Below are 56395 nucleotides of genomic sequence, written 5' to 3' on the forward strand. Positions count from 1 at the left end.
ACCACGCCACCCACTGTCAGGCCGATGATGTGGGATTCCTCGGGAACGGTGAACTCCACCAAGGATGCGACGCCTGTTTGCAATGTCAACAGTCGCACCAGGTCGCCAATCTCCACAGCTTCCTCCACCAGGGCGGTCATGAGCCGGGGGGTGTTCACGGCAACATCCACACCCCAAGAATCGTCAAACATCCAGTCATTCTTGGGGTTGTTGACCCGCCCCACGGTCCGGCCAACACCAAATTCGGTCTTGGCCAGCAGTGAGACCACCAGGTTGACCTTGTCATCCCCGGTGGCTGAGACAACCACGTCGGCCTCTTCAAGTTTCGCTTCCCGCAGGGTGCTGATCTCGCACGCGTCACCCACCAGCCAGCGGGCCCCTCGCAAGCCGCTTTTGCCAATCACTTCCGGCTTGGGATCGATCATCAGCAGTTCGTGGCCGTGGGACAAGAGCTCGCGGGCGATGGAGCAGCCAACGCTGCCGGCCCCCACAATGACAACTAGCACGTTAGTTCTCCTTCAGCGGCTCGGCGGCCATGATACGGGCAACCTCGGTGGCGTCCACGCCCTGGACCATGGCGTGGATGGTGTCACCTTGTTGGTAACTGGTGTCCGGCCCTGGCAGCATCCCCTCACCAAAACGGGTCAGATAAGCCACACGCAGAGGTGCAGCGTTTTCGAGGTCGTCAAGGTGCCGGCCAATCCAGTGGGGATGCAGGGCTAGCTCGGTCAGGATCAGCCTGCCTGACGGTTCGCGGAAATCCCCTTTGACGGCGGTTTCGGGCAGAATCCGCCGCAGTACCTGATCGGCGCTCCAGCGCACGGCCGCTACGGTGGGGATGCCCAGACGTTGGTAGATCTCTGCCCGGCCCGGATCGTAGATGCGGGCCACAACGTGCTCCACATGAAAGGTTTCCCTGGCCACCCGGGTAGCCAGGATATTGGAGTTGTCGCCGCTGGAAACGGCGGCGAAGGCGTACGCTTTTTCAATGTCGGCTTGTTTGAGCGTGTCCTGGTCAAAACCCACGCCGGTGATCTTGCGCCCACCGAAACCGGTGCGCAACCGCCTGAACGCGCGCTCGTCCTGATCGATGATGGCCACGGAATGGCCGGAATCTTCTAGCGTGTGGGCCAGGGTGGCTCCCACACGTCCGCAGCCCATGATCACAAAGTGTGCCACTGATGCTCCTCCCTATGGGCACTGCAACACAGTGCGGGTACCAATTTGACGTGTTTGTCACCGCCAGGTCAAGTTGGTGACATGGATGACTCTTATATGGAAGTGTGTCATGCGCGTGGCCTGTCATGACTTTAGCCCCGCGAGGGACTAGCGTTACCCGCGTGCTGAATTTCTTCAACGCTTTCAAGCGGGTCCTCGTTGGCAGGCCATACCGCAATGACAAGCTTGCCCATACGCTGTTGCCCAAACGGATTGCGCTTCCGGTCTTTGCCTCCGACGCGCTGTCCTCTGTGGCGTACGCCCCAGATGAGATTCTGCTGACCCTGGCGCTGGCCGGGGTGGCCTCCGTTGCCTTGGCTCCGTGGGTGGGCATCGCCGTCATGGTGGTCTTGCTCACAGTGGTGGCCTCGTACCGCCAGAACGTGCACGCGTACCCGTCAGGTGGGGGCGACTATGAGATCGCCAACGTCAACCTAGGTAAGTCCGCCGGCCTGACCGTGGCGTCGGCGTTGATGGTTGACTACGTGCTGACCGTCGCCGTGTCCATGTCCTCCGCCGCTAACTACCTGGCCACCGCGGTACCCGGCCTACACGGCACCCAAGCCCTGATCGCCGTCGCCGGTGTGGTGGTTCTGGCCCTGGTGAACCTGCGCGGCATCAAGGAAGCCGGCAACGTCTTTGCCGTACCAACCTACATTTTCATGTTCTGCATCTTCGCCATGACCGCAGTGGGGATCGTCCAGGCGTTCACCGGTACCCTGGGGCGCGCCCCTTCGGCCGACTTTGAGATCATCCCGGAGGCGGCCTTCAACCAGGGTCTGATGGGACTGGCGGGTGCGTTCTTGCTCTTGCGTGCGTTCTCCTCCGGTGCGGCCGCCCTGACGGGTGTGGAGGCCATCAGCAACGGTGTGCCGAACTTCCGCAAGCCCAAGAGCAAGAATGCCGCCACCACATTGCTGTTGCTCGGTGCCATTGCCGCGGGCATGATGGCCAGCATCTTGTTCCTGGCCAACGCGATCGGCGTGCACATCGTGGCTGATCCGCACACCGAATTCCTGGTTAACGGGGTGGCCCCACCCGAAGGCTACGTGCAAAATCCTTCCATCAGCCAGATCGCCTCCACCATCTTCGGGGCCGGATCCATCCCGTTCTTCATCATCGTCGCCGCCACCGGCACCATCTTGGTCTTCGCCTCCAACACCGCCTTCAACGGCTTTCCGGTATTAGCCTCCATCCTGGCCAAGGACGGCTACCTGCCCCGCCAATTGCGCACCCGCGGTGACCGGCTCGCCTTCAGCAACGGGGTGATCCTGCTGGCCACGGGCGCTCTGGTGCTGATCATCGCCTTCAACGCCGACGTCACCAAATTGATCCAGCTTTACATTGTGGGCGTGTTTATCTCGTTCACCGCCAGCCAGTTGGGCATGATCCGGCACTGGACGCGGGAGCTGCGCACCATCAAGGACAGGCCGCTGCGCTTCCGCATGAAACGCTCACGGATCATCAACAGCGTTGGTTTTTCCATGACCTTAACCGTGCTGCTCATCGTCTTGGTCACAAAATTCAGCCAGGGGGCCTGGATTGCGTTGCTCGCCATGGCCGTACTTTTCGTCGTCATGTGGAGCATCCGCAACCACTACGACAACGTGGCCGCGGAGCTGGCTGTCGACGATGACGCCTCCGTGCGGGCCCTGCCAGCGCGGATTCACGCCCTTATTTTGGTCTCCCACGTGCGCAAGCCGGTGATCCGAGCCGTCGCCTTCGCCCGCGCGTCCCGGCCCTCCACCCTGGAGGCTCTCACCGTTGACTTGGACGCCGCGGAGACCGAACAGACCATCGCGGATTGGGACAGGCTGAGCATCCCGGTACCGTTGACTGTGTTGGCCAGTCCCTACAGGGAGACGTTGACGCCGCTGATCAACCACATCAAGGACATGCGCAAGGACGCCCCCCGCGACTTGATAGTGGTGTACATCCCGGAATACGTGGTGGGCAAATGGTGGGAGCAGCTGGTTCACAACCAGACGGCCCTGCGCATTAAGACGCGATTGCATTTTGAACCTGGTGTTGTGGTGGCTAGCGTGCCATGGCAGCTTAAATCCTCCGCCGACGCACAGAAGTACCAAGAGTAGATAGAGCATAGAACCCATGAGTAGTCCCGAACTCACCACGGCCGCACACCCCGATCGCCTCACCGTCACCGTAGGCCCCGTCGCCCATGGCGGCCACTGCGTTGCCCGTCACGATGGGCGTGTCATCTTTGTCCGGCACGCCATCCCGGGGGAGACGGTGGAGATCGTCCTGACCGAGCACGACGCCGATGCCAAGTTCTGGCGTGCCGATGTCACCAAGGTGGTGGAACCGTCAGCGGAGAGGGTCAACCACTTCTGGCCCGAAGCCGACGCACTGCGCGCCGCAGCACGGGGCGCGGCACCCATTGGTGGCGCCGAATATGGGCACGTATCCCGCAAGGGGCAGCTGGCCTTGAAGACGTCCGTGGTTCGTGAACAGCTCGAGCGCTTAGGCGGGCTGTCCACCTCAGCCCTGGATGAACTGTTCAGCGTCGGGGTTGAGGATGTCGACTCCGCGGGGACGGACGCCCAGCAGGCCGGGCTGGGGTGGCGGACCCGTGTGGGCTTTGCTATCACGGCGTCAGGGAAGCTGGGCATGCACGCCCACCGTTCGCACACCATCTTGCCGATCCAGGAGATGCCGCTGGCCGTGCCCGCCGTGGACGATCTGCGCCTGTGGGAGCTGGACTTCACCGGCATCGAGCGGATCGAGGTGGCGGCGCCCGCCAACGGGTCCGGCGTTTTGGTGTTGCTGGCACCCGTCCACAGCTTGAGCGAAAAGGCGGCAGGCCAGGCCCTAAAGCGGGTTGCACGCGCCCTGGCAACACGGGAAGTGCCCCCGTCGGTGGCACGCTGGAACCCGGAAAACAGCGAGATCGAGGTCATCAACGGCCGCGGCTGGGTCAAGGAAACCACCGACGACCACGAGTTCCGGGTCACCGGTGACGGTTTCTGGCAGATTCACCGCAACGCACCCAAGGTGCTCGCCGACGCGGCACTGGGCTACCTCTTGTCCGGCGGCTACCTGAACGACGGCGCCGACGTGGCAGACCTGTACGCCGGGGCCGGACTGTTCACCGCCCCCCTGGCCGACGCAGTGGGTCCCGATGGCAGCGTCCTGTCGGTTGAAGGCTCACCGGGCACCAGCCGGGACGCCCGCAAGAACTTGCATGCAAGCGCCCACGTGGAAATCCTGCAGGGCAGGGTGGAAAAGATCCTGGGCACACAGTCCCGCGCTTCACAATCGGTTGGTGGACAGCGCCGCCGCTTCGACGCCGTCGTGCTTGACCCGCCGCGCGCAGGTGCCGGCAAGGACGTCGTGCGGGCCCTGGTGGCCACACAGCCGAACGCCATCGCCTACGTCTCCTGTGATCCGGCAGCGTTTGCCCGGGACGTGAAGTACTTTGCCAACGCCGGCTGGCAGGTGGAAAAGCTGCGTGCCTTTGACCTGTACCCGCACACCCACCATGTCGAGACCGTTGCCCTGCTGACCCCCGCAGCCAAGCAACACTAGCCAAGCAACACTAGCCAAGCCACAAGCAGGAGCAGTCCCTTGAACGGTCGCGCCGAACAGGACAAACCCAGAGTGCGGGACTTGACGCGCAACAAGCCCAAAGGAACCGTCTTGGCCGAGCGGCGGGACGAACACAGGCGCGCCGCCATGGCGCACGCCCGGTCGGCTCTGGCACCAGTGGATGAGGTGGTGCTTGAACGCGACGGGCTGAACACAGTCCAGGTGAGGGAACGCCGTGCTGCGGAGCTGAGCAACGCCGTCGCGCATGAGAGCAGCCGCAGCATTTGGGCCATCGTGCGATCAAACGTCTTTACCTTGTTCAACGGAGTTTTGGGCAGCGCCTTGGTGCTGGTGCTGTTGGTGGGGGACCCGCGCGACGCCCTGTTCGGCTTCATCGTGCTGGCCAACGCAGCCATTGGCGTGGTGCAGGAGTACCGGGCCAAGCGCACCCTGGACAGATTGGCGGTGCTCCATGCCCCCAAGGCGCGGGTGCGCCGCGGCGGTGCCGAGGTGGACGTGGCCGTGGGTGAGGTGCTCTATGACGAGGTCTTGTTGTTGCGCACGGGGGACCAGATTCCAGCTGACGCCATCATTTTGAAGGCTGAGGCGTTGGAGATCGATGAGTCATTGTTGACGGGGGAGTCGGACCCGGTCAACAAGGGCCCTGGCGACACGGCACTGTCGGGGTCAGCGGTGGTCGCCGGTTACGGGGAGGCCAGGGTGCACCGGGTCGGTGCGGAGTCCTACGCCAGCGGCCTGACGGCCGAGGCGCGGAGGTTCTCGCTGGTCAACTCCGAAATCCGTAACTCCATCAACCGCATCATCATGTATATTGCCTGGGCCCTGATCCCGATCATCTTGTTGGTCATCAACGGCCAGATGAGCGCCCATGGCGGCTGGGGGGCGTCCATCGCCTCCGGCCAGTGGCGCACCGCCGTCATCAGCGCTATCGCCAGCATTGTCGCCATGATCCCCGAGGGGCTAGTGCTGCTGACCAGCATCTCCTTCGGCATGGCCGCCATGACCCTGGCCCGGCGCAATGTGCTGGTTCAGGAACTTCCCGCGGTGGAGGGTCTGGCCCGGGTGGACATGGTCTGCCTGGACAAGACCGGCACGCTCACCGAGGGACGGATGGAATTGGCGTCGACCACCGTGTTGGGGCCGGTGCCGGGCTGGGAACAGGTCCTGGCATGGTCTGCGGCCCACCCCAACGCCAATGCCACGGCCGCCGCCATGGGCAGCCTTTACACGGCACAGCCGGCCGGTGACGCCGCGGAGGTGGTGCCTTTTAGCAGCGCCCGCAAATACAGTGCCGTCACCTTCGCCGCGGACTTGTTGGCGCCCTCCTCAGAGGCAGGCACGTGGGTGCTGGGTGCCCCCGACGTCGTCCTAGCCGCGGAAGGCGCCCACGAGGCCCGCAGCCCGGCCGTGCAGGCCGCGCTGGCGGCCTCCCATGAGGCGGCAGGGCACGGGCTGCGCGCCGTCGTACTGGCGCACCGGCCGGCGTCGTCGGAGCCTGCAGAAAGCCTCGGGGACGGCGGGTTCGCCCTTGACGGGCTGACCCCCGTGGCCCTGTTGTCTTTCCGTGAGAAGGTGCGCCCGGATGCCGGCGCCACCTTGGCGTACTTCCGCGATCAGGGCGTGTCGCTGAAGATCATCTCGGGGGACAACCCCCGCACCGTGGCGGCCGTGGCCCGCGACGTTGGTTTTGAGTTTGACGGCGACGGCTATGACGCACGCAATCTGCCCGATGACCCGGCGGCTTTGGCCGAGGTTTTGGGGCGCGAGAGCGTTTTGGGGCGCGTCACACCGGAGCAAAAAAAGGCGATTGTGCTGGCTTTGCAAAGCCGCGGCCACGTGGTGGCGATGACCGGCGACGGAGTCAACGACGCATTGGCGCTCAAGCACGCCGACATTGGGATCGCCATGGGCAGCGGCGCGGCGGCCACCAAGGCGGTGTCGCGGTTGGTGCTCCTGGATGGCCAGTTCTCGCACCTGCCATCCGTGGTGGCTGAAGGGCGCCGGGTCATCGCCAATGTGGAGCGGGTGGCGAACTTGTTCCTGACGAAAACCTCGTATGCCATCATTATTTCCATCGTCATTGGCCTGCTGATGTGGCAGTACCCGTTCCTGCCGCGTCAGCTCTCCGTTGTGAGCTCCATGACAATCGGCATCCCCGCGTTCTTCCTGGCACTGCTGCCCAATGCCCGGCGCTACCAGCCCGGATTCCTGCGTCGGGCGCTGATGTTCTCGATCCCGGCCGGTGTGATCCTCTCGGCGTGCATCATGAGCGTCTACTGGTTCGCCAGGACGTACCCGGACCCGCTCCTGACGCAGGAGCAGACCATCACATCGGCCCAGACCGCAACCACCATGACGGTCCTGCTCGTGGCCTTGTGGGTGTTGGGCGCCCTGGCCCGCCCCTTCGATATCTGGCGTTCCTTGTTGGTCGGCGCCATAGTGGCCGGATTGGTGTTGATCATGGCGGTGCCGTTCTCCCGAAATTTCTTTGCCCTCGATATTCCGTCTGGAACGCTGTTAGCGGCTACGATGGGCGTAACAATCGCAGGGTGCCTGGCGATCGAGCTGCTCTACCGTTTCCTGAAGAGGCGCGGAGCGGTCTCCGAGCGCGAGTAAGGCGTGCCTAACTGGCATGTGCGCCGTTGCGTGACAAAGATAAAAGCAGTGGCGAGAGGAGTCCATCGATGACTAATGTGGACAGTTTTGGTTCCAAAGGCGTACTTAATGTTGCCGGGACCGAATACGAGATTTTCCGACTGAACTCGGTTGAAGGCGCGAAGAGCCTTCCGTTCAGCCTCAAGGTATTGCTTGAGAACCTGCTGCGCACCGAAGATGGTGCGAATATTACGGCCGACCACGTGCGTGCGTTGGCAGCTTGGGATCCCAACGCGGAGCCCGACACCGAGATTCAGTTCACCCCGGCCCGCGTCATCATGCAGGACTTCACAGGAGTCCCTTGCATCGTTGACCTGGCCACCATGCGTGAAGCCGTCAAGGAACTCGGCGGAGACCCCACTAGGGTCAACCCGTTGGCTCCGGCCGAGATGGTCATCGACCACTCGGTGCAGATTGACGTGTTCGGCAACTCCGACGCCGTCGAACGGAACATGGAGATCGAATACCAGCGCAATGGTGAGCGGTACCAGTTCCTGCGCTGGGGCCAGACTGCGTTCGAAGACTTCAAGGTTGTCCCCCCGGGCATGGGGATCGTACACCAGGTCAATATTGAGTACCTGGCCCGCACCGTCATGACCCGTATGGTCGACGGCGTCTTGCGCGCCTACCCTGACACGCTGGTCGGCACCGACTCCCACACCACCATGGTCAACGGCCTGGGCGTGCTGGGTTGGGGTGTTGGCGGCATCGAGGCCGAGGCCGCCATGTTGGGCCAGCCGGTTTCCATGCTGATCCCGCGCGTTGTCGGCTTCAAGCTGACCGGGTCCATCCCGGCCGGTGCCACCGCGACCGACGTCGTGCTGACCATCACCGAGCAGCTGCGCAAGCACGGCGTTGTTGGTAAGTTTGTGGAATTCTATGGCGAAGGTGTTGCCGGTGTGCCGTTGGCCAACCGTGCAACCATCGGCAACATGAGCCCGGAGTTCGGCTCCACGGCTGCCATGTTCCCGATCGATGATGTCACCATCGACTACCTGCGCCTGACAGGTCGCTCCGAGGAGCAGCTTGCCCTGGTGGAGGCCTACGCGAAGGAACAGGGCCTGTGGCATGATCCCTCCGTGGAAATCAAGTTCTCCGAGTACCTCGAGCTTGACCTCTCCACCGTGGTCCCCTCGATCTCCGGCCCGAAGCGTCCCCAGGACCGCATCGAGCTCACGAACGCGAAGCCGCAGTTCCGCTCGGATCTGAAGAACTATGTTGCAGCGGAGGTCAATGCCGAGGGCAACACGGTTGATGAGTCCTTGGAAGAGTCCTTTCCGGCCTCCGATGCACCGTCCTTCACGCACCCCGGTGGTCACACCCACGACACCGATCGCGCAGTGGCGTCCGCTGCTACCGGTGCCAACGGACGCACGTCCAACCCGATCCATGTGAAGAACGAATCCGGTGTTCAGTTCGAGCTCGATCACGGCGCGGTTTCCATCGCCTCGATCACCTCGTGCACTAACACCTCCAACCCTTCCGTGATGCTCGCCGCGGCTGTTCTGGCCCGCAACGCCGTCAATAAGGGCCTATCCTCCAAGCCCTGGGTCAAGACCAGTGTTGCGCCCGGCTCCAAGGTAGTCACCGACTACTACGAGAAGTCCGGCCTGGTTCCGTTCCTAGAGAAGCTGGGTTTCTACACGGTTGGTTACGGCTGTGCCACGTGCATCGGCAACTCCGGCCCGCTGGACACCGAGATCTCCGCCGCGATCGCCGAGAACGACCTGTCAGTGACGGCAGTTCTCTCCGGTAACCGCAACTTTGAGGGCCGCATCAACCCGGACGTGAAGATGAACTACCTGGCCTCACCGCCGTTGGTCATCGCCTACGCCCTGGCTGGCACCATGGACTTTGACTTTGAAACTGATGCCCTGGGCCAGGACGACGCCGGCAACGACGTGTTCCTTGCCGACATCTGGCCGAACCCGGTGGAGGTCCAGGAAGTCATGGACGCCTCGATTGACCGCGAGATGTTCACGAACTCCTACGCCACCATCTTTGATGGGGACGATCGCTGGAAGTCGCTGGAAACCCCCGAAGGCAACACCTTCGAATGGGACCCCAAGTCCACCTATGTTCGCAAGCCCCCATACTTTGAGGGAATGAAGGCGCAAGCCGATCCCGTCACCGACATTGCCGGTGCCCGGGTTCTGCTCAAGCTCGGCGATTCGGTCACCACCGACCACATCAGCCCCGCCGGTTCGTTCAAGTCCGAGACGCCCGCAGGCCAGTACCTGCTGGCCAACGGTGTTGAGCGCAAGGACTTCAACTCCTACGGTTCACGCCGCGGAAACCACGAGGTCATGATCCGCGGCACCTTCGCGAACATCCGCATCCGCAACCAGATCCTGGACAACGTTGAAGGTGGCTTCACCCGCGACTTCACCCAGGCCGGCGGCCCGCAGGCTTACGTCTACGACGCCTCCGTCAACTACCAGAGCGCCGGCATCCCGCTGGTTGTCCTGGCAGGCAAGGAATACGGTTCCGGTTCATCCCGTGACTGGGCGGCCAAGGGCACGGCGCTGTTGGGTGTGAAGGCGGTTGTGGCTGAAAGCTACGAGCGCATCCACCGCTCCAACCTGATCGGTATGGGCGTGCTGCCGCTGCAGTACCCGGCCGGCCAGAACGCCGCATCATTGGGCTTGACCGGCACCGAGACGTTCGCAGTCGAAGGCGTCACCGAGCTGAACGAGGGCACCACGCCGAAGACGCTCAAGGTCACCGCAGTGTCAGAAGATGGCACCATCGTGAGCTTCGATGCCGTTCTGCGCATCGACACCCCCGGTGAGGCAGACTACTACCGCAACGGTGGCATCCTGCAGTACGTGCTCCGTCAGATCACCGCCAAGGCATAGCTAAGGCATGGTCCCCACCCGCCGGCCCAAAAATCGCTGACACGATTTTTGGGAACCTGGCGGGAGTGGGCTCAGTAGTTATTTGACCTTGAGGGCGGGTATCCGGAACACCGGGTGCCCGCCCTTATTGCTCTAACTTAGTGCCGGTGTCCGGGGAAGGGGCCAGGAGGAGATATTGTTAGACGTTGATAGTTGACCCAGGGAGGTACCAATGGGACTGTTGGAAACCATCGCGCATCCGCGGGATCTCAGTAAGCTCAGTGACGGACAAATGCTCACGCTGGCACAGGAGATCAGGGCGTTCTTGATCAGCAATGTTTCACAGACCGGCGGGCACCTTGGCCCGAACTTGGGTGTGGTGGAGTTGACGCTGGCCATCCACCGCGTCTTTGACTCCCCGCGGGACAGCATCATTTTTGACACCGGGCACCAGTCCTACGTCCACAAACTGGTGACCGGGCGGCAAGACTTCTCCACGCTTCGCCAGCAAGGAGGCATGTCGGGGTATCCGAGCCGTGCCGAATCCGAACACGACATTGTGGAAAGCTCCCACGCCTCCTCCTCGCTGTCATGGGCGGACGGAATCTCCCGGGCCCGCCAGCTTACCGGCGAAGGGGAACGATACGTTGTCGCCGTGATCGGCGACGGCGCCCTCACCGGCGGCATGACCTGGGAAGCCCTGAACAACATTGCCGCGGACAAGAACCGCCGTGTGGTGATCGTTGTCAACGATAACGGCCGCTCCTATGCACCCACCGTGGGCGGTGTGGCCGACTACCTGGCATCGCTGCGTCCGGCCATCGACCATGTGCGCACCCACAAAAAGTATGAGGCCTCCATGTCCTGGGGCAAGAAGCTGCTTCAGGACGGCAACGCCGCCGGCCAGTTCGTGTACAAGGGCCTGCACGCCGCCAAAAAAGGTGTCAAAGACTGGTGGGCACCGCAGGGACTCTTCGATGACCTCGGGCTGAAGTATGTTGGCCCCGTTGACGGACACGACGAAAAAGCCATGGAAACTGCGCTACAGCTGGCCAAAAATTATGGCGGACCCGTGATCGTGCACGCCTTCACTGAAAAGGGTCGCGGCTACGCGCCGGCCCGCGCTCATGAAGGGGACCAGTTCCACGCCGTCGGGGTCATCAACCCGGAGACCGGCAAGTCCGTGGAAACGCCCAGCGGCAAGTCCTGGACGGGCGTGTTTGGCGATGAGATCGCCGCGATAGCCCAGGAACGTCCCGACATCGTGGGCATCACGGGAGCCATGTTGATCCCCGTGGGCCTGGCTAAATTTGCCGACAAGTTCCCTGAGAGGGTCATTGACGTTGGTATTGCCGAACAGCACGCTCTGACTATGGCGGCGGGTCTGGCCTTTGGTGGACTGCACCCCGTTGTGGCCATCTACGCCACGTTCCTGAACAGGGGATTCGACCAGTTGCTGATGGATGTGGCCTTGCACAAGGCCGGAGTGACAATCGTCCTTGACCGTGCAGGGGTCACCGGCCCCGACGGTGCCAGCCATCATGGCATGTGGGATCTGTCCATGTTGCAAATAGTTCCCGGCCTGCATCTGGCCGCCCCCCGCGACGCCGTGCGGCTTCGTGAGGAATTGCGCGAGGCGGTGGCCATTTCCGACGCCCCCAGTGTCATCAGGTATTCCAAGGGCACAGTGGGGCCGGAGATCAAGGCCCTTGAACGCTTGTACGACGGCGTCGACGTTCTGGCGCGCACCGCCCACGACATGCCCGGGGCTGGCACGGACCCGCAGACCGATGTCTTAATTGTCAGTGTCGGTGCCATGAGTGAGATAGCACTGGATGTGGCCGAACGCATCAGCGCCCAGGGCATCACCTCCACCGTGGTGGATCCGCGCTGGGTCATGCCGGTCCCGAAGTCCATTGTGCAGTTGGCGTCCGGGCACCGCATTGTCATTGTCATCGAGGACGGCGTGCGGGCTGGTGGTGTCGGGTCACGGATCCGCCAAGAGCTGCGGGCAGCGGGCGTTGACACCGCCCTGAACGAGGTGGGCTTGCCCGTGGAGTTCCTTGACCACGGCAGCCGCGCGGAAGTGCTGGAGCGGGTGGGCCTGACAGCCCAGCGGGTGGCACAGGATGTGGTGGAACAGGTTTTGGGCACCAAGGTGCCGTTCGCCCGACCACTGCCCGGGCAGCCGGCGCCGCGTACAGGGCAGATGCCCATCCTGTGAGCGTATTTCCGCCGGCAGTGCACGCTGCGACGCTGGAGACTTTGCTCCCACAGCTTGGGGAACTGATCGTTGCCCGCAACCGCAAGTACAACGGAGACGCCCACTGGGTGGTCCCCGGAAGGTACCTGGGGCGGGACAATTATGGGCATTGGGTGTTCCAAGGTTCCGGCGAGTTCATCTCCCGCCCAGGCACCGCACTGTACACCGCCTCGGACGCCACGTTGCTGATTCCCCACGAGGGCGACTGGGTGGCGACATTTTTCGACAGAACCCACCCGTCCGGCGTCGAACTCTATATTGATCTGGCAACAGAATTCTCGTGGCAGCGCATCCAACCTGCCGCGGTGGAGTTCCACATGGTCGACATGGACTTGGATGTCATCCGTACCGCTGAGCGTGGGTTGTTTGTTGACGACCAAGACGAATTTGCCGCGCACCGCGTGCTGATGGATTACCCGGCCGAGCTGTGCACCCGCATGGAATCGACCACTGCCGCCCTGATGGACGCCGTCGCGTCCCGCCAGGCACCATTTGACGGTCGCGACGCGGCCTGGTTAACCCTAGGAAGATCACTGCCATGAGCCAGACACAGCAGATAACTGACAGCACCGCGGATGCGAACATTGTGCGCCTGTACAAGACAGGCGAGGACGGAGTCCTGGTTTTTCGTGAAGCTTGGGTTGACGCCGAGGATGGTTCCGAGGGCGGGGCAGGGGAGCAAGAGATTCACTTTGTTCTCAACCATGGACCTGTGGGGCAGCAAAGCACCTCGAAAGATACGCTCGTGGCAACAGAGGAAGAGGCTCGCGGACTGCTGGCCGGCTTCGCCGCACAGTGCCTTGAGGACGGCTATGTCGATTTGGCACGCGAGGAGCAGTTTTCGGTGGTTGCCCAGTTCGCTATGAAGAACGACCGCGTCACCGACAGGGACAAGTACCTGGAGGAAAAGGCCCGCGAAGCCCTCATAGCGCATCTGGCCTGGCGCGGCAGCGGAGTGGTGGAGAAGACCGAGTTCGTTGCCGGCGCGCATGGCACCGGAAAGTTGAACATCTACATTCTGGCCCCCGACGCTGCCCGTGCCGTGGCCAACATCAAGGTGTGCATCCGTGAAGAGAAGCTGGACTTCACGAAGCTGAGCATCGGCGTGGCCCCCGCCAATGACCTGGCAGCCATCAAGGGAAAGTTCACCCCCACAGGCACCACCGTCTTCGCCCTCTAAGAAGTGTCAGTCAGGCGCGTTCCTTGTAGGCATGGAGAACTTGATCCTCTACCGAAGTTGAGGAATGGGATTCTTGTTCCGCTGCGGCTTGGGTCTTCTTGCACTCCTGGTACGCGTTGATTGCCAGAGGTGCTGCCGTCCATGCCAAGATGACGAACTTCTCCCACAAGGGCACCTCGAGGACGCAGACGAAGACGGCGGCGGCCACAAAGATGGCCAGGTAGATGTAGCGCTAGAACTTCATGAGTGGAACCTACCAGCTTTAGGTCCGAACATGGGGCCGTCTTGTATTCGCTATTGTGGAAGCATGACTGAATACCGCCAAGTGGGCACCTCCGGACTGACCGTCTCAACCGTGGGGCTGGGGTGCAACAACCTCGGCCGCGGCGGGACGGCGACACAAACGCAGGAGGGCAGTGACGCCGTCGTCCATGCCGCCCTAGACTGCGGCATCACGCACTTTGATGTGGCAGACGTTTATGGGATGACCCCCGGGCTCAGCGAAACGATCCTGGGCAAGGCGCTGGGGGCACACCGCGAGGAGGTTATCGTGGCCACCAAGTTTGGCATGGACGCCCAAGGCGCCAACGGTGTGGACTGGGGTGGGCGCGGCTCACGGAAGTACATCCTGCAGTCTGTCGAGGCGTCGCTGCGCCGGTTAAACACCGACTATTTGGACCTGTTTTACTATCACACACCAGATCAGCGCACGCCCATGGCGGAGACGCTTTCGGCACTGGATGACCTGGTCCGTGCCGGCAAGGTGCGTTATATTGGACAGTCCAATCTTGCTGGCTGGCAGATCGCCGACGCCGAACACACGGCCCGGGCCCTGGGAACCGAACGTTTTGTGGCCAGCCAGAACCACTACAACCTCCTTGATCGTCGCGCAGAGCTTGAAGTGACACCGGCCGCCGAGGCATACGGATTGGGTGTTATGCCATACTTCCCCCTCGCCAACGGCCTGCTGACCGGCAAGTACCGCGGCGGGGTGGTGCCGGAGGGCAGCAGGCTCTCACACACCCGCCAGCACATGGTGGCAGCCGCCGAACAGGACCAGTTCACCGCGTTTGGTGCCTTCGCCGCGGCGCGCGGACTCACGGAAGTCCAGGTGGCGTTCTCCTGGTTGGCGACGCAACCGTCGGTGGCCAGCGTGATCGCCGGTGCCACCAAACCAGAGCAGGTGCGCCAGAACGCGGGGGCCGCCAGCTGGAAGCCCACCCTGGAGGATCTGGCCGAGCTGGATGAGATCTTCCCGCCGACTCCTAAGGTCGCTTTGTTCTAACGCCCTGGATCCTGCGTTTCGCAGAATCAGATGCTGACGGTGATCCATTCGCCGTCGATGGCTGCTGCGTAGCGCGGCAGCGGCGCCTTGGCCGGGCCGGACACCACTGTTCCGTCGCTGCCCTTGAAGACTGAACTGTGGCAGGGGCACTTGAAGTCGGCGCCGTTGGGGGCTACCTGGCAGCCGGCATGCGTGCACACGTCGCTGTAGGCCAGGACCGTGGCCTCATTGGGGCGGAAGATCACCACATTGACGTCGTTGGCAACGCCCTTGGCCGTGGCGCCCACGGGAACATCGGACAATTTGCCAACCCGGACCGGGGTTCCCGTCGAAGGGATGGCTTCTGGTGTTTTGCCTGCGCTTATTTGCGCCGGCCCAGCGGGTGCGCAGCCGGCCAGGGCCAGGGCGCACGCGGCGCCGGAGGCTGCGGTGCTCACTCGAAGGACGTTGCGGCGGGTCAGGGAAGATTCAACGGTCATGGCTACATACTCCCAGAACGTAGCGTGGGAAAGCGAAACGGGAGCACAGCCGGGCAGCGGGAGCGCGAACGTACAGCAGTTGTTGGTATGCCCCGTAAACATCAACAACTGCTGTACGTTCGAGCCCGCCGTGGCGGCTAGACCACCGGGTGGAAGCGCTTCCCGTTGACCCGCTCGGAGGCGCCCACCCGGTCGAGGTAGGGGGTGATGCCGCCCAGGTGCATGGGCCAGCCGGCACCCAAGATCATGCACAGGTCGATGTCCTCCGGTCCGGACACCACACCCTCCTCGAGCATGAGGCCAATCTCCTGCGCCAGTGCATCCTGGGTCTTGGAGAGCAGTTCCTCACTCGTGGACGGGGTGTTGCCAAAGCGCAGCAAGGACAGGGTCTCCTCGGGAATGAACTGTGAGCCGTCCGCGGCGGTGGCCCACAGCCCCTTCTTGCCGCCGTCGATCAGTGCCTGGATGTTGGCAGAAACAGCCACCCTGTCACCGAAGGTGGCGTGCATCGACTCGGTGACGTGCTGGGCCACCGGCAGGCCCACCATGGCCAGCAGCGTGAACGGTGTCATGGGCAGGCCCATGGGGCGCAGCGCCTTGTCGGCAACAGCAGCGTCGGTGCCTTCGTCGAACGCGCGGGACACTTCGGCCATGAGGCGCAACAACACCCGGTTCACCACAAAAGCGGTGGCGTCCTTGACCAGCACCGCCGTCTTGCGTAGCGTCTTGGCCGTGGCAAACGCGGTGGCCAGGACGGCGTCGTCGGTGTTCGGTGCCCGCACAATCTCCAGCAGCGGCATGACGGCCACGGGGTTGAAGAAATGGAAGCCCACCACGCGCTCGGGGTGCACCAGGTCCTCGGCCATGGCCGTGACGGACAGCGAGGAGGTGTTGGTGGCCAGGATGCATTCGGGTGAAACGATCGCCTCCACCTCGGCAAAGACAGCCTTCTTCACGTTGAGTTCCTCAAACACGGCTTCGATCACGAAGTCGGCGTCGGCAAACGCTTGCTTCGAGACGGAACCGGTCACCAGCGCCTTGGTGCGGTTGGCGGCATCCTGGCTGATCCGGCCTTTGGCGAGCAGCTTGTCCACCTCGCCGTGCACGTAGCCCACGCCCTTGTCCACGCGTGCCGCATCGATGTCCGTCATGACCACGGGCACCTTGAGCTGGCGGGCGAACAGCAACGCGAACTGCCCCGCCATCAGGCCAGCCCCCACCACGCCAACTTTCGTCACGGGCCGGGCCAGCTTGGGATCGGGCGCGCCAGCCGGTCGCTTGGCCCGCTTCTGCACCAGGTCCAGGAATGCGTAGACGGTGTCCTTGAACTGAGGCGTCTGCATCAAGTCAGCCAGCGCCTCATCCTCGGCGGCAAACGACTGTGCGCGGGTGAAGTGCTTGCCCTTTTCCAGAAGCTCGATCACGCGTGCCGGTGCGGGCGCTGCGTTGGAGGTCTTGGCCTCCACAAACGTCTTGGCATGGGCGACGGCGGCGTCCCAGGCTGCGCTGTTCTCCTCGCTGAGCGGCTCGGCGACGGCGTTGGCCCGGGTCACCTTTTCGGCGCCCGCCAGGACGCGTGCGGCCCACTTCACGGACTGTTCCACAAAATCCGCAGGTTCGAACAAGGCGTCGGCGATGCCCAGCTTGAACGCGGCCGGGCCGCTGAGGGTCCGGTTGTTGGAGAGGGCATTCTCCAGCATGACCTTCACCGCATTGGCCGGTCCGATCAGTCGGGGGAGCAGGTAGACCCCGCCCCAGCCCGGGACCAGGCCCAGGAACGCCTCGGGCAAGGCCAGCGCGCCTGCCCCCGTGGATACCGTGCGGTAGGTGGCGTTCAGGGCGATCTCCAGGCCGCCGCCCAGCGCCAGGCCGTTGATGAACACAAAGCTGGGCACGCCCAGATCATTTAGTGTGGAGTAGACGTCGTGGCCCAGCTGGGCCATCCACAGCCCGGCGTCCCTGTCCTTGAGGCCCTTCACGGCGGACAGGTCGGCGCCGGCGGCCAGGAAGAACGGCTTGCCGGTGACCCCGACGCCGGCGATCTCGCCCCGTGCCGCACGCTCTCGCTGGGTTTCCAGTACGGTGCCCAATTCAATGAGCGTGTTCGGGCCCAAGGTGCTGGGTCGGCGGTGGTCAAGGCCGTTGTCGAGCGTGACCAGGGCGAAAGTGCCTGCGCTCGGGGCGCCGTCGACGCCGGGAAGGGCAATGTCCTGCACATAGGAGTGCGTCACCACCTCGTCGGGGAACAAGGCGGCGAGCTTTTGAAAGTCCTGGGCGCTCATGTGGCGCTCCCCTCGGTGTTTGCGGCGGTCGAGCTTGGCGAGACCTGGGTCTGGGCGGGCTCGATGATCTCGAAGTGCGGGTTTTCCCAGATCACGGTGGCACCCATGCCCAGGCCGATGCACATGGTGGTGATGCCGTACCGGACGGCGGGGTCTTCCTGGAACTGGCGGGCCAGCTGGTTCATGAGCCGCACGCCGGAGGAGGCCAGGGGGTGGCCCACGGCGATGGCGCCGCCGTAGCGGTTGACGCGGGGGTCATCGTCCGCGATGCCGAAGTGATCAAGGAAGGACAGCACCTGGACGGCGAAGGCCTCGTTGATTTCAAAGAGGCCAATGTCCTCGATGGACAGGCTGGCGAGCTTGAGTGCCTTCTCAGTGGCCGGGACGGGGCCAATACCCATGATCTCCGGTGCGACGCCGGCAAACGCGTATGTGACAAGGCGCATCTTGACCGGGAGGCCCAGCTCGGCGGCGGCCTCTGCGGAGGCCAACAGCGCCACCGTGGCGCCGTCGTTTAGGCCGGCGGCGTTGCCTGCTGTGACACGCCCGTGTGCGCGGAACGGGGTGCGCAGGCCTGCCAGGTCCTCCAGCGTGGTGCTAGGTCTCGGGGGCTCATCTACCGTATTGATGCTCCAGCCCTGTTCGGGCTTGAGGGTGGCGACGGGCACCAGGTCGGGTTGGATTTGGTCCTTGGCGTACGCGGCGGCAAGTTTTTGCTGGCTGGCCAGGGCGTACGCGTCGGTGCGGTCCTTGGTAATGGCAGGGAACCTGTCGTGCAGGTTCTCGGCCGTGTTGCCCATATTCAGGGCGGCAGGGTCAACGATGCGTTCGGACATGAAGCGCGGGTTCGGGTCGGCCCCGGATCCCATGGGGTGGTGGCCCATGTGCTCCACGCCGCCGGCGATCACCACGTCGTAGGCGCCAAAGCCGATACCCGAGGCGGTGGTGGTCACGGCCGTCATGGCGCCGGCGCACATCCGATCGATGGCGAAACCGGGGACGGATGCAGGGAGCCCGGCCAGCAGTGCCGCCGTGCGCCCGATGGTCAGGCCCTGGTCGCCGGTCTGTGTCGTGGCGGCAATGGCCACCTCGTCAACGCGGGCCGGGGGAAGGGAGGGGTTGCGGCGCATCAGTTCGCGGATGCACTTGACCACCAGGTCGTCGGCGCGGGTGGAGGCGTAGATGCCTTTTTCACCGGCCCGTCCAAAGGGGGTCCTGACGCCGTCAACAAAGACGACGTCCCTAATCTGCCGGGTTTGGCTCACCTGTAGCTCCTTGAGTGCACATAACAGAGGACGCCGTACCCCTAGACGCGCGGGGACGACTGTGTCACACATCATGTTACTTGTCAGTAACTTAGAGGTCAAAGTGGTGGCCGGCGCAGCATCGCCGTCCGGGCGGTGTCAGGCGGCCGTCTCGCCCCCCCGCGGCTCCTTCGGCGGCAGCGGATCGGGGTTGGCCAGGGACTGCACCAGCATTGGCGCCGTCTTCTCAATCTGCCACCGGCGTGCGCCGAGCCCGGTAAGTGCTGCCGTCACCGTTTCTTCGGTGATAGGCGACGGCGGTCGCCAGCAGATCCGGCGCAGAAAGTCCGGGGTGAGGATGTTCTCGGCGGGAATGTGCAGCTCGTCGGAGATCGCTGCCAGGCGTGGGCGGGCCGTGGCGTACCGTTCGGCCGCCTCAAGATCGCGCTCTGCCCACACGCGTGGGGGTGGCGGGGTGTTGTTGGAGACCTGTAGCGGTGGCAGGTCGGTGCTGTTCTTCGCCATGTGGAGGGCATGCAGCCACTTCGGGGCGTCACGCTTGGCGGCGCGGCCATGGAAGCCCGGCAGCCCCAGCAAGGCCGGCACCGTGGTGGGCATGCCTTTGGCGGCGGCGATGATGGCCGTGTCGGGAATGAGCCGTGTGGGGGCAATGTCGCGGAGCTCGGCCAGTTTTTCCCGGGTTTGCCACAGTTCGCGAACGGCTGCCAGCTGGACCCGGTTGCGGATGGTGTGCGAGCCCGAGGTGCGCCGCCACGGGTCAACACGTGGGGCGGGCACGCCGGCGTCGATCAGGTGTTGGAACTCCTGGGCGGCATAGTCCAGCTTCCCGTCAGCCTCCAACAGTGCCAGCAACTCCTCCTCGAGCTCGGCCAGGACTTCCACGTCCAGGGCGGCGTAGCGAAGCCACGGCTCGGGAAGCGGCCGTTTGGACCAGTCTGCCGCTGAATGTTCCTTGGCCAGGTGATACCCCAGCAAGGACTCGACGACGGCGCCCAACCCCACCCTGGGCAGGCCCGCCAGTCGGGCCGCCAGCTCCGTGTCAAAGAGTTTGTCCGGCCACATGCCCACTCCTGCCAGGCAGGGCAGGTCTTGGCTGGCGGCGTGCAAAATCCACTCAACCCCGCTCAGGGCGTCATTGATGATGCCCAGGTTCTCAAACGCTTCGGGATCGATCAGCCAGGTGCCCGCACCTTCACGGCGAATCTGCACCAGCATGGCGCGCTGGCCGTAACGGAACCCGGAGGCCCGTTCGGTGTCCACGCCGGCGGGCCCGTGGCCGGCAGCAAGGGCGGCCGCACAACGTCGCAACTCCGCGGGGGTGGAGACGACCTCGGGAATACCGTCCCGCGGCATGGTCAATTCAACCAACTCAGGCAGATCGTCAAGCTCGACGCGGACGCCGTCAATGACCACGGAGGTCAGCGGTGGCGGGGCAAGATCAACAGTTGACGCATGGCCCGAGGCGGCGATGTTGTTCAAATCGGTGGACTTTTTGGCCCGGGTGCGGCTGTGTGCGGTGGATTCTGGGTTGATCATGATAAACCCAGTCTAGCGAAGCCTGCGGAGTGTGGGCCCCGCCGGCCAAAGCGCAGCATAGAAACGGGTCAGCTTAGAAACGGCGCCGCGCCGGGAGTAGGGTCACCCCGTCTGGCACGGGGGGCAGCCCCGCAAAGGTACACACCATCTGCGACCAGGCTTCCAGGTGGGCCTGGACGGCGGGGGAGGTAGGCGTCCACGAGGCCCGCAGCTCAATGTCTACCGCGTCATCACGGGCAGCCAGGGTGCCGTAACTTTCGGAGAGGATCCTGGTTGCCGTACCGCCGGCGGAGCGGTACTCCGCCTCGTGCTCGGCAAGGGCCTCCACCAGCCACGCCCACGCCACATTGCCGAGGAGGGAATCGTTGCCCATGTCCGGTTCGAGCTGGGCCCGGATGTAGGTGACGATGCGGAAAGTGCCCTCCCACAGGGCGGAACCGTTGGGGTCGTGGAGCAAGATGAAGCGGCCCGTGGCGAGTTCCTCACCGTCGAGAACCACCTCGGCGCCTAGGGCGACGCCAAACGGTGCCAGCCGGGTGGGGGCCGGGATCTCCTCCAGGGTCAGTTCGCTGCGGCTCCGCGTGGTGCGCAGGGACGAAAGCGCTGCCTGAAAGTCAGTGGGAAGCTGCGGAAGTTCTCTCACATTGGCAGATTATTGCGTCCCCACCAATTTCCGTGTGAGGCGCGCCGCACATGCCAAGGCGCGGCCGGTTTGGTGCCCAGTGTTTGGTGCTATGGGGTCAGTTCGGTGCGGATGGCCGCTACGAATGCGTCGATGTCGGCCGCGGAGGTGTCGAAGGAGCACATCCAGCGCACCTCTTGGGCCGCGGCGTTCCAGTCGTAGAACCGGAAGGATTCACGCAAACGCTCGGCGACGCCGTCGGGCAGGACGGCAAAGACGCCGTTGGACTCGGTGGCCTGTGTGGGCTTCACGCCGGGAATTGTTTGGACCGCGGCGCGCAGCTTGGCGGCCATGGCGTTGGCGTGCCCGGCCGACTTCAGCCACAAGTCATCGCTGAGCAGGGCCAAGAACTGGGCGGAGATGAAGCGCATCTTGGAGGACAGTTGCATGTTCATCTTGCGCAGGTAGATCAGGCCGTCGGCCGACGACGGGTTCAGCGCCACTACCGCCTCCCCGTACATCATCCCGTTCTTGGTGCCGCCAAAGGACAGTACGTCCACGCCGGCGTCGGAGGTGAACTCGCGCACCGGGACGTTCAGGAACGCTGCCGCGTTGGCTAGCCGGGCGCCGTCCATGTGTACTTTCATGCCCAAGGAGTGGGCATGCTCACAGATGGCACGCACCTCTGCGGGCGTGTAGCAGGTGCCTAGCTCCGTGGTCTGGGTGATGGAGACGGCCAGTGGCTGGGCACGGTGCTCGTCGCCAAAGCCCCAGGCCTCCTTATCGATCAGCTCAGGGGTCAGCTTGCCGTTGTCGGTGGGCACGGCAAGCAGCTTCATGCCGCCCACCCGCTCCGGGGCGCCGTTTTCGTCGCAGTTGATGTGCGCGGTGGCAGCACACACCACAGCACCCCAGCGGGGCAGTAGCGACTGCAGGGCCGTCACATTCGCGCCGGTGCCATTGAAGACCGGGAACACATCCACCTTTTTGCCGAACAGCTCGGCCATGACCTGGTGCAGCCGGGCGGTGTAAACGTCCTCGCCATAGGCCACCTGGTGTCCGTCGTTGGCGGCGACCAGCGCGGCGAGCACCTCGGGGTGGACGCCTGAATAGTTGTCCGACGCGAAGCTGCGAACAGTTGCGTCGTGCAGGCGGGCGGGCGTGAAAACGGTGTCAGTCATGAAATAAAAAGCCTTCTCTAGGAAAGGATGAGGCGCGAGCCGTTGAGCCCAGCCGCCGGAGTGGAAAATAGCCTCACCACAGTGTCCCCCAGGGTGGACACGTCCGTGAAACCGGGGAACGTGCGCTCAGGTGATGCGGCGCGCATGGCCGGATCCACCAGCGCTTTAACCACCAGTACGACGGCGGCTGCCCGGCTTGCGCTGGTCCCCTCGCTGCTGGCCGCGGCATCACTGCTCGCTGTGCTGCTGGCCCCCGTGCTGCAAGCAACTGAGGCCAGCCCCTGGGCCAGGGCCCCCATCCAGGTCTCCGCCGCCGCCTTGACGGCCGCGTAGTTGGCATTGCCAAGGGTGGGTGCCGTGACGGCTGTGGAGGAGACAATGGCCATCCGGCCGGCCGCCGAGGCGGCGATGTCCTCGTAAAACGCCCGGGTGGTGTTGCGCAGCGTCGTCAGAACAGAACGGTGCAAAAAGTCCCAGTCCGCATCGGATTGCCCTGCCAGGCCCTTGCCGCCACGCCAGCCGCCCACCAGGTGGATCAGCCCGTCGACGCGGCCATGATCGGCGCGCACCTGCTCTGCCAAGGCTGCCACGGCAGCGTTGTCGGCCAGGTCGCAGGACAGGGGGAGGGCACCGCCGGTGAGGGCGGCCGCCGACCCGATGCGCCCGGCGTCGGACCCTACGGTCAGGACCCGGAAGCCTGCCTGGACGAGGGCGGTGGCTGTGGCGATGCCGGCGGCACTACTACCGCCGGCGATCACCACCAGCGGCGAGGTTGGGATGGTCATGGGATCTACACTACCCATCTATGAGGCGCTGATGCCGGTGATGCCGGTGGTCGATTCGATGACATCGCGCATCTTTTTGGACAGGGCTTCATAAAACATGGAGAGCGGGAATTCATCGTCCATGACCTGGTCGGTGACCTCGCGCAGGGGGGCCGTCAGCGGCAGCGCGTCCGGACCCTTCGCCCAGGTGGAGGCCGGATTCGGGGTCAAGGTGGCGGAGACCAGCTCGTAGGCGGCCAGCCAGTGGGCCAGTTTGGGCCTGTCGATGGAACGCCAGTACAGCTCTTCAATTTCGCGGCCCAGGGCGATCACGACGTCGGGTACCTCTGTCCAGTCGATCGTGAGCTTGGTGTCGGTCCAGTGCAGCACGTGGTGCTGGTGCAGCCAGGCGAAGAGCAGCTGGCCGCCCAGGCCGTCGTAGTTGCGCACGCGGGAGCCGGTGATGGCGAAGCGGAAGATCCGATCAAAAATGACCGCGTACTGGACCAGCTTGGCGTGTTTGCGGGCCTCGGGGGAGGCATTGGCGTCGTGCTCCACGGCCACCGACTCGCGGTAGGCGGTCAAATCGCAGCGCAGTTCCTCCAGCGAATACAGGAAGTACGGCATCCGTTGCTTGATCATGAAGGGGTCAAAAGGCAGGTCCCCGCGCATGTGCGTCCTGTCGTGGATCAGGTCCCACATGACAAAGGTTTCCTGGGTAAGTGCTTGGTTGTCGAGAAGTTCGAGCGCGTCCGCGGGCAACTCCAACCGGGTCACCTGGGCGGCCTCCTTGACCACGCGACGGAAGCGGGCGGCCTCGCGGTCCTGGAAGATGGCGCCCCAGGTGAAGGTGGGGGTGTCCCGGACGGCCACGCTCTCCGGGAACAGGACGGCTGAGTTGGTGTCATAGCCGGGGGTAAAGTCGATGAAGCGGAGCGGGACAAACAGCTTGTTGGAGTAGCTGCCTGCTTCCAGTTCGTCGATGAACTCGGGCCAGATGACCTCCACCAGGACGGCTTCGACAAAGCGGGAGGTGGAGCCGTTTTGGGTGTACATCGGGAACACCACCAAGTGGCCCAGACCGTTGACGCGATGTTCTTGAGGGTTGAACGCCAGGAGTGAGTCAAGGAAGTCGGGGACAGCCAGTCCGCCGTCTGCCCAGGTGGCAAAATCCGCCTGGGCCAGGCTCAGGTACTGTGCGTCGTGGGGGAAATGCGGCGCCAACTCGCCGATGCTGGCCGTGATGGTGGCAATGAGCTCCAAGGCGTGCGGATGGTCCGCCGCGTTGGGGACGGAGCCGTCCTTGGCTTGCAGTTCCTGCAAGCTGGTGGCTGCGTGCTTGAGCGCCAGCCAGGCCGGGTCTGTGACAAGGTCGCCGTAGTTGGCATGTGCCGTGGTGCCCGGGGTGTCCAGGGTGATGTTCATGGAAGTGGCTATCCTTTGCTGCTGTCCCATTGATATTTTTTCGAGCCTAGCAATGGAACAGTAAAACTAATGTGCCATATTCCCGAGCATTAGCAACTGTCGCCCTCGAGGCGTAAAGAAGGCGGCGCTGCCACAGCGCTGACCATGCTTGGATGATCGAACGAGTGGAGCGCCGCCTGAATGCCGTCAGAGGAACTGCGGGGCTACTTGGCGGTTTTACGGATCCTGCAATAGACGCAACGAGATCGAGTTGATGCAAAAACGCTCGTCAGTGGGGGTGTCGTATCCCTCACCCTTGAACAGGTGGCCCAGGTGCGAGTCACAGGCAGTGCAGCGAACCTCGATCCGTTCCATGCCCAAGGTCTTGTCATGGAGGTAGCGGACAGTGTCCTCGGCGAGAGGGGCAAAGAAGGACGGCCAGCCGCAGTGGGAGGAGAACTTTTCCCGTGAGGTGAACAACTCCGCGCCACACGCCCGACAGGCGTAAACACCCGAGGTGGCGGTGTCCCAGTACTCGCCGGTGAACGGCCGCTCCGTGCCAGCTTGGCGCAAAACAGCAAATTCTTCCGCCGTCAGTTCCTCACGCCATTGTTCATCGGTCTTGGACAGGGCACCTTCAGTAGAATTAGTCATACTGTTCACAACGCTCAGGAGTCGCCAATAAATCCCGAATCGGAGTATAGATGCAACACCGGCAGCCCCAGCTTCCTTTGGGCCTGGGTGGCCCAGTCCTGCCGGAACGTGTCAGCCAGGGCGTGCGGCCGGGTAACCACCACGGCTTGACGGGCACCTGAGTCGGTGACCGCGGCGGTCAAGGAGGCCACCGGATCGCCGTCGGCAACACGGCCGGTGACCTTGGCCCCCGCACCGGTGAGCACCGCCAATGAAGAGTCAAGAGTTTCCTGCGCCTCGGCCCGGATGGTGGCAGTGTCCGGCTTTTCGCGGAGCTCACGCAGAACTCCGGGCAGATCGAGCATTGTCAGCTGGTCGATCACGTCCACCAGCAAGTGGCGTTTGGTGTCGGCAGGAACCAGCAAGACCAACTCAACGTCGTCGTCGGGGCCGTACAGTTCAGTGATGTTTATGACATCGGTGGCCGTCAGGGGTTCTTCGGTCAGGATGATGATGGCGTCGCTCATGGCTCCAGCTTAGGCATACGAATGGAATATTGCTTACCGTGTCGAAGTAAATACTGCTCACGATTGTTCTGCGCAGCCCGGTGCGTCGCTCGACGAGTTCGGCACGGGTAGGCAGAATGGGGGTATGGCAACTTCGGTGCGACAGTCCAACAAATGGCTCAAATGGGGTGCGCTGGGTGCCGGGGCGGCCGGCGGTGCCGCGATCACAGTGGTCATGGCCACCTCGGCTCTCGCAGCATTTTTTGCACGCCGGGTGGTCACCCCGGACAAGACTCGCCTGGACGACGTCTCCATCCTTGCCGTCATTGCCAAGGGGTCCGATGTGCAGGTGGTGCTCGGGGCCAGCCCGGACACCATCATCGAGGGCACATACGCGATTTACTTTGACGGTGGCCGCGCGCACGCCGTGATCGGCTCCATTGTCAGCTACGTGCCACGTGAAGGCAGCATCACCCGGGAAATTCTTGCCGTCCACGGCGGCGACTTGCGCACAGCTACCAGCGGATGGTGGTCGGGAAGCGTGTACGCCCATCCGGAGGAATTGGGGCTCGACGCCGAAGAGGTGACCCTGGCGCTACCCGGCGGCCCCGCCCCTGCCTGGCTCGTGAAGGCACCGGATGCGTTGCCCACGTGGGCGGTCATGGTCCACGGGCGCGGTGCCACCCGCAGCGAAGCCCTGCGCGCCGTCCCGGCAGCCCATCGCCTCGGCATGAACGCTCTGCTGATTTCTTACCGGAACGACGGCGACGCTCCTGCAGCGGCCGACGGCCGGTACGGGCTGGGGGTCACCGAATGGGCCGACGTGGAAGCCGCCGTCGACTACGCCGTGGCGCACGGCGCCAAGAACGTGGTCCTCTTTGGCTACTCCATGGGAGCGGCCATCTGCCTGCAGACAGCCGATCTGGCACGGAACCGCAAACATATCCTGGCCATGGTGCTGGACGCCCCGGTGATCAACTGGGTCAATGTTTTGGCACACCAGGCGCAGATGAATAGGATCCCGGACTATGTGGGCCGGTACGGCCAATTGATGCTCAGTCATCCTCTGGGCAGGCGCATCACCGGGTTGGCGGCGCCCGTCAACCTCAAGAGCATGGATTGGGTGAGCCGGGCGGTCGAGCTGCGCACTCCCACATTGATCCTGCACAGCATCGACGACGACTTTGTGCCCTACGAACCCACCGCAGAGCTGGCAAAGCGGAATCCCGAAATGGTCACCTTTGAGCCGTTCAGCAAGGCCCGGCACACCAAGGAATGGAACGTCGATCCCGTCCGCTGGGAAAGCGTCGTGGAAACGTGGCTGCGCCCGCGCCTGGGCCGCTACGGGCTACCCCGGGGCTGAGCTTCGCGCCCTGAAGCCGGCCGAGGTAGACGGACCGTCGCGAATCGGCAGTTTCGCAGCGTCGACCTCGGCATGGTTCCGTCGGCTTCGATGAATTTGAGCTAGCCGGCGTGGCTGATGGGTGCTGTGATGGCGTTGGTGAGCCGGAGCAAATCGGTCGGGGCCAGCTCGACGTCGAAGCCCCGCCGGCCGCCGGAGACGTAGACGGTCTCGAATAACAAGGCTGATTCATCCACCACGGTGGGGGAGTGCTGGCGCTGGCCCAGAGGGGAGATGCCGCCCAGTACATAGCCCGTTCGGCGTTGTGCCACGGCCGGGTCCGCCATGGCGGCCCGTTTGTGCCCGCAGGCGTGGGCAAGGGCCTTCAAGTTCAGGCTGCCGTTGACAGGAACCACCGCCACGGTCAGTGTGCCGTCCACATCGGCCATCAAGGTTTTGAAGACCCGTTCGGGGGCCACACCTAAGACCTGGGCCGCTTCCATCCCAAAGCTGGCCGCCGCAGGGTCGTGGGCATAGGCGTGCGGGGTGAAGCTCACGCCCGCTGCGGACAAGGCAACGGTTGCAGGTGTGCCGGCGCTGGCGGCGGCGTGCTTTTTTCCCATGCCATTAATTATGGCAGCGAAATGCCCCGTCCCGCCATGGCGAACCATGGCGCGACGGGGCAGGTGTGCCACCGTGGTTCCCATCAGGCGGGCGGGCGCACCCCGCTGGCAACCTTGCGCTTGACCCGCCCCAACATCGCCGACATGCCGCGCATGCGCAAGGGCGAGATGGCACGGGTGAGACCCAACTGCTCCGGCATGTCATCGGGCACAGCCAAGATCTCTTCAGCCGTCAGCCCGTCCAAACCCTCAAACAACACCGAGGCGAAGCCGCGCGTGGTGGGTGCCTCGGGAGGCGCCTGAAAAAACAACCGCATGACCTCGCCGTCGTCCGTTTTCTCTGCCTCCACCGTCAGGAACAACGGCGACTGGCACTCGAGGACCTGTTCGAGCAACTCGGGATGGTTACTCAACCGTTCGGGCAGCGCCGGCAGGGTGCGTGAGAATTCCAGCAGGAGCGTCAATCTATCGCGTTCTTCCAATTCCTGAAAATCGCTTACGATCTCTGCCAATGTTGGGGGGAGTACTGGTGAAATAGTCATTGACTAAAGGATACGTTTCTTTTCGGCGGGGTGGGGAATCTGGGGCTCAGCTGGCGCTGGGCCATTCCCCGCGCTCTGAACCCACCGCGATGGGTACCCGGACGGCGTTGCCCCACTCGGTCCAGGAGCCGTCGTAGTTGCGGACGGTGTCAAAGCCGAGCAAGTACTTCAGGGCGAACCAGGTGTGGCTGGAACGTTCGCCGATGCGGCAGTAGGCCACGACGTCGTCGCCAGCCTTCAGCCCGGCCTCGCCGAGGTACAGGGCCTCGAGTTCTTCGCGGCTCCGGTAAGTGCCGTCGCTCTCGGCGGCCCGGGCCCACGGGACGGAGGCCGCCGTGGGGATGTGGCCGCCGCGAAGTGTGCCTTCCTGCGGGTAGGCGGGCATGTGGGTGCGCTCACCGGTGTACTCCTCGGTGGAGCGCACGTCGATCAGCGGGTTGCCCACGTGGGCAAGAACGTCGTCCTTGTAGGCGCGGATGGGGGCGTCATTGCGCTCCACCACCGGGTAGCTGGTGGCTCGGGCCACCTCCGTGGCATCCGTGGTCAGCTCGCGGCCTTCGGCAATCCACTTGTCGCGGCCGCCGTCGAGCAGCCGGACATCTTCGTGACCGAACAGCGTGAAGACCCAGAGGGCGTACGCGGCCCACCAGTTGGACTTGTCGCCGTACACCACCACGGTGGTGTCGCGCGAGATGCCCTTGGCCGCGGCCAGGAGGGCGAAAGCCGCCCCGTCAATGTAGTCCCGTCTCACGTCGTCGTTCAGGTCCGTGTGCCAGTCAATCTTGACCGAGCCGGGGATGTGGCCGGTCTCATACAGCAGCACGTCCTCATCCGACTCCACAACTACCAAGCTGCCATCTTTCGTGGCGCCGCTGGCAAGAGCCTGCGCAAGCCATTGGGTGGAAACGAGGCGTTCGGGGTGGGCATAAGAGGCAAACTTCTCATTGGTTTCAACTGCAACAGGCATGGTGCCCCTTCCGTAGACAGCCCTCCCGCGGGTCGCCGGAGAATTCCGGGACCCCGTCGCTAGGCAGGGCTGAGATTTGTGGCCCCCGCTTTGGTGGCGGCACGGCCATTTCCTCATCATCAGCGTAACGATTTCAGGCCCTGAATGCTTCCCGCCGTTAACCTGGGGCAATATCTCGGCGGTATTCTTGAAGCTGTGCGCCTTGCAGCACCTTTCTACAGTTTCCTTGATGAACGGATCAGTCCTTGGTACAAGTTGAGCAACTCTCCACCCGCCGCCCGGCAGTCTCGGTGGAGGAACTGCTAAAGGGATTTGTCCCCTCGCCCCGGTTTGGGGAGGTTTCCTTCGCCACCTACCGGCCAGACCCGGCCCAGCCTTCACAGGCCCAAGCCGTGCAGATGCTGGAGGAATTCGGGGCCACAGTGGCGACGAAGCCCGTCACCGGGTTGCGGAAACTCTTCGGCTCCAAGGCCAAAACGCCTGCCGCGCGGGCAGGGATCTACCTCGACGGCGGCTTCGGAGTGGGCAAAACCCACCTCTTGTCCTCGCTGTGGCATCAGGTGGAGGGGCCCAAGGCCATCGGTACCTTTGTCGAGTACACCAACCTGGTAGGGGCCTTGTCCTTCCGCAAGACGGTGGAGGCGCTGAGCAGTTACAAACTGGTGTGCATCGACGAGTTTGAGTTGGATGACCCAGGAGACACCGTGCTGATGTCACGGTTGATGCGTGAACTGGCCGACGCCGGTGTGAAGCTTGCCGCCACCTCCAACACCCTGCCCGGATCCCTCGGGGACGGCCGGTTTGCTGCGGTCGATTTCCAGCGTGAAATCCAGGTCCTGGCCGAGCAGTTTGAGATCTTGCACATCGACGGTGAGGACTTCCGCCACCGGGGCCTGCCCACTCCGCCGGCCCCCATCGCCAATAGCGATCTGGATGCCACCATGCGCCGCGAATTTGCCGACAAGACTGTCGCCGTGGATGACTTTGGCATCCTGGTTGAACACCTGGCCGGTGTGCACCCTTCGCGGTACAGGCAAATGCTGGAAGGCGTCGACGCGGTGGTGTGGCGCAACGTCCACACCATCACGGAGCAGTCAGTGGCCCTGCGGTTTGTGGTCCTCGCTGATCGCCTTTACGACAAGGACGTGCCCATCCTGGCCAGCGGCGTATCCTTGGATGCCTTGTTCACACCCGAAATGATGAGCGGTGGCTACCAGAAGAAATATTTCCGCGCCGTGTCGCGACTGACTGCGTTGGCGCGCGAAGCACAAGCCGATGCACCGGAGACGGTGCCGGCCTCCGTGGGCTAAGCGGTTAACGACGAAAGGCGTCGGTGCTGTCTCTCGACAGGACCGACGCCTCCTCTGACGCCATATTAAGGGCGAAGGGCGGTTCTACTGTGCAGGTCCGTTCTTGGCGGCACCATCCACGAACGTGGATGCTGCCTGCTGAGCGGAGTCGACGTGATCTTTGAATTTGTCACCGGTCTTGCTGTCGAGAAAGTCGCCAACATTTTCGATGCCGCCCTTGATCGCGTCCTCCTTGCCATCAATGAATTCCGCAGCTTTGCCCTTGATATCGTCAAATATAGACAATAGGCACCTCCCTTCGGTCCTGGGGCCATTGGCGCCCCAACTTCTTTAAGCTTTAGCTCTGACCAACACATTGTCAATGGCTCGACCAGACTCTCCTAGGAGGTGCCAGGGCCGCCGCGTTCGGTCCTGTCCCGTTGCCAAGCGCAGCACAAATTTTCCCCCGGAGGGGTGAATCCTCAAATGGTGCGCTGCCCGGCGGCAACCATGCGGGCCACGTGCCTGGCGTCGCGCCCCACCCCGCCCAGAAGCGCGGAGGTAAGCCCAAACTGGAAAGGCACCCCCACAAAGAACAGCCCCGGCAGGGCTGCGGCTGCGCCCCGGTCCGTCAGCGGCCAGCCATGCCCGTCGCGTTCCAGCCCGCTAATCCAGGCATAGTCAGGCCGGAACCCGGTGGCCCAGACGACCGTGGTGACGTCCGGGATGGATTGTCCAACGAAGGAGGGGGCGCCGGTGTCCGCCACGGACTCAAGGCGCGGCAGGAGAACGACGCCGGCCCGCTCGGCATCCGCCGTGGAAACGGAGATCAACGGGGCGCCATGGGCCACCGTCTTGGGTGCCACTTTTCGACCCAAGGGTGTGCGCCGGGTCAGCGCGCGGTGGATGAACTGCCAGTAAAGGTCTCCGCCGTACTTTAGGAGGGCATCGGGGATGTGGAAGGGCGCCTTTCCCGCCAGCCAGACGCGGTGGGTTTCGGCCAGCTCAATGGCGATCTGCACCCCCGAGGTGCCGCTGCCCACCACCAGGACGCCGCCGTCGGGTACCGAGCCCGGGTTGCGGTAGTCCGAACTGTGGAGCTGGTGCATCTGCGGGGCCAGCCGCCGTGCAAGCGCCGGAATCCGGGGCACTGTGTTGGCTCCCGTGGCGACCACCACCTGCGCGGCCGTCCGGGGTCCCTGGGAGGTTTCCAACTCAAATCCGGCGTCCGTGCGCCGCAGGGCCGTGACGGTGACACCCGCGGTGACCGGCAGTTCCGCAGCGTAGTCCCGCAGGTAGGCAGCCGTTTGGTCCCTGCTGGGGAAGGTCCCGCGCGGTGCCGGGAACCGCCGCCCCGGCAGGCCGCAGTGCTGGGCGGGCGTGAACAGCCGCAGGGAATCCCAACGGTGCCGCCATGAATCCCCCGGCACACCCTGTTCCAGTACTTCGCAATCAATCGCGAGCCGGGACAAGTGGAACGCCGTGGCGAGCCCCGCCTGCCCTGCCCCAATGACAATGGTCCCGCCCGCCTGCTGTACAGCCATGATGCGCCTCCTGCGATTTCGCAACCCAACGATCTCATTAGAATACGCTTCTAGTCAGTGTAATGCTATTCTAAAATTATGGTTGACACGGCAGAACCCTCTCGCCCCGTGGGACGTCGCGGATTGCAGGCGGCACGGACCCGCTCCGACATTGTGCAAGCGGCTGGCGAACTGTTCCTGGCGCAAGGCTATGTAGCCACCACCATCGGCTCCATCGCGGCTGCCGCGGGCGTGGCCATCCAAACCATCTACAATTCCGTGGGAAACAAGCCCGCCCTCCTCTCCGCCGTCTTGGACGCTGCCGTTGCCGGGCCCAATGCCCCCGCAACTGTGCCGGATTTCATGCGCGAACGCACCGCCGTTGCCACGAGCTTCCCTGCGGTGGCGGGTGTGTTGGCGGACTGGTTTGTCGAGGGCCTGCCCCGCAGCAGCGCCATCTTCACGGTCATCGCTCAGGCGGCCGCCGTCGATCCCGCCGTGGCGCAACTGCGGGACAGGCGGGCGCGGCAGCGCATGGAGCACTACCGAGAGGCCGCGGCCGCCATCCGGGAGCGGGGCGGGCTCAGTGACGGCATGGGTGACGACGACGCCGCCGCCCTCATTTTCATGATCGGGCACCCGGATACCTATGCCTCCTTGCGGGGCAACTTTGGCTGGTCAGGGCCCCGGTATAGGCAATGGGTTTTCGACTCGCTGCTCAAAGCGCTGTCTTAGCAGCCCCATATCCGCCGTGGCGTCCACCTTGCCGGGGTGACTCACGCACTCGATTTATGCCCCGGTATCAGGGCGTGCCAATATGAAGGCAGCCGCTAGGCACCCGGACGAGGTGCGCCGTACCCGGCCAGCGACAAGACGGCGCCGTGGAGGAATTCTCATGGCATGGATCGTCTTGATCATCTCAGGAATGCTGGAAGCCGTCTGGGCCACGGCTTTGGGCAAAAGTGAGGGCTTTAGCAAACTCGGCCCCACGGTCGTTTTTGGCGTGGCCCTCGTCGCCAGCATGGCCGGTTTGGCCTGGGCCATGCGCACCCTCCCCATCGGCACCGCCTATGCGGTCTGGGTGGGGATCGGGGCTGCCCTGACCGTCAGCTACGCGATGGTGACGGGGACGGAGGCCGTCTCACTCCTGAAGGTCCTGCTGCTTCTGGGCCTGATCGGTTGCATCGTGGGGTTGAAACTGGCCCATTGACCCCTGCACGGCGGACGACGGCGCACGCTAAGTTCCGCCGTCGTCCGCGGTTCAGTGTGTTAAAGAAAAAAATCCCTCCGACCAGCGTTTGTGCTGGTCGGAGGGATTTTTCTTTGGTGGGCGATACTGGGTTCGAACCAGTGACCTCTCCGGTGTGAACGGAACGCGCTACCACTGCGCCAATCGCCCAAATCACGTTCTTGTTTCCCTGGGGGAGTCAAGCACTTTCCTTGGTGCGTTCAATAGACTAGCTCAAACTTTCCCATCGACACAATTCCGGGTGCAAGGTGGCCCACCTGCCTGGCTGGGGTGCTGCTGACGAGCAATCTGCCACGCAGACGGAGTTGTTGTGACCAGCGTCTCAGTGACCAATGTGGCCAAATAGCGTCAGGAAGGGGTAAAAAACTCCGAAATGGTCGTTGAATGACATGGCTGTAATTCGAATATTCTGGGCTACTTCCCCGCCATTTCGGGGATTTTGACGCCTTGGTGCCCGGGGAAGAGTGTTCTGGGACCTCACGATTTGGTGTTTGGGAAAAGCCTCGGGTATTGTTTTCACCGCAGCAACACGGACTACCGAAGCGGAAACGCAAACGGGAGAAAATGATGCTTATGCGGTTGTAGCTCAGCTGGTAGAGCACTACCTTGCCAAGGTAGATGTCGCGAGTTCGAATCTCGTCAACCGCTCGCATGACACTGTTCAGTTATCACGGTGGGGTGGCCGAGAGGCGAGGCAACGGACTGCAAATCCGTGCACACGGGTTCGAATCCCGTTCCCACCTCCATTTTGGCTGAACCAAAGTATTTTGCTGTATAGTTCAGCGGGATGCATTTGGGCGATTGGCGCAGCGGTAGCGCGCTTCCCTGACACGGAAGAGGTCACTGGTTCGATCCCAGTATCGCCCACGAATGAACTTCACGGTTCATTCCCCGGAGCAATCCGGAAAGTAGCATTGCGGTTGTAGCTCAGCTGGTAGAGCACTACCTTGCCAAGGTAGATGTCGCGAGTTCGAATCTCGTCAACCGCTCGGATATATGCATGAACTGCCGGAATCCTTAAGGATTCCGGCAGTTTTGTATAATTTCACTTGCTTGGGCGATTGGCGCAGCGGTAGCGCGCTTCCCTGACACGGAAGAGGTCACTGGTTCGATCCCAGTATCGCCCACCAAAAAACCAGTGCGGGGGCCGTTGTGGTGATCCGCCACTGGCCGGCCGCCCTCGGGTCACCACAACGGCCCCCGCCACCGGAAAACGCGGCCATCTTATCCACAACGGACCCGGCAATTGCACCCAGCGCGGTCCGGGTAATGAAATAGTGGAACCATGAGCTCACCAGCATTGGCACACAGCACCGAACTTGGCCGGATGTACGGGCGGTCCCTGACCGATCCGCCCAAAGTTCCCTCCATCACCACGGTGATCTCCCAGCAGTCCACCAGCCTGGACGGCTGGATCGGGTATATGGCGGCCAACGCCGTCGCCCTGCACCCCGGACTGGGCGGTGCAGTGGGCAACGCCAGCAAGCTGCGGACAGTGGTCCGGGACAGCTCCAACGCCGCCGAACAATTCCGCGACGCCGCGGCCGCTCGTGGCGACCGGGTGCACCACTACTGCGAGCAGCTTGCCTTGCGCGCGTTGGGCCGCCCCCACCAGATGCCGGAGGCGCGTGCTGCGCTGGCCGAACAAGGGGAAGAGAATTTCGCGCTGCGCTTTGACGCCTGGTGGGACGAATATCAAGTGCAACCACTGGCACCGGAGATCACCGTGTGGAATGAAACACTCGGCTACGCCGGAACTCTTGACCTGGTGGCGACCATCGGCGGAAAGCTGTGCATCATCGACTACAAGACCAAGGGAACTGACCGCAATGGCCAGGTCAAAGGCCTTGATGCGAAGGTGGTGATGCAATTGGTGGCTGGCATGAAGGCCGAGGAGTCAATCGTGGACGAGGCGGCCGGGACGTGGGAGGCCTGGAAGTACGGGCAGGAGCCGGTACTCCTAGGTGTTGCCATCGGTGAAACCGAGGTGCGGACCTTACGCGCCAACCCGGCAGTCCTGAAACCGCACTGGTTCAAGTTCGCTTCCCTGCGCAGGGTGTGGCAAACCTCGTTGGAGGCAGCGGAGGCCGGAGCCCCCCTGCTCCCGATCGAACCGCCCGCCGCCCGTTGATTCCCGCCCACCCGGAACGCTGACTAAACTAGGGTTCAGCGTCATTGCGCGACCGGCAACGGTTCGCTTCCATTTCAAAGTGAGGTCCCAACCCATGGCCATCTTGAGCATTCGCATCATTGGCGACCCCGTGCTGCGAACCGTCGCCGAGGAGGTGAGCGACTTTGGGCCCGAGCTGGCCAAGCTCATCGAGGACATGGCCCAGACCATGGTCGACGTACGCGGTGCAGGCCTGGCAGCCCCCCAGATCGGGGTCAACAGGCGTATCTTCACTTACGCCGTGGATGGTTACGAGGGGCATGTGATCAACCCTGTCATCGTCACTAGTGACGACTTCCAGCCCGATGAACCCGAAGGCTGCCTGTCGGTCCCGGGCCTGGGCTTCGGCGTCCGGCGCCACCGCTGGGTGCGGATTTCCGGCGTGGACAAGAACGGGGCGCAGCTGGACATGGAAGCCACGGGCGCCCTGGCCAAGTGCTTCCAGCATGAGACCGACCACCTCAACGGCACCTTGTACGTGGACCTACTCGAAGGCGAGGACCGCAAGAGCGCCCTGCGTGCTATTCGCACCGCCAACTACCACAACGTGACAGCCCAAACCGTGACCAAGCGCGCCCGCACCGTTGGCTCGGCATTCGGTGCAGGCGCCGCCCAATGAGGGTTCTTTTTGCCGGCACCCCCGCAGTCGCCCTGCCATCCCTGGAAGCGCTTCTTGCGGCCGGGCACCAGATCGTTGCCGTCCTGACCCGCCCGGATGCGGCCCTGGGCCGCAAGCGCGTCCTCACGCCGTCGCCCGTGGCGGCGCGGGCTCAGGAACTGGGCCTGCCTGTCATCAAGGCGGACAAGATCGACGCCGAAGCCGCCGCAGCGATTGCGGCAGCAGCCCCCGAGGTCGCCGCGATTGTGGCGTACGGCGCCCTCATACCCGAACAATCACTGTCCATACCCGAACACGGCTGGATCAATCTGCACTTTTCCCTCCTGCCGGCCTGGCGTGGCGCAGCCCCCGTCCAGCATGCGCTTATCAACGGGGACGAAGTCACCGGGGCATCCACCTTCTTGCTGGAGAAGGGTCTTGACACGGGTCCCGTATACGGCACCATGACCGAAGCGATCCAGCGGACCGACACCAGCGCTGAACTGCTGGAACGGCTCTCCCACAGCGGCGCCGCGCTCCTGGCGCAGACCATTGACGCGCTGGCCACCGGGCGCCTTGCCGGCGTGCCGCAACAAGGCGAGGTGACGTTGGCCCCGAAACTGACGCTGGAGGACGGCCATGTGCTGTGGAGCAATCCGGCCCTGGCCATCAACCGTCGGATTCGTGGCGTCACATCCGAGCCGGGTGCATGGACCATGCTCGGTGGACAGCGCTTGAAGCTGGGCCCCGTTGAGCAGCGCCCGGACGTCACCGATTTGGCCCCCGCCCACCTCAGAGTTGATGGCAAATCCGTCCTGGTGGGAACCGGCTCCCACGCCGTCGAACTTATTTCCGTGCAACCTGCCGGAAAGAAACTTATGAACGCAAGCGACTGGGCCCGTGGCCTGGCGAACAAGGAAGATGTGGTGTTTGAATGACCAGCGAGCAAGGCGGGCGTTCAAGCCGGTCCAACCCGGGCGCAGGCAACCAGGGAGCGGGGGGCACGCGCCGTCGTGACGACTCCGGCCGGGAACGCAACCGCAGCACGGGGCGCAACCGCACCACGGCGGCCCCCTCGCAACGCAGCCGCGCCGCCGACCCCGCCCGGCTAGTGGCGTTTGAGGTGTTGCGCGCCGTCTCCAGCGACGACGCCTACGCCAACCTGGTGCTGCCCTCCCGCATCCGGCACCACAAACTGGACCGCCGCGACGCCGGCTTCGCCACCGAACTGGCCTACGGTGCCCTGCGCGCCCAGGGAACGTACGACGCCATCTTGGCCCGCTGCGTGGACCGCCCCCTGTCCGAGCTTGACCCGGCCATTCTGGACGCTTTGCGGATCGGCGTCCACCAGCTGGTGGCCATGCGCGTGCCGGCCCATGCCGCCCTAGACCAGACGGTGGGCCTGGCCCGCGCCGTCATCGGTGCTGGACCGTCGGCGCTCATCAACGCCGTGTTGCGCAAGGTGGCAGCCAAGGAACTCCCCGAGTGGCTCACCGAACTGACGGCAGGGCTCACCGACGAGGTGAAGGTTGCCTCGATCGAGCATTCCCACCCCGAATGGATCGTGCGCTCACTGCGCCAGGCACTGGTGGCCCACGGCCGCGAGGTCTCCGAGATTACGGCCTTGCTAGAGGCCGACAACTCCGCCCCCGTGGTGAACCTGGTGGCACTGCCTGGCCTGGGCAGCCTTGACGAGGCGTTTGAGGCCGGGTTCACGCCGGGGGAGCTGGCCGTCGATTCGGCGCTGTCCTCCGGCGGCGACTTGGGCCGCCTAGCCAGCGTGCGCGAAGGAACGGTCCGGGTTCAGGACGTCGGCTCACAGCTGGTGGCCCGGGCCCTGGCCGGGGTGGACATCTCCAGCGAGCTCAAGGACGGGGAGGAGCGCTGGCTGGACCTGTGCGCCGGCCCCGGCGGCAAGGCTGCCCTGCTGGGTGCGCTGGCCGCCGAGAAGGGTGCCTGGATCCTGGCCAACGAGCCCACCCCGCACCGTGCCAAGCTGGTGGAACAGGCCTTGGCCGCCGTCCCGGAACACACTTGGAGCGTGCGCACCGGGGATGGCCGGGACGTGGGCGTAGACCACCCCGAATCCTTTGACAGGGTCCTTGTCGACGCCCCCTGCACCGGCCTTGGTGCCCTGCGCCGCCGCCCCGAGTCACGCTGGCGCCGCAAGCTCTCGGACGTCACCGAGCTGGGCCCGCTGCAGCGCGAGCTGCTGACCTCGGCGCTGGCAGCCGTCAAACCCGGTGGAGTGGTGGCCTATGTGACGTGTTCCCCGCACATTGCCGAGACCATCACCGTGGTGGAGGACGTCATGCGCAAGCGTGCGGATCTGGAACTGCTCGACGCCGGCGCCGCCCTGGACGCCGTCAGCCTCACCGGGAACCTGGGTGCGGGCAATACGAGCTCGGAGCTGGCCACCAACAAGATGACCGCGCAGCTGTGGCCGCACATCCACCAGACCGACGCCATGTTCCTGGCGCTCATCCGCAAGCTCTGACCCGAAACACACGCACGCCCACCCCTAGAAAGGGTTCCCATGCCCCGTTCCTTGTTGAAGTGCTGCATCAACCCCAGCATCCTCTCCGCCGACTTCGTCAACCTTGAGGCGGAGCTTGCCCGGATCTCCAACGCCGACGCCGTCCACGTGGACGTCATGGACAACCACTTTGTGCCGAACCTGACCCTTGGCCTGCCGGTGGTTGAGCGCATTGCACAGGTCAGCCCCGTGCCCCTGGATGCACACCTGATGATCGCCGACGTCGACCGCTGGGCACCGCTGTATGCCGACGCCGGGCTGGCATCGGTGACCTTCCATGTGGAAGCATCACAGGCGCCCATCAAGCTGGCGCGGGAACTGAGGGCCAGGGGCGCCAAAGCGGGCATGGCGCTGCGCCCGGCCACCCCGGTGGAGCCGTACCTGGACATGCTCACTGAGCTGGACATGCTGCTGATCATGACGGTGGAGCCCGGCTTTGGCGGGCAGTCCTTCCTGGACGTCACGCTGCCCAAAATCCGCCGGGCACGGGCCGCCATCCAGGGCAGCGGCGCCAATGTGGCCATCCAGGTGGACGGTGGTATCACCGAGGAAACCATCACCCGCGCCGCCGACGCCGGTGCCAACATCTTCGTGGCGGGATCCGCCGTCTACGGGGCGCCCTCACCGGCCGAGGCCATCGAGTCCTTGCGCGCCAAGGGCCAGCTTGCCTTCGGCTGAGGAGGGTGGCCAGCAAACCGGCCACGGCGGGGAGAAATCCTCTCCGGCGCTGCTTGGAGTAGGATGACGAGGAGTTCATTGGCACCCTGAAAGGTGCCATAATGTAAGTGATGCCCGCACTGGCGGGCATCAATAAATGAAGTATCACGTGCTCCGGGGTCGGTGTAATTCCGAACCGGCGGTTATAGTCCGCGACCCGAGCGCAGCACACTGGAAACAGTGGGCAGCGCACGGTTGATCTGGTGAAATTCCGGAACCGACAGTTAAAGTCTGGATGGGAGAAGCACGAACAGTTTTGGCCACCCGCCAAAGGTGTCGCAGCTGCATACGCTGCTGACGCTGTCGCACAGGTGCGCCAGTTCTGTCGTTACCCCCCGGAGCCATCGCGGTTCGAAAGGGTATAGGTAACGATGGACTTTCTGCGATGGCTCTTTGACGCCAAGCTTGAATTCGCCGGCGGCGGATTCCTCCTCTGGCGTGAAGTCATAGGCAATCTTTTTGGGCTCGCCAGCGCCCTCGGCGGCATGCGCCGAAAAATCTGGGCCTGGCCGGTGGGCATCATCGGCAACGCACTGCTGTTCACGGTGTTCATCGGCTCCATCTTCGGCTCGGCCGACCACGTGAACCTCCTCGGGCAGGCCGGCCGCCAAATCATGTTCATCGCCGTCTCTATCTACGGCTGGTACCGCTGGAACCAGACTCGTACTTCCTCAGGGCACGACGGCGGCGCCCCCATGGGAGATGCCGTCACCCCACGCTGGGCGAGCGTGAAAACCCGCTGGCTGCTGGTGGTTGCCATGGTGGCAGGTACCGGCATACTCACCCCCGTTTTCCGGGCCCTGGGCTCCTACGAACCTGTGTGGGCCGACGCCTGGATCTTCATGGGTTCACTTCTGGCCACCTACGGCATGGCCAAGGGATGGGTTGAATTCTGGCTCATCTGGGTGGTAGTTGACTTGGTGGGCGTACCGTTGCTCTTTAGCGCCGGCTACTACGCCTCCGCCTTCATGTACATCTTCTACGGGGCCTTCACCTTGATCGGGTTCTTTGTGTGGTGGCGTTACCGCCACAATGCCGACGCGGCACAACTGTCCGTCGAGACTACGTTTCCTGACATAACTGTGAGCAGAAATGAGAGCAAGCTATGAGTTTCCAGGACGCTGACGAGCACTTCAGTGACGCTGAAGTGGTGGGCATGGAAACGGCCATATCCGCCGCCAGGCAGGGTGTGCGCGGGGCCAACCCCCTGGTCGGTGCGGTCATTATCGATGCCGATGGCACCGTCTTGGCCATCGGCCACCACCTAGGAGCCGGAACACCCCACGCCGAGGCGGACGCCATTGCCTCCCTGCGGGGAACCCGCCGGGACCTCTCCGCGGCCACCATCATCGTCACCCTGGAACCTTGCAATCACCGGGGCCGGATGGGACCTTGTACCCAAGCAATTCTCGACGCCGGCATTGGCAACGTGGTCTTTGCGGTGGCCGACCCCCACGTGCCCGCGGCCGGAGGGGCACAGAGGCTGCGCCGGGAAGGCATCAACGTCCGTTCCGGGTTGCTGGCCCAGGAAGCGCGAGAGCTTAACAAGCAATGGTTTGTGGCGGTTGCACAGGGGCGGCCCTTTGTCACCGCCCGCCTTGCCCAAACAGTTGACGGCAGGATCGCCGCGGAGGATGGCACCAGCCAGTGGATCACCTCGGTGCAATCCCGCCGGGACTCCCATACCCTGCGCGCCAGGGTGGATGCCATAGTGGTGGGCACGGGGACCGTTCTGGCGGACAACCCGCGCCTGACGGCCAGGGACGACGCCGGCATGGAAACGGCCAAGCAGCCCTTGCGCGTGGTGATGGGCATGCGGGTTACGGCAGCAGACGCCGCCGTCCGAGGAGCGGCTGGCTCCGACGCGTCCGCTGAAGCCAACGGCGGGTTCGTGCAACTGCACACGCACGATCCCGCCGTCGTCCTGGCGGAACTGCAAGCACGCGGAATTGGCCACTTAATGATCGAGGGTGGTTCTCGGATCAACGCAGCATTCCTGGCCGCAGGGCTCGTTGACGAGCTGATCGTCTATCTGGCGCCCACACTGCTGGGTTCAGGTATTCCGGCATTGAAAAATCTGGGCATCACCACCCTGGCCGACGCCCAGCAATGGGAATGGGATACCACCACCGCCGCCGGGCCGGTGGAACGGATGGGTCAAGACCTCAAACTCACGCTCATGCCAGCAACGACGCCGGCGCCCACTAACCTCGAAGGGTAGTCAGATGTTTACAGGAATCATTGAAGGCCGCGGCACAGTTGTGCGCATGGACAGAAATCCGGACACCGACAGTGCCACGCTGATACTCACTGCCGGGGGTTCGGTAGACGGGTTGGGCTTGGGGGGCTCGCTGGCCGTCAACGGGGTGTGTCTGAGTGCCACCGGCATCAACGGGCACACGGTGGAGGTGGATGTCATGGGCGAGACACTTGCCCGCACCACCACTGGTGATCTTCGCCCCGGAGCCACTGTCAATTTGGAGCGGTGCGTGCAAGCTGGCGGGCGCCTTGACGGGCACGTGGTCCAAGGACACGTGGATGGGGTGGGTAGGCTGCTGGAACGGGAAAATCTGGGCAAGTGGGAGCGGCTTCGCTTCGCCGTACCCACCCGCTTATCCCGTTATATTGCCGAGAAAGGCTCCATCGCCGTCGATGGCGTGTCCTTGACGGTCACGGCCGTCAGCGCCCCCGAGGAGGAGCCGCAGTGGTTTGAGGTGGGACTGATTCCCGTCACACTCGCCAACACCGGTCTGGGTGAGAAGGTGGTGGGCGGGCACGTGAACCTGGAGGTGGACGTGCTGGCCAAATACGCCGAGCGGTTGTGGCAATTCGCTGCTCCCGCAGCACCTTTCTCCGGTGCCACGCAGGGAGAGGCCATCTGATGGGCGCGCTCACCAACCCGGCCACCTTGCTTGACCCGGTACCGGCGGCCATTGCCGCGATCGCCCGCGGCGAAGCGGTACTGGTGGTGGACGATGAAGACCGTGAAAACGAAGGCGACATCATCTTTGCCGCCCAGCACAGCACCCCTGCCTTGATGGGCTGGACCATCCGGCACAGTTCAGGCGTCATTTGCGTGCCCATGGAGAAGGCCCGCGCGGACGCCCTAGAACTGCCTCCCATGACGGCGCACAACCAGGATGCCAAGGGCACCGCCTACACCGTCAGTTGTGACGCCGCCCACGGCGTCTCCACCGGCATCAGCGCCACCGACAGGTCACTGACGGCCACCGTTTTGGCCGACCCCACGTCCAGGCCCGACGCCGTGACCCGGCCCGGGCACATGTTCCCCCTACGCGCCGTGGCCGGGGGAGTTCGGGCACGCCCCGGCCATACGGAAGCGTCCGTGGAGCTGTGCAAACTGGCAGGGTGTGAACCGGTCGCCATCATCGCCGAGGTGGTGGACGACGTCGGCCAAATGGTTCGCCTGGCCGGGCTGCGGGACTTTGCCCAGGAACACAATCTGCTCCTGATCTCCATCGCTGACCTAGTGGCATACCTGGGCAGCCAGGCCCCGGCAACGGCCAAGACCCCGGCGGTCGCAGACCATGACTGAGAATCATTCACCCGAGCCGGCATCAATTGTTACGGGCGGCCCAGTGGTGACGTTACCCACACGGTTTGGCCGTTTCGCAGTGCAGGCCTGGATCGATGCAGCCACCGGTGCCGAACACCTGAGCCTTAGCGCGCCGGGGGAAGCTGGCACCGGCACCGATGACCCGGTGGTGCGTTTGCACTCCGAATGCCTCACCGGGGACGTCTTTGGCTCCTACCGCTGCGACTGCGGCGAGCAGCTGGACTATGCCCTGGAGAAAATCCACCGCCTGGGTGGGACCCTGGTTTACCTGCGCGGTCACGAGGGCCGGGGAATCGGGTTGGCCAACAAGATCAAGGCCTATAGCCTGCAAGAAGCAGGCGCGGACACTGTGGAAGCCAACGAACAGCTTGGCTTGCCGGTGGACAGCCGCGACTACGCCGCCGCGGCGGGCATCCTGCACTCCTTGGGACTGACACGGATAGCCCTGCTGAGCAACAACCCGCTAAAGTCTGCGGACCTGTCCCGACATGGCATCACGGTCACCCGCACGGTGCCCACCGAAGTACCTGCCCGCAGTGAGAATCGCCGCTATTTGGAAACCAAGCGCGACCGCATGCACCACACCCTTGAAGTACCTGCCACAGAACCATCACCCCCATCGGAAGGACCCAGCAAATGAGCGGCCACGGAGCACCTGTCATCGGATTCGACAATGCGGAAAAGAGCCAGACGGCGGGGCTGAAGCTGGCTATCATCGCCGCAAGCTGGCACACCGAAATCATGGACGGGCTGCTTGCCGGGGCCCTGCGCGGCGCCGACGACGCCGGGATCGAGAACCCCGCCGTCGTCCGGGTACCAGGCAGCTTTGAACTGCCCGTCGCGGCCGCGCGGCTGGCACCAAACTTTGACGCCGTCGTCGCACTCGGCGTGGTGATCCGCGGCGGCACACCACACTTTGAGTACGTGTGCCAGGCCGCCACCATGGGCTTGACCGACGTCAGCGTGCGCACCGGGGTGCCCGTGGGCTTCGGCGTACTCACCTGCGACACCGAACAGCAGGGCCTTGACCGGGCCGGTCTACCGGGGTCTGTGGAGGACAAGGGCCACGAGGCCACGACGGCGGCCCTGGCCACCGCGCTGGTCCTCGCCAAGCTGGGCGTGTAGGGGCGACCAGCCGTCCGGTGTTTTTGCGAGGTAGGCGCCGGTGTGGTCATCGGGGGTCGATAGGGACGAACTTCGATGCCTCGGGGGGGCCGTTGTGGTGATTCGACCCAGGTGCACCAGGGGCGAATCACCACAACGGCCCCCGGCCCCCGTGCGTTCACATGCTGGACGCCGCCCGTCTCAGAATCCGTGATCCACTCAAGAACCCAGTAGGCTGGAAACCGTGAAGACCTTCGAATCCCTTTTTGACGAGCTCAGTGCGAAAGCCGCAGCCCGGCCCGCTGGCTCACGTACCGTTGCCGAACTCGATTCCGGCGTCCACGGTATCGGCAAGAAAGTGGTTGAGGAAGCCGCCGAGGTGTGGATGGCCGCCGAGTATGAATCGGAAGCAGCCTGCGCCGAGGAGATTTCCCAGCTGTTATACCACCTGCAGGTCATGATGATCGCCAAAGGTTTGACCCTTCAGGACGTTTACAAGCATCTCTAGCCACATGCCGTGGCCATTTGCTGTCCCTGAACCAGCATTCACCTGAATGCACCCTTTGCTTGAACTGATCTGAAAGTTACCCCCCCATGCTTAGAGTTGCCGTCCCCAACAAGGGTTCCTTGTCCGAAGCCGCCTCCGCCATGCTGGCCGAGGCAGGCTACCGAGAACGACGCGACACCCGTGAACTTGTCATGGTTGATCCGGAGAACAACGTTGAGTTCTTTTTTCTGCGCCCCCGCGACATCGCGGTGTATGTGGGTGCCGGAACCCTCGACGTCGGCATCACCGGCCGTGACCTGCTGATGGACGCCCAGGTGGACGCCGAGGAGCTGCTGCCCCTGGGCTTCGCCAAGTCCACGTTCCGCTTCGCCGGTCCCGTGGGCCACTTCAGCACCGCCGCCGAACTCGAAGGCAAGCGCCTGGCCACCAGCTATGACGGCTTGTTGCGTGAATACTTGGCCGAGCTGGGCATCAACGCCAAGGTGGTTCGCCTGGATGGCGCCGTGGAATCCTCCGTGCGCCTGGGTGTGGCCGATGCCATTGCCGACGTCGTCGAAACCGGCAGCACTCTCAAGGCTGCCGGCATGGAAATCTTTGGCGAGGCCATCCTGAACTCCGAAGCCCTTCTGATTGGCCGCCGCGGCGTCACCCAACCCGCCGGCGTCGAGGTCCTGATTCGCCGCCTGCACAGTGTGCTGGTGGCACGCCAGTACGTTTTGCTTGACTACGATGTGCCCAAGATGCTCCTGGACCAGGCCACGGCGCTGACCCCCGGGCTGGAGTCGCCCACGGTTTCCCCGCTGCGCGATTCGGACTGGGTTGCCGTGCGCTCCATGGTGTTGGCCAAGGACACGAACCGGATCATGGATGAGCTGTACGAGCTGGGTGCACGGGCCATCCTGGTCAGCAACATCCACGCCTGCCGCATCTAGATAAGCCGATTACGTGAAGGGAGTTATCTGATGAGTGTCGCCATTCGCGTCATCCCATGCCTTGATGTTGACGACGGCCGCGTGGTCAAGGGTGTCAAATTTGAGAACCTGCGCGACGCCGGTGACCCGGTTGAGCTGGCCAAACGGTATGACCTGGCCGGGGCCGACGAGCTGACGTTCCTTGACGTGACAGCGTCCTCCGGCAACAGGGAGACCACCTTTGAGGTGGTCTCCCGCGCCGCAGAGCAGATCTTCATCCCGCTGACTGTGGGTGGGGGAGTACGGGAGGTCTCAGACGTCGACAGGCTCCTGCGGTACGGGGCCGACAAGGCTTCCATCAACACAGCGGCCATCGCCCGCCCGGCCGTCATCGACGAGATCACCCGCCGCTTTGGTTCCCAGGTCCTGGTGCTTAGCGTCGACGCACGCCGCACCCAGGGTGGTGCCACGCCGTCGGGCTTTGAGGTCACAACCCATGGCGGGCGCAAGGGCACCGGCATGGACGCCATCGAATGGGCCAAGGAGGCTGCCGACCGCGGCATCGGGGAGATCTTGTTGAACTCGATCGACGCCGACGGAACCAAGGAAGGCTTCGATTTGGAGCTCATTCGCCTGGTCCGGGCCGCGGTGCACGTGCCCATCATCGCCTCCGGCGGTGCCGGTGCGCCCGAGCACTTCCCGCCGGCCGTTGCGGCAGGCGCCAACGCCGTGCTGGCCGCGTCGATCTTCCACTTTGGCCCCGACAATGCCATTGCCCAGGTCAAGAAGGCCATCCGCGACGCCGGCTACGAGGTCCGCTAACGCCTTAACCCCGTTGAGGGGGCAGATCACCCCGTTGAGGGGTGATCTGCCCCCTCAACGGAGGGTTAGAGCCCGACGGGCGCCGTCTGCAAAAGTGCGACGGCGTCGGGCTGGCCTTCAAAGGACACCAGGGCCTGGCCGATGCGCCCGTTGGCGTGCAACAGCAGCTCGCCGGGGTCACCAATGATGGCCACCGACACCGGCGCCCGTTTGGCAACATGGCGGGGTCCGCTCGGATCGACCAACACCACGCCCAGGTCGACGCTGCGGTACAAGATGGCGGCGCGCTTGATAAGTTCCGCCCAGAGGGCCTGCGAATAGTCGGTGTCGAGCGCCCGTGGCGCCCAGCGGTCCGAGGCTCGGCGGATGTCCTCGGTGTGGATGAAGAATTCGATGAGGTTGGCGCTGTGGTCCACGGCGCGCAATGACAGTGGGGACATTTTCGGTGGCCCGGCCCGGAATTTCTCCACGAGGGCGGCATACGCCTGCGGCGTGGAGGATTCCGCGGCCAATTTCACGGTGGCCTTCTCGGAGATCTTCTTCCACGGTTTCAGGATGAGAGCCGCGCCTACTTTGGGGCTGTGTTCGCGCAGGTAGAGGTGAGCGGCCAGTTCTTGAGTGCGCCACCCTGCACACAGCGTTGCCGCGTCGGGACCGGCAGCCAGGAGGGTCTCGGCAAGGACTTCGCGGGAAGGCTCTACATATTGCATCACTTGTGAAATTAGCATGTATTGGCCCCGGAGGGCACTTTGAACCGCCGGAAACTCCCACACTATTTGGCAAATTGTGTGCCCGGTCATATGCGGTGGCCCGGCCCGGGGGTTTCTGGCACTAGAATTGCGGTGATGTTGCACAACTCAGAACCCCAGGCCGAGTCCGTCGCTCCCGTGCCGTTGCCTCCGGAAGTGGCGGCGCTGCTCAAGCGTGACCCCGCTGGCCTGGTGGCCGCCGTCGTCCAGCAGTTCGACAGCCTTGAGGTGCTGATGCTGGGATGGATGGATGACGAGGCCCTGAGCCGGACCTTGTCCACCGGGCGGGTGACGTTTTACTCGCGCTCACGGCAAGAATATTGGCGCAAGGGCGACACCTCCGGTCACTCCCAGTTTGTCAAGTCCGTTGCCCTCGACTGCGACGGCGACGCACTCTTGATCGTGGTTGACCAGGTGGGTGCGGCCTGCCACACAGGCACCCACACCTGTTTTCACGGCCGCGAGCTTCCAGCAGTCATCGGTCACCGCGGCGCCTAAGCCCGCCGGCCACTCTCCCGCTTGATAAGAAAGCCACTGAATTTCATGCATGATTTAGGTGTCATCAGCCCGTCCCTTGAAGAATTCCGGGAACTCGCCCGAACCCGCAGGGTGGTGCCCGTCCACCTAAAGGTCCTTGTGGACGCGCAAACGCCCATCGGTCTGTACCGGACGCTGGCCGCCGGCGCCCCGGGCACGTTCCTTATGGAGTCGGCCGCCGTGGGTGGGGCGTGGTCGCGCTATTCCTTCATTGGTGTGCGGTCACGGGCCACGTTGACCACCAACGACGGCGTAGCCCACTGGCAGGGCGAGCCTCCCGTGGGCGTCCCGCTGGAGGGCAACCCCGTGGACGCCATGGCGGCGACACTGAAACTGCTGGCGACCGAAAGGCTGCCCGGGCTTCCTCCGTTCACCTCGGGCCTAGTCGGTTTTGTGGGTTGGGAAGCTGTCCGGCACTGGGAGAAACTGCCCAACCCTCCCGAAGACGATCTGCACCTGCCCGAGCTGGCCATGAATCTGGTCTCCGACATGGCGGTCCATGACAACACCGAGGGCACGGTGCTGCTGATCGCCAATGCCATCAACGTCAACGGCACGGACGAGAATGTGGACGGGGCCTGGGACGACGCCGTCGCCCGGGTCCGCGCCATGGTTGAGCAGCTGCGCACGCCCGTGGCACAGCCCATGTCCGTCATGGACAATCCCGCGGCCAGCTTCGCCGACAGCGTGCAAGAACGCTGGGACCGCAATGAGTACCTGAATGCTCTTGACCGCAGCAAGGAAGCAATTGTTGACGGGGAGGTGTTTCAGGTGGTGATTTCGCGTCGCTTTGAAATGGCGTGTAACGCCTCACCCCTGGACGTGTACCGGGTATTACGCAACACCAACCCCAGCCCGTACATGTACTTGTACAGTTTTGAAGACGCACAGGGAAAGCCCTATTCCATCGTCGGATCCTCCCCGGAGGCCCTAGTCAGTGTCAAGGGTGCTGAGGTGATCACCCACCCCATCGCTGGCTCGCGACCTCGCGGCACTTCTGTCGAGGACGACAAATGGCTGGCCAAGGACCTCCTGGCCGATGAGAAGGAGCGTTCCGAGCACCTGATGCTAGTGGACCTTTCCCGCAACGACCTCTCGAAGGTGTGTGATCCGGGCACCGTGGACGTCACCCAGTTCATGGAGGTGGAACGGTTCAGCCACATCATGCACCTTGTCTCCACCGTGGTGGGCACCTTGGGCAAAGACAAAAACGCGTACGACGTGCTGGCTGCCACCTTCCCCGCCGGTACCTTGTCGGGGGCGCCCAAACCCCGGGCCCTGCGGCTCATTGACGAACTTGAACCCCACCGGCGCGGCATCTACGGCGGTGTGGTGGGCTACTTGGACTTTGCCGGCGACATGGACATGGCCATCGCCATCCGTTCTGCCCTGCTTTTGGGCGGGAAAGCGTACATCCAGGCTGGCGGCGGCATTGTGGCCGACTCGGTCAATGAGACTGAGGCCGAGGAAACCGTGAACAAGGCGGCCGCCCCGTTGCGGGCAGTTTATGCCGCGGCGTCCCTGCGAGCCCTCGACGACGACGCCAGCCAGACCAGCCAAACTACAGGGAGCCTGTCATGAGCAAGCCAACACCCGCCTGGGCACGCAAGTCGACGCTGATCATGCTGGCCGTGCTGGCAGCCTTGGTTGTCTTCGGCACCACCACCCAGACCTGGTTGCATGTCTCCTTCGCCCAAGGCCAGGTCCAGCAGTCGGACCTGAGCATTCCAGGGAACAAGGCGGCAGTATCCGTCTCGGCGTTGGCCTTGGTGGCCCTCGCCGGCACCCTGGCGCTCACCATCGCCGGGAGGATCTCCCGAGTCGTCACCGGCGTCATCGTCTTGCTGGCAGCGCTGGGGATCGTCGCTGTCGTGGTGGGTGTGCTGGCGGATCCCTCCGCCGCCGCCATGGGGGAAGTGGGCAAGGCAACCGGCGTTATAGGTGTGGCCAGCAACGCTAGCGCCACCTGGTTCCCGGTGGCCGCCGTGGCTGCCGCGGCAGTCCTGGCCGTGGCTGCGACCGTGACCCTATGGGCTGGCCGCGGGTGGAACACTCGCACCAAGTACGACGCCGCCCCATCCGTCCCAGCCCAGGGCGCCGCCGTCGGGCCCATCGACGAGATCGACACCTGGGACCAGCTCAGCCGCGGCGATGACCCGACCGCCTGATTCGCGGATCGAGGCTTAATTCAGGAACGGATTGCCGGGGCCGCACGAGGTTTCGGCAACCGTGAGCAACTAATGGCAGAATGTATTGCAGTATCCGCATCAAAGGGAGATTCACCATGAGTAACAAGCCGGCCACCACCACGTCAGTCACCGAGCAGGGACCGATCGACCACAGCATTGAACTCGGCCACGGCAACAGCCCGGCCGCGTGGACCTGTGTCGCCATCATGCTGATCGGCACCGTCGTCGGCTGCATCGCCTTCGTCATGGGCGAAAGTGCCACCATCTTGTTCTGGATTGGTGTGGGCATCATTGGGCTCGGCCTGATCGCGGGCTTGGCCATGAAGGCTGCAGGCTATGGTGTGGGCGGAAGCAAGCTGAAGAACACCGGTCACTAACCGTGAGTGTTTTGCAGGACATCATTGCGGGCGTCCGGGAAGACCTGGACGCTCGCAAGGCGACGCTCACGCTGGCACAACTGCAGGGGCTGGTTGCCCAACAGCGGCCAGCCATGGACGCCTTTGCCGCGCTGGGCGGCAATGACAATGCCCGCGCGGATTTGAAGGTCATCGCCGAGGTTAAGCGCCGCAGCCCCTCCAAGGGGGACCTGGCGGGTATCGCCGACCCCGCCGCCCTGGCCCGCCAGTATGAAGAAGGCGGCGCCAGTGTTATCAGCGTCCTGACCGAGGAGCGCCGTTTTGGCGGCTCACTGGCCGACCTTGACGCCGTGCGTGCCGCTGTAGGGATCCCGGTCCTGCGCAAGGACTTCACCTGTGACCCCTTCATGATTTGGGAGGCCCGCGCTCACGGGGCGGATCTGGTGCTGCTCATTGTGGCGGCCTTGAGTGATGAGGAACTTCACGACTACCTGGCACTGACCCACCAACTGGGCATGAACGCCGTCGTGGAAACCCACACCGCAGAGGAAATTGACCGGGCCGTGGCAGTTGGCGCCAAGCTCATTGGCATCAATGTGCGCAACCTGAAAACCCTTGAGGTCGACCGAAGCATTTTTGCGGCGCTGGCGGGAAACATCCCCGCAGGTCCCGTCGTGATCGCCGAATCGGGCGTCCGCGACGTTGACGACGTCCGGCACTACGCCGCACACGGCGCCCAGGCCATCTTGGTGGGCGAGGCCCTCGTCAAGGACGCCACCCCCTTGGAACGCATCAGCGAATTCAAGGCTGCGGGCGCCCTGGCCATCAGTTCGCGCTAGGACCGCCTGCGTTTCCACCGGCACCGCTTGGCTGTAAGTACGCATATTCTTCTCACGATCAATTACGAACAGGACGGTGGAACTGATGGCACACGTGCCCACAGCTACTTCTTCAGATCCTTCTGAAATGGCCGGGCCCGGCATGGCCGAGCCCGCAACAGCGTTCCTCGCCGGAGGCCAGTGGCAGCCCACCGCGGAGCACTCGCTGCGTCACGCGCCGGGGCCGTACTTTGGCAACTACGGTGGGCGGTGGATGCCCGAATCGCTCATCGCGGCTCTGGATGAGCTCGAAGAAACCTTTGAAAAAGCCAAGGTGGATCCGGAGTTCCTGGCCGAAATTGCGCAGCTGAACAAGAACTACTCGGGCCGCCCGTCACTGCTGACAGAGGCCAAGCGGTTCAGTGCACATGCCGGCGGGGCCCGGATCTTCCTCAAGCGCGAGGACCTGAACCATACCGGTTCGCACAAGATCAACAACGTCCTGGGCCAGGTACTCTTGGCCAAGCGCATGGGCAAGACCCGTATCATCGCCGAGACAGGTGCCGGACAACACGGTGTGGCCAGTGCCACTGCCGCAGCCCTCCTGGGCCTTGAGTGCGTGGTGTACATGGGGGCCGAGGACTGCCGCCGGCAGGCCCTGAACGTGGCCCGCATGCAGCTTCTGGGCGCTACCGTAGTGCCCGTGACCAACGGCTCGCAGACGCTCAAGGACGCCATCAACGACGCCCTTCGCGACTGGGTGGCCAATGTGGATACCACCCATTACGTGCTCGGCACGGTCTCCGGCGCCCACCCTTTCCCGGCCATGGTGCGCTTCTTCCATGAGGTTATCGGCGAGGAGGCGCGCACCCAGATCCTTGAGCAGGTGGGGCGCCTGCCCGACGCCCTGTGCGCGTGCATCGGTGGAGGGTCCAACGCCATAGGCTTGTTCCACAGCTTCCTGGATGACCCGTCGGTGAAGATTTACGGCTTCGAGGCCGGTGGCGACGGTATTGAGAGCGGCCGCCATGCAGCCACTATCACTCTGGGCCGCCCGGGCGTACTGCACGGCGCCCGCTCTTACCTCATGCAGGACGACGACGGCCAGACCGTCGAGTCCCACTCCATCTCAGCAGGCCTAGACTACCCCGGTGTTGGACCCGAACACGCCTACCTGGCAGATATTGGCCGCGTGACATATGAGCCCATCACCGACGCCGAGGCCATGGACGCGTTCAAGCTCCTGTGCCAGACCGAGGGGATCATCCCGGCCATCGAGTCCTCACACGCACTGGCTGGCGCCATGAAGGTGGGCCAGCGCCTCACCGCGGGCTTGACCACGCCGTCGGAGATTGTGATCATCGTGAACCTCTCCGGCCGCGGTGACAAGGACGTGGAAACGGCCGCAGCCTGGTTTGGCATGCTTGACGAGCAAGGCCACGTGAAAGGCACCACCCTGTCCACCCGCACCGCCAAGGGCGCCGCCCCGACGGCCGATGAAAACGCAGAGGATGCCACCCATGAGTGAAAGCGCCGCCCCGGAACTGATTGAAGTACCGCAGCTTGAAAGCAAGTCGACTGCGGCCATCGACAGGGCAAAGGCCGCAGGACGCAAGGCCCTCATCGCGTACCTGCCCGCCGGGTTCCCGAACAAGCAGGCCTCCATTGACGCCGCCATCGCCGTGGCCCGCAACGGCGCTGATATCATCGAGATAGGCATCCCGTATTCGGACCCCGTCATGGACGGTGCCGTCATCCAAGCCGCCACGACCGAGGCCCTGAACAACGGCTTCCGGGTGGCCGACGTCTTTGACATCGTGGCAGCAGTCACCGCCGAAACCGACGCCGCAGTCCTGGTCATGACGTACTGGAACCCCGTGGACCGGATGGGTGTTGACGAGTTCGCCCGCAGGCTGTCCGACGCCGGGGGAGCCGGGCTCATCACCCCGGACCTCGTCCCCGACGAGGCTGCACAGTGGATTGCCGCCTCCGACAAATACGGCCTCGACAGGGTTTTCCTCGTGGCGCCCTCCTCCACCCCGGAACGCGTAGCCATGACCGTCGCGGCCAGCCGTGGCTTTGTCTACGCCGTCTCCATCATGGGCGTGACAGGTGCCCGCACGTCGGTCTCCAGCGCCGCAGAGGCCGTGGTGGCTGCGGTGCACGCGGCCGGCGCCGAGCGTGCGTGCGTGGGCTTGGGCGTCTCCAAGGCCGAACATGTGCGTGAAATCGCCGCCTATGCCGACGGCGTCATCGTGGGAACTGCTCTCGTAGCTGCCCTGCGCGACGGCGGCGTCGACGCTGTCGGCGCCTTGGCTAAGGAACTTAGCAGCGGCTTCAACGCACCCACCTCCTCCAACCCGGAAGTATAAGTGCCAGTGATCTTCACTCTCTCCTCTCCCACCTTGGCCACGGCCGTCGGCGCAGCCATTCCGGCGCCCGCTTGGTCTGGCTTCGACATCGGCCCCCTGCGCATCCACGCGTACGCCCTGTCCATCCTGCTGGGCATCATCGCAGCCCTATGGATGACCGACCGCCGCTGGAAGCGCCGCGGCGGCCCGGAGGGCTCCATCTGGGACATCGCCATCTGGGCCATCCCCTTCGGTATTATCGGCGGCCGGCTCTACCACGTCTTCTCCTCACCAGAGGCCTACTTCGGCCCCGGGTTTGACGGTACGGGCAACCTAGCGCTCATCCCGCAGATCTGGCTTGGTGGCCTGGGCATTTGGGGAGCCGTGGTCCTGGGCGTGGTCGGCGCCTGGATAGGCTGCCGCCGCGCGGGTGTGCGCATCTCAGCTTTCGTTGACGCGGCAGCTCCTGGCATCCTGCTGGCCCAGGCCATTGGCCGCTGGGGCAACTACTTCAACCAGGAACTGTTCGGCGGACCCACCACCCTTCCCTGGGGCCTGCAAGTTGACCCGCAATTTGTGCCGCCGGGCTTTAGCCCCGACACCCTCTTCCAGCCCACTTTCCTGTACGAGAGCATCTGGAACCTGCTCGGCGTGGCGGCATTGCTGGTGCTGGACCGGAAGTTCAGGCTGCGCCGCGGCCGACTCTTCGTGCTGTACGCCATGATTTACACGGCAGGACGGGTCTGGATTGAACTGCTCCGGATCGACACCGCCGAACAGATCACCTTCTTTGGCATCACCACTCGCCTGAATGTGTGGACCAGCATCTTCGTCTTCCTCGCCGCACTGGTGGTGTTCTTGATCCTGACGTTCGTCAAAAACAAGGATGTACCGGAGTCCGTCTACCTGCCCGGGCACGAGCCCTCAGCGGTCGTGACCGACGGTGCTGAGGGTGAAGCAGTTGGTAGCTCCGGTTCGGCTGCCGAGGGTACCGGTGGGGCGGCGGGCACTGAGGATGCGCTTGATAAGCCCTCGGACGCCGGTTCCTCCGCTGGGCGTCCGGCAGAGACTGAGGCTGGGGAGACTACCTCCCCGGATGCCCCCACCCCGCCCGGAGCGTAAACAGCTCCTGCGCCACGGCCGGCCCATGTGGCAACCGCTGGAGGTGCCTAAAAGCGGACCCGGTTTCTCCGGGGCCGCTTTTTTGTGCCCGGTGATTTTCGCAGATTCTGGAGTGCTCGTGAGCTTTGTCTCTCTTTTTAGTTACGGTTCTTGCATATTTGTTCGCTATGCAAGATGAATGTGTTCAGTCCCACCAGCACCCTTATATAGTGATAATCGCCGCGCAGACGGGCCCAACACGCTACTACGGGTCTTTTGTGCACTTGCACTACGGATGTATCTTCCGGGTGGAATTGACACAAGCGAGAAGCCATCCAGCGGGAGGGGAGACCTTCCTTACTCCGGACGCGAACGGCAGCACCGCTTCACCGTTTGCCGGGATACCCTTATCCCGGTGTCCAAGGGCCGCCGTCGTCCCCATCAACGCTTTTCCAGGGGAAGGACCTCACCGTCATGACTCGTACTTCTCAGCCGCCGGGGCCGCGCACCGGTCTCGCAGCGCCACGCACCGGGGCCGTCTCGCCCTTCACCCGGTTCGCCGCCATGCCGGCCCAGACAGGCCTGTACCGCCCCGAGACCGAAAAGGATGCGTGCGGCCTGGCCATTGTGGCCACCCTGCGCGGCACACCTGGCCACGATATCGTGGAGAACGCCCTGGCTGCCCTGCGCAATCTTGAACACCGCGGGGCCGTCGGCGCCGACGAGGGCACCGGTGACGGGGCCGGCATCCTCACCCAGATTCCCGATGAGTTTTTCCAGGCCGTCACCGACTTCGAGCTACCTGCGATGGGGGAGTACGCCGTCGGCACGGCCTTCCTGCCGACCAATCCCAAGGAGCTTGCCGCAGCCAGAGCCGGGCTTGTAGCCCTGGCCCAGAGCGAGGGCCTGAAGGTCCTTGGCTGGCGCGAAGTGCCCATCGTGGCAGGCCTGGTTGGTGCCAGCGCCAGGGATTGCATGCCGCACTTTAGCCAACTGTTCCTGGCCATCGACGGTGCGGAGCAGGCGCTGTCGCGGACCGAGGTCAACGCCCTAGATGCCAAGGCGTTCAGGTTGCGCAAGCGCGCCCAGCACAAGTTTGGCGTCTATTTCCCGTCGCTGTCCTCCAAGACCATCGTCTATAAGGGCATGTTGACCACCGCTCAGGTGGAGCCGTTCTACCCGGATCTCTCCGATCATCGGTTCACCACCCGGCTGGCTATTGTGCACTCGCGTTTCTCCACCAACACGTTCCCGTCCTGGCCGCTGGCCCAGCCCTTCCGTGCCATTGCTCACAACGGTGAGATCAACACCGTCAAGGGCAACAGGAACTGGATGCGCGCCCGGCAGTCCACTATGAGCCACTCCGTGCTGGGCAACGCCCCGGAAGAACTGTTCCCGATCTGCACGCCCGGGGCCTCGGACTCGGCGTCCTTTGACGAGGTGGCGGAGCTGTTGTGGCTCTCCGGGCGCCCCATCACCGAGGCCATCATGATGATGATCCCGGAGGCCTGGGAAAACCACACAACCATGGATCCTGACCGGAAGGCCTTCTACGAGTACCACTCGCTGATGATGGAGCCGTGGGACGGACCCGCCGCCGTGTCCTTCACCGACGGCACCCAGGTGGGCGCTACCCTGGACCGCAACGGCCTGCGCCCCTGCCGCTACTGGGTCACCGACGACGGACTGGTGGTCTTCGCCTCCGAGGTGGGCGTGCTGGAGATCGCCCCCGAGAAGATCGTGGAGAAGGGCCGCGTGGCCCCCGGCAAGATGTTCGTCGTCGACACTGAAAACGGCCGGCTCATCCGCGACCAGGAGGTCAAGGCGCAGCTAGCCGCCTCGCAACCTTACAAGGAGTGGGCCAAGGAAAACACCATCCGCCTGGCCGAGCTGCCCGAGCGCGAGCACGTGGTCCACACCACCGCCTCCGTCCTTCACCGCCAGCGCACCTTCGGCTACACCACCGAGGAGCTGAAGATCCTGCTGGGCCCCATGGCGCAGACCGGTGGCGAACCGCTGGGCGCCATGGGCACCGACACGCCCGTGGCCGTGCTGTCCACCCGCCCGCGCCTGCTTTTTGACTACTTTGTGCAATCGTTCGCGCAGGTGACCAACCCGCCGTTGGATGCCATCCGCGAG

Annotated in this window: 54 protein-coding genes, 6 tRNA genes and 2 riboswitches (2 of these 62 cut by a window edge); of the genes, 40 read left to right on the plus strand and 20 right to left on the minus strand. The window is 64.0% G+C overall.

Features of this window, described 5'->3' with window-relative positions; genetic code table 11:
- Together AOC05_RS05305 and AOC05_RS05310 are read right to left on the minus strand one after the other, a co-directional pair.
- Positions 1–506 carry the 5' portion of a potassium channel family protein gene (locus tag AOC05_RS05305; RefSeq protein WP_082357784.1) on the minus strand. The gene continues 157 nt to the left of window position 1, outside the view, so the window shows 506 of its 663 coding nt (coding positions 1–506); it begins with the start codon at positions 504–506; its stop codon lies off the left edge, out of view.
- Between the two features lies 1 nt (position 507).
- Positions 508–1179: a potassium channel family protein gene (locus AOC05_RS05310; RefSeq protein ID WP_062006296.1), complete on the minus strand. Its 672-nt coding sequence runs from the start codon at positions 1177–1179 to the stop codon at positions 508–510.
- A 125-nt stretch (positions 1180–1304) separates the two neighbouring features.
- Here AOC05_RS05310 and AOC05_RS05315 point away from each other — a divergent pair, with 125 nt between their 5' ends.
- The 7 genes from AOC05_RS05315 (at position 1305) to AOC05_RS05345 (ending at position 13720) form a co-directional block, all read left to right on the plus strand.
- The gene (locus tag AOC05_RS05315) at positions 1305–3311 is read left to right on the plus strand and encodes an APC family permease (protein ID WP_082357785.1); all 2007 of its coding nucleotides are present in this window, start codon (positions 1305–1307) and stop codon (positions 3309–3311) included.
- A 16-nt stretch (positions 3312–3327) separates the two neighbouring features.
- Positions 3328–4764, plus strand: coding sequence for a class I SAM-dependent RNA methyltransferase (locus AOC05_RS05320; RefSeq protein WP_062006299.1), 1437 nt, complete (start codon positions 3328–3330; stop codon positions 4762–4764).
- A 39-nt stretch (positions 4765–4803) separates the two neighbouring features.
- Positions 4804–7401 (plus strand): HAD-IC family P-type ATPase, encoded by a 2598-nt coding sequence (locus AOC05_RS05325; RefSeq protein WP_335337611.1) that lies wholly within the window; start codon positions 4804–4806, stop codon positions 7399–7401.
- A gap of 68 nt (positions 7402–7469) precedes the next feature.
- On the plus strand, positions 7470–10298 hold the full coding sequence (locus AOC05_RS05330) for an aconitate hydratase (protein WP_062006301.1): 2829 nt from the start codon (positions 7470–7472) through the stop codon (positions 10296–10298).
- A gap of 211 nt (positions 10299–10509) precedes the next feature.
- A complete protein-coding gene (gene dxs / locus AOC05_RS05335; RefSeq protein ID WP_062006303.1) occupies positions 10510–12501 on the plus strand; it encodes a 1-deoxy-D-xylulose-5-phosphate synthase in 1992 nt (663 codons plus the stop codon).
- Positions 12498–13082 (plus strand): DUF402 domain-containing protein, encoded by a 585-nt coding sequence (locus AOC05_RS05340; protein WP_195849428.1) that lies wholly within the window; start codon positions 12498–12500, stop codon positions 13080–13082. The genes dxs and AOC05_RS05340 overlap by 4 nt, the downstream gene beginning before the upstream one ends.
- The gene (locus AOC05_RS05345; protein WP_062006304.1) at positions 13079–13720 is read left to right on the plus strand and encodes a hypothetical protein; all 642 of its coding nucleotides are present in this window, start codon (positions 13079–13081) and stop codon (positions 13718–13720) included. Before AOC05_RS05340 ends, AOC05_RS05345 begins: the two co-directional genes overlap by 4 nt.
- 10 nt (positions 13721–13730) lie before the next feature.
- Here the strand turns inward: AOC05_RS05345 and AOC05_RS05350 are convergent, their stop codons facing one another.
- Complete coding sequence (locus AOC05_RS05350) at positions 13731–13928, minus strand: hypothetical protein (RefSeq protein WP_062006306.1); 198 nt, start codon at positions 13926–13928, stop codon at positions 13731–13733.
- 99 nt (positions 13929–14027) lie between these two features.
- Between AOC05_RS05350 and AOC05_RS05355 the strand changes: the two genes are divergently transcribed.
- On the plus strand, positions 14028–15005 hold the full coding sequence (locus AOC05_RS05355) for an aldo/keto reductase (protein ID WP_062006308.1): 978 nt from the start codon (positions 14028–14030) through the stop codon (positions 15003–15005).
- Between the two features lie 26 nt (positions 15006–15031).
- Here AOC05_RS05355 and AOC05_RS05360 read toward each other — a convergent pair whose 3' ends face one another.
- From AOC05_RS05360 to AOC05_RS05405, 10 genes are all read right to left on the minus strand, one after another.
- Entirely contained in the window at positions 15032–15484 is a 453-nt protein-coding gene (locus AOC05_RS05360; RefSeq protein WP_062006310.1) for a Rieske (2Fe-2S) protein, read from the minus strand.
- Between the two features lie 137 nt (positions 15485–15621).
- Positions 15622–17766, minus strand: a complete 2145-nt coding sequence (locus AOC05_RS05365) for a 3-hydroxyacyl-CoA dehydrogenase NAD-binding domain-containing protein (protein ID WP_062006312.1) — start codon at positions 17764–17766, stop codon at positions 15622–15624.
- Positions 17763–19031 carry a thiolase family protein gene (locus tag AOC05_RS05370; RefSeq protein WP_062006313.1) on the minus strand — a complete coding sequence of 423 codons (1269 nt, stop codon included), beginning with the start codon at positions 19029–19031 and terminating at the stop codon, positions 17763–17765. The genes AOC05_RS05365 and AOC05_RS05370 overlap by 4 nt, the downstream gene beginning before the upstream one ends.
- A 138-nt stretch (positions 19032–19169) precedes the next feature.
- Complete coding sequence (locus tag AOC05_RS05375; RefSeq protein WP_082357786.1) at positions 19170–20567, minus strand: HRDC domain-containing protein; 1398 nt, start codon at positions 20565–20567, stop codon at positions 19170–19172.
- Positions 20568–20640: 73 nt separating this feature from the next.
- The gene (locus AOC05_RS05380; RefSeq protein WP_062006316.1) at positions 20641–21210 is read right to left on the minus strand and encodes a DUF3000 domain-containing protein; all 570 of its coding nucleotides are present in this window, start codon (positions 21208–21210) and stop codon (positions 20641–20643) included.
- 89 nt (positions 21211–21299) lie between these two features.
- On the minus strand, positions 21300–22370 hold the full coding sequence (locus AOC05_RS05385) for a threonine aldolase family protein (protein ID WP_062006318.1): 1071 nt from the start codon (positions 22368–22370) through the stop codon (positions 21300–21302).
- 17 nt (positions 22371–22387) lie between these two features.
- The gene (locus AOC05_RS05390; protein ID WP_154605284.1) at positions 22388–23155 is read right to left on the minus strand and encodes an SDR family NAD(P)-dependent oxidoreductase; all 768 of its coding nucleotides are present in this window, start codon (positions 23153–23155) and stop codon (positions 22388–22390) included.
- An 18-nt stretch (positions 23156–23173) separates the two neighbouring features.
- Complete coding sequence (locus tag AOC05_RS05395) at positions 23174–24559, minus strand: DUF6421 family protein (protein WP_222440095.1); 1386 nt, start codon at positions 24557–24559, stop codon at positions 23174–23176.
- Between the two features lie 216 nt (positions 24560–24775).
- Positions 24776–25192 carry a peptide-methionine (R)-S-oxide reductase MsrB gene (gene msrB, locus AOC05_RS05400; protein WP_186759320.1) on the minus strand — a complete coding sequence of 139 codons (417 nt, stop codon included), beginning with the start codon at positions 25190–25192 and terminating at the stop codon, positions 24776–24778.
- A 14-nt stretch (positions 25193–25206) separates the two neighbouring features.
- Positions 25207–25698 (minus strand): hypothetical protein, encoded by a 492-nt coding sequence (locus AOC05_RS05405; RefSeq protein ID WP_062006331.1) that lies wholly within the window; start codon positions 25696–25698, stop codon positions 25207–25209.
- A 124-nt stretch (positions 25699–25822) separates the two neighbouring features.
- Between AOC05_RS05405 and AOC05_RS05410 the strand changes: the two genes are divergently transcribed.
- On the plus strand, positions 25823–27040 hold the full coding sequence (locus AOC05_RS05410) for an alpha/beta hydrolase family protein (RefSeq protein ID WP_062006333.1): 1218 nt from the start codon (positions 25823–25825) through the stop codon (positions 27038–27040).
- A gap of 101 nt (positions 27041–27141) precedes the next feature.
- Here the strand turns inward: AOC05_RS05410 and ybaK are convergent, their stop codons facing one another.
- The 3 genes from ybaK to AOC05_RS05425 all read right to left on the minus strand — a co-directional run bounded on the left by ybaK (position 27142) and on the right by AOC05_RS05425 (position 29151).
- Entirely contained in the window at positions 27142–27642 is a 501-nt protein-coding gene (gene ybaK, locus AOC05_RS05415; RefSeq protein ID WP_062006335.1) for a Cys-tRNA(Pro) deacylase, read from the minus strand.
- A gap of 83 nt (positions 27643–27725) precedes the next feature.
- Positions 27726–28184, minus strand: a complete 459-nt coding sequence (locus AOC05_RS05420; protein ID WP_062006337.1) for a SufE family protein — start codon at positions 28182–28184, stop codon at positions 27726–27728.
- Positions 28185–28230: 46 nt separating this feature from the next.
- Positions 28231–29151, minus strand: coding sequence for a sulfurtransferase (locus tag AOC05_RS05425; RefSeq protein ID WP_062006339.1), 921 nt, complete (start codon positions 29149–29151; stop codon positions 28231–28233).
- Positions 29152–29396: 245 nt separating this feature from the next.
- On the opposite strand from AOC05_RS05425, the gene zapE reads away from it, so the two are divergent.
- Entirely contained in the window at positions 29397–30461 is a 1065-nt protein-coding gene (gene zapE / locus AOC05_RS05430; RefSeq protein WP_062006341.1) for a cell division protein ZapE, read from the plus strand.
- An 84-nt stretch (positions 30462–30545) separates the two neighbouring features.
- Here zapE and AOC05_RS05435 read toward each other — a convergent pair whose 3' ends face one another.
- Both AOC05_RS05435 and AOC05_RS05440 read right to left on the minus strand, forming a co-directional pair.
- Positions 30546–30746: an antitoxin gene (locus AOC05_RS05435; RefSeq protein ID WP_062006344.1), complete on the minus strand. Its 201-nt coding sequence runs from the start codon at positions 30744–30746 to the stop codon at positions 30546–30548.
- Positions 30747–30922: 176 nt separating this feature from the next.
- Positions 30923–31984 (minus strand): flavin-containing monooxygenase, encoded by a 1062-nt coding sequence (locus AOC05_RS05440; protein ID WP_062006346.1) that lies wholly within the window; start codon positions 31982–31984, stop codon positions 30923–30925.
- 78 nt (positions 31985–32062) lie between these two features.
- Here AOC05_RS05440 and AOC05_RS05445 point away from each other — a divergent pair, with 78 nt between their 5' ends.
- Both AOC05_RS05445 and AOC05_RS05450 read left to right on the plus strand, forming a co-directional pair.
- Entirely contained in the window at positions 32063–32698 is a 636-nt protein-coding gene (locus AOC05_RS05445; protein WP_062006348.1) for a TetR/AcrR family transcriptional regulator, read from the plus strand.
- 71 nt (positions 32699–32769) lie between these two features.
- A riboswitch (guanidine-III (ykkC-III) riboswitch) is annotated at positions 32770–32846 on the plus strand.
- A gap of 12 nt (positions 32847–32858) precedes the next feature.
- Complete coding sequence (locus AOC05_RS05450; RefSeq protein WP_062006350.1) at positions 32859–33173, plus strand: DMT family transporter; 315 nt, start codon at positions 32859–32861, stop codon at positions 33171–33173.
- 114 nt (positions 33174–33287) lie between these two features.
- On the opposite strand, the gene AOC05_RS05455 is transcribed toward AOC05_RS05450, so the two are convergent.
- A tRNA-Val gene (locus AOC05_RS05455) sits at positions 33288–33362 on the minus strand.
- A 425-nt stretch (positions 33363–33787) separates the two neighbouring features.
- On the opposite strand from AOC05_RS05455, the gene AOC05_RS05460 reads away from it, so the two are divergent.
- The 19 genes from AOC05_RS05460 (at position 33788) to hisF (ending at position 46155) form a co-directional block, all read left to right on the plus strand.
- A tRNA-Gly gene (locus AOC05_RS05460) sits at positions 33788–33860 on the plus strand.
- A gap of 24 nt (positions 33861–33884) precedes the next feature.
- Positions 33885–33958: transfer RNA gene (locus tag AOC05_RS05465), tRNA-Cys, on the plus strand.
- Positions 33959–34007: 49 nt separating this feature from the next.
- Positions 34008–34079, plus strand: a tRNA-Val gene (locus AOC05_RS05470).
- A 49-nt stretch (positions 34080–34128) separates the two neighbouring features.
- A tRNA-Gly gene (locus tag AOC05_RS05475) sits at positions 34129–34201 on the plus strand.
- A gap of 66 nt (positions 34202–34267) precedes the next feature.
- Positions 34268–34342 (plus strand) — tRNA-Val (locus AOC05_RS05480).
- Positions 34343–34497: 155 nt separating this feature from the next.
- Positions 34498–35343, plus strand: coding sequence for a cytochrome (locus AOC05_RS05485; protein ID WP_062006352.1), 846 nt, complete (start codon positions 34498–34500; stop codon positions 35341–35343).
- 94 nt (positions 35344–35437) lie between these two features.
- On the plus strand, positions 35438–36001 hold the full coding sequence (gene def, locus AOC05_RS05490) for a peptide deformylase (protein ID WP_062006354.1): 564 nt from the start codon (positions 35438–35440) through the stop codon (positions 35999–36001).
- Complete coding sequence (gene fmt / locus AOC05_RS05495; protein WP_062006355.1) at positions 35998–36918, plus strand: methionyl-tRNA formyltransferase; 921 nt, start codon at positions 35998–36000, stop codon at positions 36916–36918. Before def ends, fmt begins: the two co-directional genes overlap by 4 nt.
- Positions 36915–38477, plus strand: a complete 1563-nt coding sequence (locus AOC05_RS05500) for an RsmB/NOP family class I SAM-dependent RNA methyltransferase (protein ID WP_062006357.1) — start codon at positions 36915–36917, stop codon at positions 38475–38477. The genes fmt and AOC05_RS05500 overlap by 4 nt, the downstream gene beginning before the upstream one ends.
- Positions 38478–38528: 51 nt before the next feature.
- Entirely contained in the window at positions 38529–39194 is a 666-nt protein-coding gene (gene rpe / locus AOC05_RS05505; RefSeq protein WP_062009408.1) for a ribulose-phosphate 3-epimerase, read from the plus strand.
- A 145-nt stretch (positions 39195–39339) separates the two neighbouring features.
- A riboswitch (FMN riboswitch) is annotated at positions 39340–39484 on the plus strand.
- A gap of 120 nt (positions 39485–39604) precedes the next feature.
- The gene (gene pnuC, locus AOC05_RS05510) at positions 39605–40342 is read left to right on the plus strand and encodes a nicotinamide riboside transporter PnuC (protein WP_062006359.1); all 738 of its coding nucleotides are present in this window, start codon (positions 39605–39607) and stop codon (positions 40340–40342) included.
- The gene (gene ribD, locus AOC05_RS05515; protein WP_062006362.1) at positions 40339–41454 is read left to right on the plus strand and encodes a bifunctional diaminohydroxyphosphoribosylaminopyrimidine deaminase/5-amino-6-(5-phosphoribosylamino)uracil reductase RibD; all 1116 of its coding nucleotides are present in this window, start codon (positions 40339–40341) and stop codon (positions 41452–41454) included. The genes pnuC and ribD overlap by 4 nt, the downstream gene beginning before the upstream one ends.
- Before the next feature lie 4 nt (positions 41455–41458).
- Positions 41459–42115 (plus strand): riboflavin synthase, encoded by a 657-nt coding sequence (locus AOC05_RS05520; protein ID WP_062006364.1) that lies wholly within the window; start codon positions 41459–41461, stop codon positions 42113–42115.
- On the plus strand, positions 42115–42789 hold the full coding sequence (gene ribB, locus AOC05_RS05525) for a 3,4-dihydroxy-2-butanone-4-phosphate synthase (RefSeq protein ID WP_062006366.1): 675 nt from the start codon (positions 42115–42117) through the stop codon (positions 42787–42789). Before AOC05_RS05520 ends, ribB begins: the two co-directional genes overlap by 1 nt.
- A complete protein-coding gene (locus AOC05_RS05530; protein ID WP_062006368.1) occupies positions 42782–43450 on the plus strand; it encodes a GTP cyclohydrolase II in 669 nt (222 codons plus the stop codon). The genes ribB and AOC05_RS05530 overlap by 8 nt, the downstream gene beginning before the upstream one ends.
- Entirely contained in the window at positions 43447–43935 is a 489-nt protein-coding gene (gene ribH / locus AOC05_RS05535; RefSeq protein ID WP_062006370.1) for a 6,7-dimethyl-8-ribityllumazine synthase, read from the plus strand. The genes AOC05_RS05530 and ribH overlap by 4 nt, the downstream gene beginning before the upstream one ends.
- Positions 43936–44158: 223 nt before the next feature.
- Positions 44159–44422, plus strand: coding sequence for a phosphoribosyl-ATP diphosphatase (locus AOC05_RS05540; protein ID WP_062006372.1), 264 nt, complete (start codon positions 44159–44161; stop codon positions 44420–44422).
- Between the two features lie 86 nt (positions 44423–44508).
- Complete coding sequence (gene hisG / locus AOC05_RS05545; protein WP_062006373.1) at positions 44509–45354, plus strand: ATP phosphoribosyltransferase; 846 nt, start codon at positions 44509–44511, stop codon at positions 45352–45354.
- A 30-nt stretch (positions 45355–45384) separates the two neighbouring features.
- Positions 45385–46155, plus strand: coding sequence for an imidazole glycerol phosphate synthase subunit HisF (hisF, locus tag AOC05_RS05550; protein WP_062006376.1), 771 nt, complete (start codon positions 45385–45387; stop codon positions 46153–46155).
- A gap of 65 nt (positions 46156–46220) precedes the next feature.
- Here the strand turns inward: hisF and AOC05_RS05555 are convergent, their stop codons facing one another.
- Positions 46221–46865: a TIGR03085 family metal-binding protein gene (locus tag AOC05_RS05555; RefSeq protein ID WP_062009410.1), complete on the minus strand. Its 645-nt coding sequence runs from the start codon at positions 46863–46865 to the stop codon at positions 46221–46223.
- A 135-nt stretch (positions 46866–47000) separates the two neighbouring features.
- Here AOC05_RS05555 and hisI point away from each other — a divergent pair, with 135 nt between their 5' ends.
- From hisI to gltB, 9 genes are all read left to right on the plus strand, one after another.
- Positions 47001–47402 (plus strand): phosphoribosyl-AMP cyclohydrolase, encoded by a 402-nt coding sequence (gene hisI, locus AOC05_RS05560; protein ID WP_062006377.1) that lies wholly within the window; start codon positions 47001–47003, stop codon positions 47400–47402.
- A 45-nt stretch (positions 47403–47447) separates the two neighbouring features.
- Positions 47448–49022, plus strand: a complete 1575-nt coding sequence (locus tag AOC05_RS05565; RefSeq protein WP_062006379.1) for an anthranilate synthase component I — start codon at positions 47448–47450, stop codon at positions 49020–49022.
- Positions 49019–49609: a Trp biosynthesis-associated membrane protein gene (locus AOC05_RS05570; RefSeq protein WP_062006381.1), complete on the plus strand. Its 591-nt coding sequence runs from the start codon at positions 49019–49021 to the stop codon at positions 49607–49609. Before AOC05_RS05565 ends, AOC05_RS05570 begins: the two co-directional genes overlap by 4 nt.
- A 116-nt stretch (positions 49610–49725) precedes the next feature.
- The gene (locus AOC05_RS05575) at positions 49726–50007 is read left to right on the plus strand and encodes an HGxxPAAW family protein (protein WP_062006383.1); all 282 of its coding nucleotides are present in this window, start codon (positions 49726–49728) and stop codon (positions 50005–50007) included.
- 2 nt (positions 50008–50009) lie between these two features.
- Positions 50010–50825, plus strand: a complete 816-nt coding sequence (gene trpC / locus AOC05_RS05580; protein ID WP_062006385.1) for an indole-3-glycerol phosphate synthase TrpC — start codon at positions 50010–50012, stop codon at positions 50823–50825.
- A gap of 142 nt (positions 50826–50967) precedes the next feature.
- Positions 50968–52332, plus strand: a complete 1365-nt coding sequence (gene trpB / locus AOC05_RS05585; RefSeq protein ID WP_062009412.1) for a tryptophan synthase subunit beta — start codon at positions 50968–50970, stop codon at positions 52330–52332.
- Positions 52325–53176: a tryptophan synthase subunit alpha gene (gene trpA, locus AOC05_RS05590; protein WP_062006386.1), complete on the plus strand. Its 852-nt coding sequence runs from the start codon at positions 52325–52327 to the stop codon at positions 53174–53176. The genes trpB and trpA overlap by 8 nt, the downstream gene beginning before the upstream one ends.
- Positions 53177–54277: a prolipoprotein diacylglyceryl transferase gene (lgt, locus tag AOC05_RS05595; RefSeq protein WP_395939462.1), complete on the plus strand. Its 1101-nt coding sequence runs from the start codon at positions 53177–53179 to the stop codon at positions 54275–54277.
- 453 nt (positions 54278–54730) lie between these two features.
- On the plus strand, positions 54731–56395 hold the 5' end (the start) of the coding sequence (gene gltB, locus AOC05_RS05600; protein WP_062006387.1) for a glutamate synthase large subunit. 2988 nt of this gene lie beyond the right edge of the window; only the first 1665 of its 4653 coding nucleotides appear in the window; its start codon is at positions 54731–54733; its stop codon lies beyond the right edge, outside the window.

The sequence above is a fragment of the Arthrobacter alpinus genome, from assembly GCF_001294625.1.
Lineage (GTDB): Bacteria > Actinomycetota > Actinomycetes > Actinomycetales > Micrococcaceae > Specibacter > Specibacter alpinus_A.

Excerpts from the sequence above, each read along its gene's own strand:
- AOC05_RS05315 (WP_082357785.1), top strand. The coding sequence starts at position 1,305 with ATGACTTTAGCCCCGCGAGGGACTAGCGTTACCCGCGTGCTGAATTTC.
- AOC05_RS05320 (WP_062006299.1), top strand. The coding sequence starts at position 3,328 with ATGAGTAGTCCCGAACTCACCACGGCCGCACACCCCGATCGCCTCACC.
- AOC05_RS05330 (WP_062006301.1), top strand. The coding sequence starts at position 7,470 with ATGACTAATGTGGACAGTTTTGGTTCCAAAGGCGTACTTAATGTTGCC.
- dxs (WP_062006303.1), top strand. The coding sequence starts at position 10,510 with ATGGGACTGTTGGAAACCATCGCGCATCCGCGGGATCTCAGTAAGCTC.
- AOC05_RS05345 (WP_062006304.1), top strand. The coding sequence starts at position 13,079 with ATGAGCCAGACACAGCAGATAACTGACAGCACCGCGGATGCGAACATT.
- AOC05_RS05355 (WP_062006308.1), top strand. The coding sequence starts at position 14,028 with ATGACTGAATACCGCCAAGTGGGCACCTCCGGACTGACCGTCTCAACC.
- AOC05_RS05360 (WP_062006310.1), bottom strand. The coding sequence starts at position 15,484 with ATGACCGTTGAATCTTCCCTGACCCGCCGCAACGTCCTTCGAGTGAGC.
- AOC05_RS05365 (WP_062006312.1), bottom strand. The coding sequence starts at position 17,766 with ATGAGCGCCCAGGACTTTCAAAAGCTCGCCGCCTTGTTCCCCGACGAG.
- AOC05_RS05375 (WP_082357786.1), bottom strand. The coding sequence starts at position 20,567 with ATGATCAACCCAGAATCCACCGCACACAGCCGCACCCGGGCCAAAAAG.
- AOC05_RS05385 (WP_062006318.1), bottom strand. The coding sequence starts at position 22,370 with ATGACTGACACCGTTTTCACGCCCGCCCGCCTGCACGACGCAACTGTT.
- AOC05_RS05390 (WP_154605284.1), bottom strand. The coding sequence starts at position 23,155 with ATGACCATCCCAACCTCGCCGCTGGTGGTGATCGCCGGCGGTAGTAGT.
- AOC05_RS05395 (WP_222440095.1), bottom strand. The coding sequence starts at position 24,559 with ATGAACATCACCCTGGACACCCCGGGCACCACGGCACATGCCAACTAC.
- msrB (WP_186759320.1), bottom strand. The coding sequence starts at position 25,192 with ATGACTAATTCTACTGAAGGTGCCCTGTCCAAGACCGATGAACAATGG.
- AOC05_RS05405 (WP_062006331.1), bottom strand. The coding sequence starts at position 25,698 with ATGAGCGACGCCATCATCATCCTGACCGAAGAACCCCTGACGGCCACC.
- AOC05_RS05410 (WP_062006333.1), top strand. The coding sequence starts at position 25,823 with ATGGCAACTTCGGTGCGACAGTCCAACAAATGGCTCAAATGGGGTGCG.
- ybaK (WP_062006335.1), bottom strand. The coding sequence starts at position 27,642 with ATGGGAAAAAAGCACGCCGCCGCCAGCGCCGGCACACCTGCAACCGTT.
- AOC05_RS05420 (WP_062006337.1), bottom strand. The coding sequence starts at position 28,184 with ATGACTATTTCACCAGTACTCCCCCCAACATTGGCAGAGATCGTAAGC.
- AOC05_RS05425 (WP_062006339.1), bottom strand. The coding sequence starts at position 29,151 with ATGCCTGTTGCAGTTGAAACCAATGAGAAGTTTGCCTCTTATGCCCAC.
- AOC05_RS05440 (WP_062006346.1), bottom strand. The coding sequence starts at position 31,984 with ATGGCTGTACAGCAGGCGGGCGGGACCATTGTCATTGGGGCAGGGCAG.
- AOC05_RS05445 (WP_062006348.1), top strand. The coding sequence starts at position 32,063 with ATGGTTGACACGGCAGAACCCTCTCGCCCCGTGGGACGTCGCGGATTG.
- AOC05_RS05450 (WP_062006350.1), top strand. The coding sequence starts at position 32,859 with ATGGCATGGATCGTCTTGATCATCTCAGGAATGCTGGAAGCCGTCTGG.
- AOC05_RS05485 (WP_062006352.1), top strand. The coding sequence starts at position 34,498 with ATGAGCTCACCAGCATTGGCACACAGCACCGAACTTGGCCGGATGTAC.
- def (WP_062006354.1), top strand. The coding sequence starts at position 35,438 with ATGGCCATCTTGAGCATTCGCATCATTGGCGACCCCGTGCTGCGAACC.
- fmt (WP_062006355.1), top strand. The coding sequence starts at position 35,998 with ATGAGGGTTCTTTTTGCCGGCACCCCCGCAGTCGCCCTGCCATCCCTG.
- AOC05_RS05500 (WP_062006357.1), top strand. The coding sequence starts at position 36,915 with ATGACCAGCGAGCAAGGCGGGCGTTCAAGCCGGTCCAACCCGGGCGCA.
- pnuC (WP_062006359.1), top strand. The coding sequence starts at position 39,605 with ATGGACTTTCTGCGATGGCTCTTTGACGCCAAGCTTGAATTCGCCGGC.
- ribD (WP_062006362.1), top strand. The coding sequence starts at position 40,339 with ATGAGTTTCCAGGACGCTGACGAGCACTTCAGTGACGCTGAAGTGGTG.
- AOC05_RS05520 (WP_062006364.1), top strand. The coding sequence starts at position 41,459 with ATGTTTACAGGAATCATTGAAGGCCGCGGCACAGTTGTGCGCATGGAC.
- ribB (WP_062006366.1), top strand. The coding sequence starts at position 42,115 with ATGGGCGCGCTCACCAACCCGGCCACCTTGCTTGACCCGGTACCGGCG.
- AOC05_RS05530 (WP_062006368.1), top strand. The coding sequence starts at position 42,782 with ATGACTGAGAATCATTCACCCGAGCCGGCATCAATTGTTACGGGCGGC.
- ribH (WP_062006370.1), top strand. The coding sequence starts at position 43,447 with ATGAGCGGCCACGGAGCACCTGTCATCGGATTCGACAATGCGGAAAAG.
- hisG (WP_062006373.1), top strand. The coding sequence starts at position 44,509 with ATGCTTAGAGTTGCCGTCCCCAACAAGGGTTCCTTGTCCGAAGCCGCC.
- hisF (WP_062006376.1), top strand. The coding sequence starts at position 45,385 with ATGAGTGTCGCCATTCGCGTCATCCCATGCCTTGATGTTGACGACGGC.
- AOC05_RS05555 (WP_062009410.1), bottom strand. The coding sequence starts at position 46,865 with ATGCAATATGTAGAGCCTTCCCGCGAAGTCCTTGCCGAGACCCTCCTG.
- hisI (WP_062006377.1), top strand. The coding sequence starts at position 47,001 with ATGTTGCACAACTCAGAACCCCAGGCCGAGTCCGTCGCTCCCGTGCCG.
- AOC05_RS05565 (WP_062006379.1), top strand. The coding sequence starts at position 47,448 with ATGCATGATTTAGGTGTCATCAGCCCGTCCCTTGAAGAATTCCGGGAA.
- AOC05_RS05570 (WP_062006381.1), top strand. The coding sequence starts at position 49,019 with ATGAGCAAGCCAACACCCGCCTGGGCACGCAAGTCGACGCTGATCATG.
- AOC05_RS05575 (WP_062006383.1), top strand. The coding sequence starts at position 49,726 with ATGAGTAACAAGCCGGCCACCACCACGTCAGTCACCGAGCAGGGACCG.
- trpB (WP_062009412.1), top strand. The coding sequence starts at position 50,968 with ATGGCCGAGCCCGCAACAGCGTTCCTCGCCGGAGGCCAGTGGCAGCCC.
- trpA (WP_062006386.1), top strand. The coding sequence starts at position 52,325 with ATGAGTGAAAGCGCCGCCCCGGAACTGATTGAAGTACCGCAGCTTGAA.